The sequence below is a fragment of the Pasteurella testudinis DSM 23072 genome (assembly GCF_900176075.1).
Taxonomy (GTDB): domain Bacteria; phylum Pseudomonadota; class Gammaproteobacteria; order Enterobacterales; family Pasteurellaceae; genus Chelonobacter; species Chelonobacter testudinis.
The window spans coordinates 1-57,671 of sequence record NZ_FWWV01000004.1 but is presented as its reverse complement, the minus strand read 5'-3'; the positions used below and the strand labels follow the sequence as shown (position 1 = coordinate 57,671).

Annotated in this window: 47 protein-coding genes, 1 tRNA gene, 2 other RNA genes and 1 pseudogene (1 of these 51 running past the window's edge); 14 read left to right on the top strand and 37 right to left on the bottom strand. The window is 49.2% G+C overall.

From position 1 onward, the window contains the following. The 5 genes from yfbR to B8880_RS03470 all read right to left on the bottom strand — a co-directional run. Window positions 1-595, bottom strand: partial view of a 5'-deoxynucleotidase gene (gene yfbR, locus B8880_RS03490; RefSeq protein ID WP_084256030.1) — the 5' portion only. It extends 2 nt beyond the left edge of the window; the window shows 595 of its 597 coding nt (coding positions 1-595); it begins with the start codon at window positions 593-595; its stop codon straddles the left edge of the window (only 1 of its three bases is visible, at window position 1). Window positions 596-708: 113 nt separating this feature from the next. Further along, complete coding sequence (locus tag B8880_RS03485) at window positions 709-1,614, bottom strand: OmpA family protein (protein WP_159460712.1); 906 nt, start codon at window positions 1,612-1,614, stop codon at window positions 709-711. A gap of 324 nt (window positions 1,615-1,938) precedes the next feature. Continuing rightward, on the bottom strand, window positions 1,939-2,955 hold the full coding sequence (cra, locus tag B8880_RS03480) for a catabolite repressor/activator (protein WP_084256028.1): 1,017 nt from the start codon (window positions 2,953-2,955) through the stop codon (window positions 1,939-1,941). Window positions 2,956-3,050: 95 nt separating this feature from the next. After that, on the bottom strand, window positions 3,051-5,087 hold the full coding sequence (metG, locus tag B8880_RS03475) for a methionine--tRNA ligase (RefSeq protein WP_084256027.1): 2,037 nt from the start codon (window positions 5,085-5,087) through the stop codon (window positions 3,051-3,053). A gap of 102 nt (window positions 5,088-5,189) precedes the next feature. Then, window positions 5,190-5,852, bottom strand: coding sequence for a Fic family protein (locus B8880_RS03470; protein ID WP_244165596.1), 663 nt, complete (start codon window positions 5,850-5,852; stop codon window positions 5,190-5,192). A 178-nt stretch (window positions 5,853-6,030) separates the two neighbouring features. Between B8880_RS03470 and apbC the strand changes: the two genes are divergently transcribed. Beyond that, window positions 6,031-7,146 (top strand): iron-sulfur cluster carrier protein ApbC, encoded by a 1,116-nt coding sequence (gene apbC / locus B8880_RS03465; RefSeq protein WP_084256025.1) that lies wholly within the window; start codon window positions 6,031-6,033, stop codon window positions 7,144-7,146. A 75-nt stretch (window positions 7,147-7,221) separates the two neighbouring features. On the opposite strand, the pseudogene B8880_RS03460 reads toward apbC, so the two are convergent. The 18 genes and pseudogenes from B8880_RS03460 to ffs form a co-directional block, all read right to left on the bottom strand. Then, window positions 7,222-8,456, bottom strand: a pseudogene (locus B8880_RS03460) (DUF711 family protein). Between the two features lie 113 nt (window positions 8,457-8,569). Then, window positions 8,570-8,788 carry a DUF1107 family protein gene (locus B8880_RS03455; RefSeq protein ID WP_084256024.1) on the bottom strand — a complete coding sequence of 73 codons (219 nt, stop codon included), beginning with the start codon at window positions 8,786-8,788 and terminating at the stop codon, window positions 8,570-8,572. Window positions 8,789-8,973: 185 nt separating this feature from the next. After that, the gene (gene aroG, locus B8880_RS03450) at window positions 8,974-10,032 is read right to left on the bottom strand and encodes a 3-deoxy-7-phosphoheptulonate synthase AroG (protein ID WP_084256023.1); all 1,059 of its coding nucleotides are present in this window, start codon (window positions 10,030-10,032) and stop codon (window positions 8,974-8,976) included. A 288-nt stretch (window positions 10,033-10,320) separates the two neighbouring features. Further along, window positions 10,321-11,574: a lipoprotein-releasing ABC transporter permease subunit LolE gene (gene lolE / locus B8880_RS03445; RefSeq protein WP_084256022.1), complete on the bottom strand. Its 1,254-nt coding sequence runs from the start codon at window positions 11,572-11,574 to the stop codon at window positions 10,321-10,323. A gap of 10 nt (window positions 11,575-11,584) precedes the next feature. Continuing rightward, window positions 11,585-12,277 carry a lipoprotein-releasing ABC transporter ATP-binding protein LolD gene (gene lolD / locus B8880_RS03440; RefSeq protein ID WP_084256021.1) on the bottom strand — a complete coding sequence of 231 codons (693 nt, stop codon included), beginning with the start codon at window positions 12,275-12,277 and terminating at the stop codon, window positions 11,585-11,587. A 12-nt stretch (window positions 12,278-12,289) separates the two neighbouring features. Then, on the bottom strand, window positions 12,290-13,480 hold the full coding sequence (locus tag B8880_RS03435) for a lipoprotein-releasing ABC transporter permease subunit (RefSeq protein ID WP_084256020.1): 1,191 nt from the start codon (window positions 13,478-13,480) through the stop codon (window positions 12,290-12,292). Beyond that, window positions 13,480-13,674 (bottom strand): hypothetical protein, encoded by a 195-nt coding sequence (locus tag B8880_RS03430; RefSeq protein WP_084256019.1) that lies wholly within the window; start codon window positions 13,672-13,674, stop codon window positions 13,480-13,482. The genes B8880_RS03435 and B8880_RS03430 overlap by 1 nt, the downstream gene beginning before the upstream one ends. A gap of 60 nt (window positions 13,675-13,734) precedes the next feature. Continuing rightward, window positions 13,735-14,679 carry a 2-hydroxyacid dehydrogenase gene (locus B8880_RS03425; RefSeq protein WP_084256018.1) on the bottom strand — a complete coding sequence of 315 codons (945 nt, stop codon included), beginning with the start codon at window positions 14,677-14,679 and terminating at the stop codon, window positions 13,735-13,737. 153 nt (window positions 14,680-14,832) lie between these two features. Beyond that, window positions 14,833-15,642: a SirB1 family protein gene (locus B8880_RS03420; protein ID WP_159460711.1), complete on the bottom strand. Its 810-nt coding sequence runs from the start codon at window positions 15,640-15,642 to the stop codon at window positions 14,833-14,835. Between the two features lie 2 nt (window positions 15,643-15,644). Then, complete coding sequence (gene prmC, locus B8880_RS03415; protein WP_084256047.1) at window positions 15,645-16,535, bottom strand: peptide chain release factor N(5)-glutamine methyltransferase; 891 nt, start codon at window positions 16,533-16,535, stop codon at window positions 15,645-15,647. Between the two features lie 220 nt (window positions 16,536-16,755). Beyond that, entirely contained in the window at window positions 16,756-17,358 is a 603-nt protein-coding gene (locus B8880_RS03410; protein WP_084256016.1) for an RDD family protein, read from the bottom strand. A 19-nt stretch (window positions 17,359-17,377) separates the two neighbouring features. Next, window positions 17,378-18,460 (bottom strand): peptide chain release factor 1, encoded by a 1,083-nt coding sequence (gene prfA, locus B8880_RS03405; RefSeq protein ID WP_084256015.1) that lies wholly within the window; start codon window positions 18,458-18,460, stop codon window positions 17,378-17,380. Between the two features lie 93 nt (window positions 18,461-18,553). Continuing rightward, window positions 18,554-19,870 (bottom strand): glutamyl-tRNA reductase, encoded by a 1,317-nt coding sequence (hemA, locus tag B8880_RS03400; RefSeq protein ID WP_084256014.1) that lies wholly within the window; start codon window positions 19,868-19,870, stop codon window positions 18,554-18,556. Window positions 19,871-20,065: 195 nt separating this feature from the next. Then, the gene (locus B8880_RS03395; protein WP_084256013.1) at window positions 20,066-21,511 is read right to left on the bottom strand and encodes an efflux transporter outer membrane subunit; all 1,446 of its coding nucleotides are present in this window, start codon (window positions 21,509-21,511) and stop codon (window positions 20,066-20,068) included. A 38-nt stretch (window positions 21,512-21,549) separates the two neighbouring features. Beyond that, the gene (locus B8880_RS03390) at window positions 21,550-22,674 is read right to left on the bottom strand and encodes an ABC-2 transporter permease (RefSeq protein ID WP_084256012.1); all 1,125 of its coding nucleotides are present in this window, start codon (window positions 22,672-22,674) and stop codon (window positions 21,550-21,552) included. Between the two features lies 1 nt (window position 22,675). Next, a complete protein-coding gene (gene rbbA, locus B8880_RS03385) occupies window positions 22,676-25,438 on the bottom strand; it encodes a ribosome-associated ATPase/putative transporter RbbA (protein WP_084256011.1) in 2,763 nt (920 codons plus the stop codon). 27 nt (window positions 25,439-25,465) lie between these two features. Continuing rightward, window positions 25,466-26,434 (bottom strand): HlyD family secretion protein, encoded by a 969-nt coding sequence (locus B8880_RS03380; RefSeq protein WP_084256010.1) that lies wholly within the window; start codon window positions 26,432-26,434, stop codon window positions 25,466-25,468. 196 nt (window positions 26,435-26,630) lie between these two features. Continuing rightward, an RNA gene (gene ffs, locus B8880_RS03375) (signal recognition particle sRNA small type) lies at window positions 26,631-26,723 on the bottom strand. 170 nt (window positions 26,724-26,893) lie between these two features. Here ffs and tesB point away from each other — a divergent pair. Then, window positions 26,894-27,757, top strand: a complete 864-nt coding sequence (gene tesB / locus B8880_RS03370) for an acyl-CoA thioesterase II (RefSeq protein WP_084256009.1) — start codon at window positions 26,894-26,896, stop codon at window positions 27,755-27,757. A 70-nt stretch (window positions 27,758-27,827) separates the two neighbouring features. Here tesB and rnpB read toward each other — a convergent pair. Beyond that, window positions 27,828-28,228, bottom strand: an RNA gene (gene rnpB, locus B8880_RS03365) — RNase P RNA component class A. Between the two features lie 119 nt (window positions 28,229-28,347). Between rnpB and B8880_RS03360 the strand changes: the two genes are divergently transcribed. Continuing rightward, window positions 28,348-29,280: a KpsF/GutQ family sugar-phosphate isomerase gene (locus B8880_RS03360; protein WP_084256008.1), complete on the top strand. Its 933-nt coding sequence runs from the start codon at window positions 28,348-28,350 to the stop codon at window positions 29,278-29,280. A gap of 22 nt (window positions 29,281-29,302) precedes the next feature. Continuing rightward, on the top strand, window positions 29,303-29,845 hold the full coding sequence (locus B8880_RS03355; protein WP_084256007.1) for a KdsC family phosphatase: 543 nt from the start codon (window positions 29,303-29,305) through the stop codon (window positions 29,843-29,845). A 35-nt stretch (window positions 29,846-29,880) separates the two neighbouring features. Here B8880_RS03355 and rsmI read toward each other — a convergent pair whose 3' ends face one another. Further along, window positions 29,881-30,726, bottom strand: a complete 846-nt coding sequence (gene rsmI, locus B8880_RS03350; RefSeq protein WP_084256006.1) for a 16S rRNA (cytidine(1402)-2'-O)-methyltransferase — start codon at window positions 30,724-30,726, stop codon at window positions 29,881-29,883. An 83-nt stretch (window positions 30,727-30,809) separates the two neighbouring features. Between rsmI and B8880_RS03345 the strand changes: the two genes are divergently transcribed. From B8880_RS03345 to B8880_RS03315, 7 genes are all read left to right on the top strand, one after another. Then, window positions 30,810-32,648, top strand: a complete 1,839-nt coding sequence (locus tag B8880_RS03345) for a penicillin-binding protein activator (protein WP_084256005.1) — start codon at window positions 30,810-30,812, stop codon at window positions 32,646-32,648. A 17-nt stretch (window positions 32,649-32,665) separates the two neighbouring features. Then, entirely contained in the window at window positions 32,666-33,079 is a 414-nt protein-coding gene (locus B8880_RS03340) for a YraN family protein (protein WP_084256046.1), read from the top strand. Between the two features lie 23 nt (window positions 33,080-33,102). Next, the gene (locus B8880_RS03335) at window positions 33,103-33,684 is read left to right on the top strand and encodes a D-sedoheptulose-7-phosphate isomerase (RefSeq protein ID WP_084256045.1); all 582 of its coding nucleotides are present in this window, start codon (window positions 33,103-33,105) and stop codon (window positions 33,682-33,684) included. Between the two features lie 45 nt (window positions 33,685-33,729). Continuing rightward, the gene (gene dolP, locus B8880_RS03330) at window positions 33,730-34,326 is read left to right on the top strand and encodes a division/outer membrane stress-associated lipid-binding lipoprotein (RefSeq protein ID WP_084256004.1); all 597 of its coding nucleotides are present in this window, start codon (window positions 33,730-33,732) and stop codon (window positions 34,324-34,326) included. A 45-nt stretch (window positions 34,327-34,371) separates the two neighbouring features. Next, on the top strand, window positions 34,372-35,031 hold the full coding sequence (gene lolB / locus B8880_RS03325) for a lipoprotein insertase outer membrane protein LolB (protein ID WP_244165595.1): 660 nt from the start codon (window positions 34,372-34,374) through the stop codon (window positions 35,029-35,031). A gap of 8 nt (window positions 35,032-35,039) precedes the next feature. After that, window positions 35,040-35,933 (top strand): 4-(cytidine 5'-diphospho)-2-C-methyl-D-erythritol kinase, encoded by an 894-nt coding sequence (gene ispE, locus B8880_RS03320; protein ID WP_084256043.1) that lies wholly within the window; start codon window positions 35,040-35,042, stop codon window positions 35,931-35,933. Window positions 35,934-36,049: 116 nt separating this feature from the next. Continuing rightward, window positions 36,050-36,997, top strand: a complete 948-nt coding sequence (locus B8880_RS03315) for a ribose-phosphate pyrophosphokinase (protein ID WP_084256003.1) — start codon at window positions 36,050-36,052, stop codon at window positions 36,995-36,997. Window positions 36,998-37,074: 77 nt separating this feature from the next. Here B8880_RS03315 and B8880_RS03310 read toward each other — a convergent pair whose 3' ends face one another. The 10 genes from B8880_RS03310 to B8880_RS03265 form a co-directional block, all read right to left on the bottom strand. Further along, complete coding sequence (locus B8880_RS03310) at window positions 37,075-38,493, bottom strand: surface lipoprotein assembly modifier (RefSeq protein WP_084256002.1); 1,419 nt, start codon at window positions 38,491-38,493, stop codon at window positions 37,075-37,077. Between the two features lie 76 nt (window positions 38,494-38,569). Next, the gene (locus tag B8880_RS03305; RefSeq protein ID WP_084256001.1) at window positions 38,570-39,700 is read right to left on the bottom strand and encodes a transferrin-binding protein-like solute binding protein; all 1,131 of its coding nucleotides are present in this window, start codon (window positions 39,698-39,700) and stop codon (window positions 38,570-38,572) included. Between the two features lie 41 nt (window positions 39,701-39,741). Continuing rightward, complete coding sequence (locus tag B8880_RS03300; RefSeq protein WP_084256000.1) at window positions 39,742-42,501, bottom strand: lactoferrin/transferrin family TonB-dependent receptor; 2,760 nt, start codon at window positions 42,499-42,501, stop codon at window positions 39,742-39,744. A 321-nt stretch (window positions 42,502-42,822) separates the two neighbouring features. Next, complete coding sequence (gene cysI / locus B8880_RS03295) at window positions 42,823-44,598, bottom strand: assimilatory sulfite reductase (NADPH) hemoprotein subunit (RefSeq protein WP_084255999.1); 1,776 nt, start codon at window positions 44,596-44,598, stop codon at window positions 42,823-42,825. 23 nt (window positions 44,599-44,621) lie between these two features. After that, window positions 44,622-46,454, bottom strand: coding sequence for an NADPH-dependent assimilatory sulfite reductase flavoprotein subunit (gene cysJ, locus B8880_RS03290; protein ID WP_084255998.1), 1,833 nt, complete (start codon window positions 46,452-46,454; stop codon window positions 44,622-44,624). A 21-nt stretch (window positions 46,455-46,475) separates the two neighbouring features. Continuing rightward, window positions 46,476-47,771, bottom strand: a complete 1,296-nt coding sequence (locus tag B8880_RS03285) for a sulfate adenylyltransferase subunit 1 (protein ID WP_084255997.1) — start codon at window positions 47,769-47,771, stop codon at window positions 46,476-46,478. Window positions 47,772-48,219: 448 nt separating this feature from the next. Beyond that, complete coding sequence (gene cysD / locus B8880_RS03280; protein ID WP_084255996.1) at window positions 48,220-49,149, bottom strand: sulfate adenylyltransferase subunit CysD; 930 nt, start codon at window positions 49,147-49,149, stop codon at window positions 48,220-48,222. Window positions 49,150-49,189: 40 nt separating this feature from the next. Then, window positions 49,190-49,924 carry a phosphoadenylyl-sulfate reductase gene (locus tag B8880_RS03275; protein WP_084255995.1) on the bottom strand — a complete coding sequence of 245 codons (735 nt, stop codon included), beginning with the start codon at window positions 49,922-49,924 and terminating at the stop codon, window positions 49,190-49,192. 30 nt (window positions 49,925-49,954) lie between these two features. Then, entirely contained in the window at window positions 49,955-51,442 is a 1,488-nt protein-coding gene (cysG, locus tag B8880_RS03270) for a siroheme synthase CysG (RefSeq protein ID WP_084255994.1), read from the bottom strand. Window positions 51,443-51,457: 15 nt separating this feature from the next. Continuing rightward, a complete protein-coding gene (locus B8880_RS03265) occupies window positions 51,458-52,447 on the bottom strand; it encodes a sulfate ABC transporter substrate-binding protein (protein WP_084255993.1) in 990 nt (329 codons plus the stop codon). A 279-nt stretch (window positions 52,448-52,726) separates the two neighbouring features. On the opposite strand from B8880_RS03265, the gene cysT reads away from it, so the two are divergent. Genes cysT through B8880_RS03250 form a run of 3 tightly spaced genes read left to right on the top strand, consistent with a single transcriptional unit; the run spans window position 52,727 to window position 55,612 of the window. Further along, window positions 52,727-53,560: a sulfate ABC transporter permease subunit CysT gene (gene cysT / locus B8880_RS03260; protein ID WP_084255992.1), complete on the top strand. Its 834-nt coding sequence runs from the start codon at window positions 52,727-52,729 to the stop codon at window positions 53,558-53,560. Window positions 53,561-53,581: 21 nt separating this feature from the next. Further along, window positions 53,582-54,466 carry a sulfate ABC transporter permease subunit CysW gene (cysW, locus tag B8880_RS03255; protein ID WP_084255991.1) on the top strand — a complete coding sequence of 295 codons (885 nt, stop codon included), beginning with the start codon at window positions 53,582-53,584 and terminating at the stop codon, window positions 54,464-54,466. Window positions 54,467-54,496: 30 nt separating this feature from the next. Beyond that, on the top strand, window positions 54,497-55,612 hold the full coding sequence (locus B8880_RS03250; RefSeq protein ID WP_084255990.1) for a sulfate/molybdate ABC transporter ATP-binding protein: 1,116 nt from the start codon (window positions 54,497-54,499) through the stop codon (window positions 55,610-55,612). A gap of 68 nt (window positions 55,613-55,680) precedes the next feature. Here the strand turns inward: B8880_RS03250 and B8880_RS03245 are convergent, their stop codons facing one another. Continuing rightward, window positions 55,681-57,339 carry a SulP family inorganic anion transporter gene (locus B8880_RS03245; protein ID WP_084255989.1) on the bottom strand — a complete coding sequence of 553 codons (1,659 nt, stop codon included), beginning with the start codon at window positions 57,337-57,339 and terminating at the stop codon, window positions 55,681-55,683. Window positions 57,340-57,595: 256 nt separating this feature from the next. Further along, window positions 57,596-57,671: transfer RNA gene (locus B8880_RS03240), tRNA-Lys, on the bottom strand.

Sequence of the window (57,671 nt, the reverse complement as noted above, 5' to 3'; positions counted from 1 at the left end):
ACCACGTCAATTCGTCTAACGCCCGCCCGAAGCTCGGCACGAATACCGCCAGAAAATACTGCATTTCTTCGCTTTTCCAATCCTGCATCAAATTTTCCAAGCGTTTCAAGGCCGGTATAAACTCCTGATTACCATGTTCCAATTCAGTACGGGCTTTGATATAGGCGCAGATCAAATCCGCCTGTTTCACAATATGTTTATCTTGTTTGCTGATCAGCTCGGCGCACAGCAACGGCGCAAACTCGGCTTGCAGATCCTGCGGCAGCAGCGAAAGCAGATGTTTTTCGGCGGCGATTTCAATCTGTTTATAGGCTTGGGTGATTTCCTGATTAAAATATTTCACCGGTGTCGGCAAGTCGCCGGTAAAAATTTCACTGCTGTCATGATACATCGCAATCAACGCGATCCGCTCCGGATTAACCGTACCGTTAAAAAATTTATTTTTAATCACTGCCAACGCATGCGCCACAAATGCGACCTGCAAGCTGTGCTCCGCTAAATTTTCTTTATCAATATTGCGCATTAACGACCAGCGCTGAATCAGTTTCAAACGATCCAGACAAGCAAAAAAATGGCTGGTTTTAGTATTGAACATACCGCATAAGTCCTCATATAAAAAAATCTCTCTTTGCAAGCTATATGTTATGCTGAATCAGGAATAACATACAGAAAAAAGAGAGATTATAAGCGTATTTTAAGTTATTAAATTTACTGAATGGAATAGACCGTAACCTCTACCCGTCGGTTAGCTTGGTCACAGGCTTCCCGCATTTTGGCATCCGACGGATTTCTGGCGGCGCAATTTTTTGCGATCAATTGTTGTGCGCCGTAGCCGGTCACTTCCATCGGGAATTGCACGCCTTCTCGCTGCAACAAATTAAGTACGGTTTTTGCTCGGTCTGCGGATAATTTTCGACTGACTTTCTGGCTCTCGCCGGGCGCACTGTGGCCACTGATTACAATATGACTGATTTGACGTTGATCCAAATGTTTCAAGTCTTTTGCCAGCTCCAGAATCTCGCTTTCGCCTTCCGGCTGCATACCGGCTAAATCGCCTCTGTTGGTTTGAAACAACGTTTTTGCCGACAAGGCGAAATTTTGCAAGACGGTTTTTTCACGACAGAAACTGGCCGGTGCGACTCGTGAAAGCGTCTGTTTCTGTACCGGCATGCTGAGAATCTCTTTTTCGCCAGTCGCCGCGTCAACCCGCTGAAGCTCAGGTTCCCCTTTTGGATTGGCGATGATTTTGATAAAACTGCTTTGTTGTGACGGAATCGTGTAATAAACCCCGTCACCTCTATCGATAAACTCATTATTGCTGCTAAAAGCCGTGCTAAACAGGTGCGTCTGTGCACATAACGAAACCGCTTTATAATGGTTCTCCAGCAATGATCCGTGATAATCGCCATCAACATATACATTCACTGCAGGTCCGCCAATCGCTCCGGCTTCGCGATAAAAAATGACTTGAGACTGATTTTTATCCAGCTTTTGGGCATTAAAAAAATCAGATGTGTATACCGACCATTTTTCAAATAATGCTGTCTGCTGCGCTTGCGCCACACCAACATTCCATGCCAACGCCATTACCAGAGGAGTAATGATTTTCTTCATATAAGACCTAAGTTTATTGTATTTATTAAGATATTTTATCGGATTCCGTGATCGGACAACTACGCCTACCATACCGATACTCATCTTCGCCGACACTATCATTTCAGCTATGACACCAAACCGCACTTTTCTTTTACAAGAATACTTCCTATAGCACGATCCATTCTAAGTTTTTATCACTTAGTTTCCAAGCAAAAATAACCCTTAAAGTGCGGTTTCATTCTCTTAGGTTTACAAAAACAGAGATTTCAAAAAGATGGCATTTCTTATCCATTACATTCCAAGGCTGAATCTAGACAATATTTTCTCAACGCCGCTGTTTTATTACGCTGATCCTTTGCTGAAAATCTTACGCCGCACCCAAACCGGATACGCTTGTGCGTTGCGTTGTCTTTTGGCATCGCTTTTTACAATGCTTTGCTGCACTGCCAACAATAAATTTTCTGCGATCTCGTCATAAGGTTGAACGGCACTGATAACCCGATTCGGCAGCAATTCCAGCATTTGTTGATCACCAAATGTGGCGATCGTCAATTGTGGCGGAATTCGCCCTTGTTGCTGTAACAACACCTGAAATACGCCTTGCAGCAGCGTCAGCGAAGTGATAAACAATGCGTCAGGCAGCTGGTTTTGCCGTAACCATTCACTGAACGCCGTCATCGCCGATTCACGGGTAAAGTGCGGTGCGTACAGATAATCCACTTGCAAAGTTTGCTGCTCGACGCTTTGGACGCTTTGTCGGAATCCGGCTTCCCGTTGTCGGCTGATCGGAAATTCTTGCCGCGCTCCAAAATAGAGAACCGATTTGGCATTTCCTTGCCGCAGCAACTGTTGCGCCAAATAACTACTGTCTTCCCTATCATGATACAAAATATTAATATCATTCACATTATTGGCCTTGCGGTCGAAACCGATAATGGGTACATCACTGCTCTGCCGATAAAAATCATCATCATCGGTCAAAGCGGTTGAGATCACCAAGGCATCAATTTTGCGCGCTAATAATTGCTTGGCACACTGCTTCTCGTTTTCCGGATCATCATTCGAACAAGAGATAAACAACTGATAACCGACTTTGCGGCACAGCGCCTCGAAACGCATTGCAATTTTGGCATAACTGATGTTTTCCAAATCCGGAATAATCAAACCGATCGTGTTGGTATGCCCGGCACGCAGCCCTGCCGCCACCGGATTCGGTTTGAAATTATGCTCATTCACCACCGCCATCACTTTTTCGATCGTGCGGTCACTGACCCGATGTTGCTTTGCCTTGCCGTTAATCACATAACTCACGGTGGTGCGCGAAACGCCGGCTAATTTTGCTACTTCGTCTAGTTTCATGGATATTTCCCTTAATACAACAAAATAGAAATAGAATACAACTTATCCAAATACACAAAACCGCACTTTCATTCACGATAAGTGCGGCTGGTTGCTTATTTCACACGCATTCCCGGGGTGGCGCCGTCGTCCGGTGACAGCACAAAGATTTCGCTGCCGCCCGGTCCAGCGGCGAGTACCATACCTTCTGAGACACCAAATTTCATTTTACGCGGTGCGAGGTTGGCAACCATCACGGTTAAGCGCCCTTCCAGATCTTCCGGTTTATATGCAGATTTAATCCCGGCGAACACTTGGCGGGTTTCGCTGCCGATGTCTAACGTCAACTTCAATAATTTATTGGCTTCCGGCACGGCTTCTGCTTTGACGATTTTCGCCACGCGCAGATCGATTTTGGCAAAATCATCAATTGAAATGGTCTCGGCAATCGGTTCAATGTTCGATTTTTCCGTTGTTTTTACTACTGTTGGCGGTGCTAACTGAGCATTTTCCACTTTTGACAACTCCACTAACTCATCAATTTGCTTGCTGTCTAAACGGCTGAATAGGGCTTTGAACGGGGCGATTTCGTGTGCCAGCAACGGCGTGGACAGACTGTCCCACGTCAGTTCAGTTTGTAAAAAGGCCTCCGCGCGTGCCGCCAGTTGCGGCAACACCGGTTTCAGATAACCGATTAAAATACGGAACATTTCGATCCCCATTGAGCAGATATGCTGCAATTCCTGATCTTTGCCCTCTTCCTTTGCCACCACCCACGGCGCTTTGTCGTCCACATATTTATTGGCTTTGTCTGCCAACGCCATAATCTCGCGGATCGCTTTGCCGTATTCACGGTTTTCAAAATAGTTGGCAATCGTTTCCGACGCTTGGCTAAACTCTGCCAATAATTGCGGATTTTCTAAGGTTGCCGCCAATTTGCCGCCAAAACGTTTCTGGATAAAACCGGCATTGCGCGAAGCAAGATTCACCACTTTATTGACAATGTCCGCATTCACCCGTTGTACGAAATCTTGCAGGTTCAAATCCAAGTCATCAATGCGGTGGCTCAGTTTGGCGGCATAGTAATAGCGCAGATATTCCGGATCAAGCAGTTTCAGATAGGTCGATGCCTGAATGAAAGTACCGCGCGATTTCGACATTTTTTCGCCGTTGACCGTCACATAGCCATGCACAAAAATATTGGTCGGTTTGCGGTAATCACTGCCTTCCAACATCGCCGGCCAGAACAGGCTGTGGAAATACATAATATCTTTGCCGATAAAATGGTACAGCTCGGTTGTGCTGTCTTTGTGCCAAAATTCGTCGAAATTCAAGCCTTCGCGATCACACAGATTTTTGAACGACGCCATATAGCCGATCGGCGCGTCCAGCCAAACATAAAAATATTTGCCCGCCGCATCGGGAATTTCAAAGCCGAAATACGGCGCATCGCGGGTGATGTCCCATTGCTGCAAACCGGCTTCGAACCACTCCTGCATTTTGTTCGCCACTTCTTGTTGCAACGAGCCGGAACGAATCCAACTTTTCAACATCGCCTCAAAACTCGGCAAATCGAAGAAAAAGTGTTCCGAGGCTTTCATCACCGGCGTTGCGCCGGACACCACCGAACGCGGATTAATCAGTTCGGTCGGGCTGTAGGTCGCCGAACAGACTTCGCAGTTGTCACCGTACTGATCTTCCGCTTTACATTTCGGGCAAGTGCCTTTCACGAAACGATCCGGCAAGAACATGCCTTTTTGCGGATCATACAATTGCGAAATGGTGCGGCTTTTAATAAAACCGTTGCTTTTCAGTTTAGTGTAAATCGCTTGCGACAAAGTGCGGTTTTCTTCGCTGTGGGTGGAATGGTAGTTGTCGAAACTGATGTTAAATCCGTCAAAATCCGCTTTATGTTCGCTTTTCACCTGTTCAATCAGCTGCTCCGGCGTAATGCCCAGTTGGTCGGCTTTCAGCATAATCGGCGTGCCGTGCGCATCGTCGGCACAGACAAAATGGATTTCATTGCCGCGCATGCGCTGAAACCGCACCCAAATATCCGCTTGGATATGCTCCAATAAATGACCTAAATGAATCGGACCGTTGGCATACGGCAGGGCGCAAGTCACCAAAATTTTGCGGGCTGAATTTGACATAATTAAAATTGAAATCCTTGTAGAAATATTTTATGGGATAAATAGGTGCAAATTTTAACGCAACACGGCTATTTTTACCAGTTGAACCGCACTTTGGCTACGTTAAAGCATATAGCGTCCCGACTTGGCTAAATCATGTAAAAATGCCAACATCGGCTGCATTTCGTTGGTTTCATAAAATTTTGTCATCTTGCGATCATAGCTACGTTTATTTTTTGCCGGAATACTGACGACCGGACAGCCCGACGACAATAAAAAACCGTTCATCATAATCTGTGCCGTGCGTTTATTGCCGTCGAAAAAAAATTGATAGCGCGCACAATTTAGAAACAACTTAAAGGCTTTGGTTTGCACATCATCTGTTAGTTGCTGAAATTCCGCCATCATCTGGTCAAACAACAAATCCAATTCCTCTGCTTTCGGCGGCGTGTAATGCTCAACCCCTGCAATATAAACTTGTCCGGTTCTAAAATGCCCGACCGATAACGCCTCGCCCTCTGCCAAAATTTTATTGAAATGGACAAAATTAGCTTTACTTAGAGTAAAGCTGTTATTGGCAATTTGACGGTGCAGCTCCTCCCAAGCGGCGGATACACGCAGCACTTGTTCTTGATCGCTTAATTTTCGCCCACCAACGGTAATCCCGTCCAATAAGGTTTTGACCTCCGGAAAGGTATAAGGATTGCCTTCTAATTTTGCCATATTGTAAACCAGCTCCGAGTGCATTCGACTGGTGGCAAATAGTAGCTCTTTTTTTGTCATCATTTTTTCCTCATCTAACCGCACTTATAATGCCATGCTTTTAGCCTTTCATAAACGCCGCAAACCGCACTTTCTTCATCTGTCCACTATTTTAACTTAACTCTTCCCGCCAAACATGATTAAATAGCACGGACGAATAAACTGAAAACATCTGTAACCTTATAAAAATAAAGGATTTATTATGGGACTATTTTCCTCTGCCACCGCATTGAGCGACACGCAAAAAAACCAGATTGAACAACTGGTTGCGGATTTTCGTGATCCAACCTTGCAAAAAAATCTGATTGAGCTGAAAGCATTAAAAAAAATCGAACTGGGTGGCGGCACGCTACGCCTTGAATTCACCCTGCCGTTTGCTTGGAACAGCGGCTTTGCACGCTTGAAAACCGCACTTGAGGCGGATTTACGCAAGATCAGCGGCGCAAACGAGATCCGTTGGCAACTGAATTATCAAATCGCCACCCTGAAACGCGCCAACAATCACCCTGCGGTCAACGGCGTGAAAAATATTATTGCCGTCACCTCCGGTAAAGGCGGCGTGGGCAAATCCACCACCGCAGTCAACCTTGCGTTGGCGCTGAAAGCGCAAGGCGCACGGGTCGGGATTTTGGACGCCGATATTTACGGCCCGTCGATTCCGCACATGTTAGGCGCAGAAGATCAACGCCCGACCTCGCCGGACAATAAACATATGGTGGCGATTGAAGCACATGGAATTTTTGCCAATTCCATCGGTTTTCTGATGCCTGCCGATAATGCCACGATTTGGCGCGGCCCGATGGCAAGCAGTGCGCTGAGCCAACTGTTGCAAGAAACCTGGTGGCCGGATCTGGATTATCTGGTAATCGATATGCCGCCGGGTACAGGTGATATCCAATTAACGTTGTCGCAACAGATTCCGGTGACCGGCGCGATCGTCGTGACCACGCCGCAAGATATTGCGCTGCTGGACGCAGTCAAAGGCATTGCGATGTTTGAGAAAGTGTCCGTACCGGTGTTGGGAATCATTGAAAATATGAGTGTACATATCTGCGCCAACTGTGGCCATCATGAAGACATTTTTGGTACGGGCGGCGCGCAAAAAGTGGCGGAAAAATACCATATTGCCGTGTTGGGGCAGATTCCGCTGCATATTCGTCTGCGTGAAGATCTGGATCATGGTACGCCGACCGTTGCCGCTGCGCCGCAAGATGAAATCAGCCAACACTTCCTGCAACTTGCCGAAAGCGTCGCCAGCCAACTGTATTGGCAAGGCAATGTGATTCCGGCGGAGATTATGTTTCGCGAAGTGAAATAATCCACGCTTGCATACCGCACTTTCGCCTTGATTTTTCAGGTTAAAGTGCGGTTTTCTATATTATACCTCTCACCATTACGGCACGGCCAACACCACACAATTGCATAAATCGTCACTTTCAAATTGGGTATGCTCGCCGGCAGACAGCCCCGGCACCGGGAATAAACGCACGGTCAGCGGTTTGTTTAAACGAAATGCCATCGTGCCGGTATCACGCATAATCGCGGTGATTTTTTCCAGCGGCGTATCGCCCTCAATCGGTACGGTGTCCAAACCGATACCGCACACGCTGCTGTAGGTCAGTAAAGCACGGATATCGAATTGTTGCCGGCGTGTGGCTTCTGCCAAACCTTGATCTTCAGTTACCGCCAGCATTAAACCGGAAAAACCGACCGCTTCGACGTTATCCAGCGTTTTAAAGACCCGGGTCAGTAACGCCGACGCCTCGATCGTGCCTGCCGCCCCGAAATACGGCACGCCCAGCAAGCGATAAACCTCAACCATTGAACGGCAATTTTTCGACGGCGCAGCGGAAGTATCCATACCGGCAAAACGCCAGCCGCTGTCCACTTTCGCCAGTTTGACACACTCGTTCACCTGATCAATATGATATTGCAAGGCATTACGCATTGCCTGATAAGCCTGTTGTAAAAAATCGGCGTGGGCTTGTTGTTCCCGTGCGGATTGAATGCTCTCCAATGCCGCCGCCAATAAATCCGGCGTTTCCAAACCGATGACAAAACAGTTACCCAGCTCGCTGCGGTGATAACTTGCGGAAAATAGGGAATCAACGGTTGGCAGTTAAAATTGACCGTGAAGTTAAAATTGCCCTCGCCGCGCGGGGTAATCGCTGCAATTTTCTGTACCGCTTCCGCGCAGTGGCTAATCTGTTGGTTATCCAAAAAGCCGTATTCATCAGCGGCAATATTGACACAGGCGTTGCATAAATCGCCGTAATCTTTGATTAATTCCGGCAGCAACGCAATTTCCGCGGAGGTTTTCGCTTCGCCAATCGCGAAACGGATCCGCAAATCTGAGTCTTGATTCAATTGCAACAACATCGCCTTGATCTCCGCCAAGCCTTGCTTTGCCGTCTCCACGCTGCTGATATTTAAATATTCGGCAAACGGATTGGTCACAATCCGGATTGACTGCACCTGATAACCCCGTTGCTGCAACGACTGCGCCAAGCTATCACATTGTTTTTTCGCTGCGGCAAGTGCGGTCTGCCAAGTATCGGGATTCGCGGATAACGTGGTAAACGTCGTGACCGCGCGCACGCGGCACAATTCGGTTGAAGTCAATGGCATCGGTTTTTCTCTTTTTGTAAATGAATTGTAACATTTATAGCAATAATTGATTGTTAAGACAAGAAAAAACCCGTTATCACTTAAGATAACGGGTCTGTAAATTCAGCTATAAACTAGGTCGCCAACGCTTCCTGTTGCAAATGTTTGATATGCCGGTTGATTTCTGACATTACACCGAATTTGCGTAAATTTTTCACTTTGGGCAGTACGATTTTGCCTTGCTCGAATTCAAATAATCCGACACCACGGATAAAAAAAGTACCGGAAAAAAGAATTTTGACATAACGGGCGATTTGAAAAGGATTGTAGCGTTGAAATACTCTGACTTGCATAATATCTCCTACGGATTTTGCTAGTTTATTTTCTTATTGTTTTGTATCTTGCTGTTTTGCATTCTGCACTACGTTGGACTACTAAAATGAACGTTGGTTCATTTTTTATTTTATACAAAAAGAGCGGTTAAATCTCATTGATTAACCGCTCTTTTTGAAGTGGATCACACTATTTTATCAACCTGTTATTTCAGCGCGCGCCGTGCTTTGACCGCACTTGCCAAATCGCGTAAAACCTGTTCACTATCTGCCCAACCTAAGCAGCTGTCGGTGATACTTTGTCCGTAAACCAACGCTTTATCCGCCACTAAATCTTGGCGACCTTCCACCAAATGACTTTCGATCATCACACCGAAAATTTGGTTCGAACCGTTGGCAATTTGGTTACAAACATCGGCAGAAACATCAAGTTGTTCCTTGAATTTTTTATGGCTGTTGGCATGGCTGAAATCGACCATCACATGTGCTTTTTTGCCGGCTTTAGCTAAGGCTTGGCACACTTCCGCCACCGATTGCGCATCGAAATTGGTATTGTTGTCGCCGCCGCGCAAAATGATATGGCAATCATTATTGCCTTTGGTGGTGACAATCGCCGAGTGTCCGAATTTAGTGACGGACAAGAAATTGTGCGGTGCTTCCGCCGCGCCGATTGCATCGAGCGCAACCCGCACGCTGCCGTTGGTGGCGTTTTTGAAACCCACGCCGCAAGACAGCCCCGAAGCCAGTTCGCGGTGTACTTGCGATTCGGTGGTTCTTGCGCCGATTGCGCCCCAGCTCATAAAATCCGCCACATATTGCGGCGTGATCATATCCAAAAATTCGCCGGCTGCCGGCACGCCCAAATCGTTAATATCCGACAACACTTTGCGCCCAATACGCAAACCGTCGTTGAGTTGATAGCTGTCGTCCAGATACGGATCGTTAATCAAGCCTTTCCAGCCAACGGTGGTACGCGGTTTTTCAAAATAGACGCGCATGATAATTTCCAATTCCCCGCTTAATTCGGCGCGCATTTGTTTAATTTTTTCGGCATATTCCAATGCCGCTTGCGGGTCGTGAATGGAGCAAGGCCCGATAATCACCAGCAAACGATCATCATTACCGTGGATAATCTCATGCGCTTTTTGACGGGTGGATTCAACGGTTTGCACCGCCACATCACTGGCCGGATATTTCTCCAACAACGCTACCGGCGGCAGTAATTGTTGAATATTGGCAATGCGTAAATCGTCGTTCTTATACATCGTGTTGTCCTTAATTCTAAGCAAGAGAGCAAAAGTAAAATTTTATTCAACATATTGATTAATCTATCGATATTTTTGAATTTTCATTGTAGGGACGGATTAACTATCCGCCCGAACCGCACTTTACGCTAATCTACAATCAATTAAATGCTTATACCGAGCTTCGCAAACGGGCGGATAGTTAATCCGCCTCTACTTACTTAGCCGATTCATCAGTAAGTTAAAAATCTGTGTCGAGTCTAACATTTATTTTTGTACTAGTAAACTAGTTCATTGATACATTATCCGTTAATAACTGCTCAACACTTTCGCCGGCTGCAATTTTGCCGCCCGTGCCGCCGGATAAATACTGGCAAGCAGACTTAATATCAATGCCGACAACAATACTAAGCCGACATCTGTCCAGTGTAACTCACTCGGCAAGAAATCAACAAAATAGATGCCGTCGGATAAAATTTGGGTGTCCAACAGCGCTTCAATTGCCTTAATAATATCGGTCAGATTCAACGCCAGCAGCACTCCGAGTACAATCCCGTACAGGCAGCCTTTCATGCCGGACAGCAGACCGTAGCTGATAAAAATCCGACGGATAAAACCGCTGTTTGCGCCCAAAGTGCGCATAATCGCAATATCGCCCTGCTTGTCTTTCACCGCCATAATCAGCGTTGATACAATATTAAAGCACGCCACGCCGATCACCAATACCATCGCAATATACATCACGCTGCGGATCAGCTGAATATCACGGTACATATAGCCGAATTTGCCGAGCCAACTGGTGGCGGTTAGTTGCTGCGGATAATCAATCAAACTGCTGTAATCCATTTGGTTGACCTGAAACGGATCGTGCAGCGCAATTTCAATGCCAATCGCTTGCTGTGCCGTCATGCCGACATATTCGCGTGCGGTTTCAATCGGCAACAAAGCAAAGCTGTGATCCAGTTGTCCGTCCAAGCGCAGAATACCACTGATCGGTAAGCGAAAACGTTTCGGCTGACTGCTGCCGAGATTGTCACCGGCTTGCGACAATAATAGCGACACCGAATCGCCAACCTCAACCTGCAACTCTCTGGCGATCGCTGCGCCCAGAATCAGACCGGATTCAGGGTTAAAATCTGCCCATTGCCGATCCTGCACAAACTGCCCGATTACACTGACTTGATCCTGCAACGATTTTTCCACGCCACGCAACTGCACCACTTTCAAACGGCTGCCGTTTTCGACAAGTGCAGTGAAACTGACATAGGGCGCAATGCCTTTGACAATCGGCTGCGAATCCAGCCGTTGTGCCAACGTTTGCCAATTTTGCAGATAACTCGCTTGGTTGTCGCTTTGATAGGCGTTGATTTCAATATTCGGCACTACCGCCAACACCCGTTGCCGCAATTCGCGTTCAAAACCGTTCATTGCACTCAAGCCGATAATCAGCACCGCCACACCCAATGCGATACCAATCGTGGAAAATGCCGAAATCAGACTGAGCAAGCGGTTGCTTTGTTTGCCACGCTGGTAGCGCCAAGCGATAAAAAACGGAATATTCATCTGACTTCCTCTATTCGGCACGCAACACGCCGTCTTGCATCACCATGCGGCGTGAGAGTTTATTCGCCAGATTCATATCGTGCGTGACCAGCAAAAAGCCAATTTGCTGCTCTCGGTTCAATTGTTGAATCAGTTCGAAAATGCTGTCGGTGGTTTTGCGATCCAAATTGCCGGTCGGTTCGTCCGCCAGCACCAGCGCCGGACGGTTGACCAGCGCGCGCGCAATCGCCACCCGTTGCCGTTCGCCGCCGGAGAGCGCGGAGGGACGGTGCGAAGTGCGGTGTGACAATCCGACCGCACTTAGCATCTGTTCGGCGCGATCTTCGGCTTCGTTTTTATTGTGTTTGCCGATCAGCAGCGGCATCATCACATTTTCCAGTGCGGTGAAATCTGCCATAAGGTGATGGAATTGATAGACAAAACCTAAATAGCGGTTGCGCAATTCCGCCAATTTGTTCGCTGACAGTTTGAACAAATTTTCGCCGTTCAGCACCACTTCGCCGCTGTCGGCACGATCCAGACCGCCCAATAAATGCAACAAGGTACTTTTGCCCGAGCCGGAACTGCCGACAATCGCCACCAGCTCGCCGGCTTGCATCGAAAAACCGACCTGTTTCAACACTTGGGTCTGATTGTCGCCCTCTTGGTAGGATTTGCTTAAATCGTGGCACGCCAAAAGTGCGGTTGCTTGTGTTTCGCTCATAGTTTATCTCGATTATTCATAACGTAAAGCATCGGCAGGCTCGATTTTTGCCGCCCGATAGGCTGGATACAAAGTAGAAAGCAGGGTTAAGATCAGCGTCGCCACCACGATTAGCGCCAATTGCGTGCCGTCAAACAGCACCGGCAGCTGCACGCCGCCGCTTGCAACCAAGGCGATAATACCGTTAATATTTTGCGCCGCCAGCAGCCCCAGACCGCAACCGACTAAAGTGCCGATCAGCCCGACCAATAAGCCCTGAAAAATAAAAATCTGCATGACTTGGCTTTTTTTCATGCCTTGCGTTTGCACAATCGCAATTTCGCCCTGTTTGTCCAGCACCATCAAGCTCAACGAGGTGACGATGTTGGCAATCGCCACCACGATAATCAAGCCGATCAGCAGTCCCATCATATTTTTTTCCATTGCCACCGCTTGGAAAAATTCGCCTTTCTGCTCGCGCCAGTCGCTGATTTTCCATTCGCTTGGCGGAAAATAGTCCGCCAGTTCGGTAATTTTAAACGGATCGTCAAGAAACAGCCGCACGCCCTGCACCTCGTTCGGCGCAATACGCAACAAACGCCCGACATCTTGGATATTGGCATAGACTTGGCGTTGATCGTTGTTCATGCCGCTATTGAGAATAGCGGAAACGGTAAACAAGCGCTGCACCGGCACGCGTCCGAACGGCGTATATTGGCTGTTCGCCGCCAACATCACCCGCACTTTGTCGCCGACGGTCACTTTCAGCTCCTGCGCCAGATCAGCGCTCAACAAAATATGGTAATCGCTGGGGGCTAAAATTTGCGTTAACGCTAAATTATCGCTAGCCAACATCGGATCATCCGACACATCGGAAATGCCGATAATCCGCGCTGCGCCAATGCCGGTTGCGCTTTGTAAAATCACATCGCTGGTGTTGATCCAAACCGCACTTTGCACAAATTCAGGCGGTGGCTGACTAAATTCAAAATCCGCCGGCAAATTGCCCTCTAGCGGTTGAATCACCGCATGCGGCAAGGTGCTGAGTACGTTTTCTTTTTGCTGTTGCTGTAAACCGTTCATCACCGACAGCACAATCACCAACGCCATCACGCCCAGCACAATACCGATGCTGCCAAGCCAAGTGACGATCCGCCCGAAACGATCCGCACTTTTAGATCGCCAATAGCGCCACGCAATAAACAGCGGTACATTGGTTGCCATTATTCCGCCTCTTTAAGTTTGGTTTTTAGGCGTTCAATCTCTTCCGTCATGCCGCCCTGCTCACGCTCAAGCGGTTGGCAAATCGCAAGGGCTTTGGTCAGATACGCTTTACCGCCGAAAGATTCTGCGTAAACTTCCGCCAAATGGAATTGCGCTGCGAGATCGTCCTGATTCGCTGCTTGCTGATACATCATCTTCTTTACCGTATAGGGCGGAAAACCCCGCCCCTGCTCTTTTCTATTTTTATGCTTCTTTTACTTCAACGTTGCCGCAAACTGCTCAATATTATCACGCACTTTGCCGACCAGAATTTCAACCGCAGAATCCGCCGCCCACGCGATATGCGGCGTCACCAGCAGATTTGGCAATACTTTTGCCGCTTCCATCACCACATTGCCTTTCTCCGGCGGCTCTTTGATCATCACATCAATCGCCGCACCGCCTAAATGACCGCTCTTTAACGCCGCCACCAAGGCATTTTCGTCCACCAACGGCCCGCGTCCAGTATTGATTAAAAACGCGCCTTTTTTCATTAACGCCAAGGTTTCTGCGTTGATTAAATTTTGCGTGGTCGGGGTGAGCGGACAATGCAGCGTCACGAAATCCGCTTGCGCCAGCACCTCATTAAACGGCGTATAACCGTCACGACAGGTGGTCGCATCTTTGTGCTCGGCATACAATACTTTCATGCCGACCACACTTGCCAAACGCCCCACTTCCGTGCCGAGATTGCCTTTGCCGAAAATGCCGATCACTGAATTGCGCACGTCGGTTAACGGATAATCAAAATAGCAGAACTGTTTGTTCTCCACCCAACGATCCGTCAGTTGATCGCGATACCAGCCCATTAAACTGTGTTTCAGCGCAAAAATCATGCCTAAAACGTGTTCCGGCACACATACCGACGAGTAGCCGGCAACGTTTTTGACGCTAATGCCCAGCGCTTTTGCCGCCTCTAAATCAACATTATTCGTACCGGTCGCGGTGACGGCAATCAGTTTTAACTGCGGCAACTGCTGCATAAGCGCTTTGTCAATCACCACTTTGTTGGTCACAGCAACATCGGCACCCTGCAAACGTTCAAGGGTTTGCTGCGGATCAGTTGCTTCGTAAGCCACCCATTCATGCTCGATATTCGGGCGCGGAATCGGAATGTGTTTCGGTAGGGAACTGCTGTCTAAATGGACGATTTTTAGCATAGGTCACTCGCTTCTCTTGGTTGAAATAATGTAGTTGAAATGGTGCCGTTTAAATAATGCGGCTTACATCACTTTTGCAATAACAATTTAATAACATTGAAATAACAAAAGGTTGTGATAAACAATATCACAACCGCACTTTGACCGATAGTGCTAATGAATCGAATATTCCTGCACCATCGCTCCGGTGAGTTGATCACGCAACAAATCGGAAGTCGGATCGTCCGGACAGTGTTCGACAAAATAGTCGAAATCCGCCAGCGCCGCATGAATACAATCCATGCTCGCCAACACCAAACCGCGATCACGGATTTCATACGGGTCGTTCGGTTGACGGCGCAAACACCACTCGATCAGACGCAATGCTTCACTGCCCCGCCCTTCGCGAATCAAGGCATTTTTGACACTTTGTACGAAACGCTCCTGCAAAATTTCGCCGTCCGCCGGTGCCAAATCCTCGCTATCGGGGGATAATCCGAAGCCGATATAGCCCTCGACCCATTTATCCAAGGTATCATGAAAGACATATTTTCCGTCCCACGGATTGATAAATGCCGTTTCATTGTCAACATCGGCACGCAAGAGTATTTGGGTCGGAAAATTGACCGGAAAGAGCGGTAAGCTCAGGCTCTCCGCCAAATACAGTACCAACGCGCTTAAAGTGCAGACGCTTCCGCTGTGTTCGTCCAACAAGCGATCGATCAACATCTTGTCCGCTTCGAAATGGTTATTCCGGTTGCAGTGAAAGCCCCATTCGCCGTAAACCAATTGTAGTAATTGGTGAATTTGCGCTTTCGGGCTCCGGGTATCGTCAATCGCCAAGCGCGCTTTGCGCACCATATGCCCCAATCTGCCCCAAACGCTACTGGTTTTCGGCGCATCGTTAATCACTTTGTAAACCTCGATCATTCTCACCATCAAGGCTTTTTGCAATGCCCGTTGTTCCGTCGTTAATCTCGCCATGGTCATTCTTCCTGTTTTGATAAAGCGCTGCGTGCCAAACTCACCCGTTCATTATCAGCGTAATCGCGAACGGTTTCAATCTGTTGCCAACCATATTTTTGGAATAAAGACCGCACTTTTTGTGCTTGCTGCCAGCCGTGTTCCAATAATAACCAACCTTGCGGCTTCAAATAGGCGGACGCGCGACCGATAATCCGTGCTAAATCCGCATAGCCGTTTTCTTCCGCTACCAGCGCCGAGTGCGGTTCAAAACGCACATCGCCCTGTAACAAATGGTGATCCGTCGGATCAATATAGGGCGGATTGCTGACAATCATATCAAAGTGCGGTATCGGCGCCAGTTGCTCAAACCAATCGCTGAGCAAAAAAGTGACGTTTTCAATACCGTTCAATTGTTGGTTTTCCTTTGCCAAATCGACCGCTTGCGGAATTTTATCCACCCCTGTCACATGAACGCTACAATCTTGTTTCACGGCAGAAAGCGTTTTTGCCAATGCCAATGCGATAGCGCCGGTTCCCGTGCCCAGATCCAGAATACGGTATTGTTTGACCGCACTTTGCCTAATCCGTTCACTGGCAAGCGCCAACGCTTTTTCCACCAGAATCTCGGTATCCGGACGCGGAATCAGGGTATGCGGCGACACCTTTAATTGCAACGACCAAAACGCTTTTTCGCCTAAAATGTATGCCATCGGCTCACCGTTGATACGCCGCTGTAAAAGTGCGGTCAAGCGTTGCCGTTGTTCAGGAGGCAATTCGGTTTCGCCGAATGCCATAATCGCAGCCCGATTGCGACCGCTGACGTGCTGCAATAATAACTGCGCATCCAGTTTCGCACTTTCGCTCGCTGCCAATTGTGCGCACGCAACTTCAAGCCATTGTTGATAAGTCATGCGTTTGTTTAAATCCATTTTATTTGGTTTAGCATAGGGTTTGTTGGTATTTGTTTATAATTTGCGCCATAAACTATTTTTCGCCGATACAAGACAAAAGTCGTGAAGTTTAGTCATTCTAAACGAGCGGCTTTTGACACTTTTTGACGCTTTTTGACGCTGTAGTAGCGAAGTAGTAGCGAAGTAGTGGCGAAAAAGAGTCATAGTCCGCGGATTGTATTTACACTCGAATCACTAAGGCACCCGTGGCACTGCTGCCAACAGTTTGAACGTATCTGGAACCTAACAAGCGAAACACGACACAAATAATCCCAATACCGCTGAAAATATAGAGTACGCTATCAATTAATTCACGCAACAAATACTTTCCGATAGGTAATTTTTGTAACGTATTCTCGTCAACTACTCTGATACCGAATAACTTTTTGCCGACTGATTGGGAAAAACATGCCATAAAGAAAAATTGGATTGAAAAATAGATGACCAATGCGTTGATACCAATTTCTGAGTCTGGCAAAATTTGGTTTAAGCCGATCACTATCGCAATGTAAATCAAAAGATTCGTCGTCACTGCCAATAATCTGTTAACCCCTTTGGCAACATAGCGGTAATGATCTATATCCGCCGTATGGCTTGTAACTGTTGCTGAAACTGCGTTAGCGGCAGTATCTGCAACGGTTGCAGAAACAGCGGTTGCAACAGTCGTTGAAACAACCGCTGAAGGCGTCGATAAAGCAGAAGAACCAGAAAATTCGTTGCCTAAAGACAACTCTTTCGGATCTTTTTTGCTTTTTGTGCTTTTTTTGGGATTTTCAACTAGCATTTTTTTACCAAAATAACGGCTAACCTTGTTCCGACAACGCCGCCAGTTGGTCGGCTTGGTATTCGGTGATAATCGGTTGGATTAATTCTTCCATTTTGCCGTTCATCACTTCGTCCAAACGGTACAACGTCAGGTTGATACGGTGATCCGTCACCCGCCCTTGCGGATAGTTATAAGTACGGATTTTGTCGGAACGGTCGCCGCTGCCGAGCAAATCACGGCGCGTGCTGGAGACTTCCGCCGCACGCCGTTCCTCTTCCGCTTTCACAATCCGCGCCGCCAGCACCGACATCGCTTTGGCTTTGTTTTTATGTTGCGAACGTTCGTCCTGACACTCGACCACAATGCCGGTTGGCAAGTGGGTGATCCGCACCGCGGAATCGGTGGTGTTAACGTGCTGTCCGCCCGCACCGGAAGAGCGGTAGGTATCAATTTTCAGATCAGACGGATTGATCTCCGGCAATTCCGATTCCGGCAATTCCGGCATCACTGCAACGGTGCAAGCGGAAGTGTGAATCCGCCCTTGCGATTCGGTTTTCGGCACGCGCTGCACCCGATGTCCGCCCGATTCGAATTTCAGTTGTCCGTAAACACCGTCGCCGCTGACTTTCATGATGATCTCTTTATAACCGCCCTGCTCGCTTTCGTTGGCACTCATCACTTCCACCCGCCAGCGTTTAAGTTCGGCATAACGGCTGTACATTCTGAACAGATCGCCGCTGAAAATGCCCGCTTCATCGCCGCCGGTGCCAGCGCGGATCTCCAAGAAGCAGTTGTATTCATCGTTCGGATCTTTCGGTAATAACAGCACTTGCAGTTGTTGTTCAACCTGTTCGATTTCGCCGCGCGACTCTTCGATCTCTTCCATCGCCATCTCGCGCATACTCGGATCGTCGAGCAGCATTTGCGCTTCTTCCAAATTGCTTTGCAACTTGTTCCAACGGCTGAAACACTGCACCACATCTTCCAGTTGCGCATACTCTTTGGAATAGGCACGGAATTTGTCTTGATCGTTAATCACGCTCGGATCGCCCAGCAGGGCTTGCAGTTCCTCGTAGCGCTCTTGTAAATTTTCCAATTTGCTAATAATGGACGGTTTCATTGGATTTCCTAAACTGTGTAAAAATTTGGGCTATTTTAGCCGAAATAAAAAAGAAATGCTGATCAAAATCAGTCAATTGAAACAGGAAAACGGCTAATTTTCGTGTTCTGCGGCGGCATCGACGATGCCAAGTGCGGTTGAAAAGTGCTGCAAACCCTCGCTATCACCGGATTTCACCAAACCTTGAATCGCTTGGGTCGGTGCGTGCAACAAGCGGTTGGTGAGCTTGTAACTCAACTCCTGCAACACTTTTTCCTGATCTTGCCCCTGCTGAAGTGCGCTCAGGGCTCTGCTTAACAACGCTTGCCGTGTTTCTTCCGCTTGATTGCGGTATTTACGGATCAAATTCGATGACTGGTGCAATTTCAACCAATGGAAAAAATCTTGGCTCTCTTGCTGAATAATTTGTTCCGCCTGTTCGGAAGCTTTTTGCCGTTGCGCCAGATTATGCTGAATAATGTGTTGCAAGTCGTCCACGCTGTAATGATATACCGCGTCAACCTCCGTGACTTGTTCTTCCACATCGCGCGGCACGGCAATATCAATAATCAACATCGAGCGGTATTTGCGCTGTTTTTGCGCCTGTTTCACCATTTCCGCCGTAATCAGCGGCTGTTCGCTGGCGGTCGAGGTGATCACAATATCGGCACGATTCAACCCTTGCTGCAACTGCTCCAGCGGCAACAGTTCCATTGCGCCGACCCGTTCGCTCAATTCTTGCGCACGGCTCAACGTGCGGTTGGCGATAATAATCTTTTCCGCTCCTTGTTGGAACAAGTAACGGCTGACCAACTCGATGGTTTCGCCTGCACCGACCAGTAAAATCGTCAGCGGTTGCAGCGAGTCGAAAATCTGTTTCGCCAGACTGGTCGCCGCATACGCCACCGAAACCGCACTTCCGCCGATGTCGGTTTCGCTACGCACCCGTTTGGCGGTGGCAAAGGTTTTTTGGAATAAACGTGAAAATTCGCCGCTGAGGTTTTGCCGATAGACGCTTTCGCTGGCTTGATAGGCTTGTTTCACCTGCCCCAAAATTTGCGGTTCGCCCAAAATCAGCGAATCCAAACCACAGGCAACGCGCATTAAATGGCGGGTGGCGGCAGAATTTTGCGCCAGATAGAGATTGTCACGCACTTGATCCGCACTCAGCCCGTGAAACTGCACAAACCACTGGATAATCTGCTCCAACCATTGCTGGTTTTGCGCACTCTCCTCTTGCGGCGAGATGTGGCGGTTATGCAAATATAACTCGGTACGGTTACAAGTGGACAGCACCACCGCACTTTCCGCCAAATCCGCCTGCTGAATCTGCTGCAACGCCGACAGCCGCTTTTCATCACTGAAAGCGACCTTTTCGCGCAGCTCGACCGGTGCGGTTTTGTGGTTAATGCCAAGTGCCAATATTGCCATAACGGAAACAGCCTACCTATTTCGGGTAGGTTTTTTATAAATCCTTTATTCATAAAAGAAAATCGTCGTCATAATAACAATGATCAGGACGACGAAAAGAGACTGGCATTTTAATAAATTGTTATAGATTGAGCAAACCGAATCGAAGGTTATTTTGATTCAGCCCCGATTTTTTATCTATTATTGCAATAGTTTTTACTGCGACGACGCTTCGGCTTGCCAACCGCCGCCAATCGCTTTGTACAGATTTAACAGGTTTTGTCCGGCGGCCAACCGCACTTTCAGCAGATTTTGCTGATAATCCAATGCGTCCAAACGCGCCCGCAAAGCAACGTCCAGAGTTTTATCGCCGTAACGGAACAATTTTTCCGAATCCTGTGCTTGCCGTGCGGCTTTTTGCTGTGCGTTGCTTAACCAGCGCAGCTGGTTTGTTAAGGCAAACTGTGCCTGATAACTGCTGTCCACTTCGGCTAATGCCTGCAAAATAGACTGATCATATTGCAAAAGTGCGGTCTGCAAACGCGCGTCCGCCGCCTGAATATTGGCGTCGATCCGTCCGGCGGTGAAAATCGGCAGCTGTACGCCGACACTGCCCAAGCCGCCCCACCCTTTCAACGCCGGCAAGTCGCCGTCCAGCTCGATCCGTCCGGTTTGCCATAAAAACTGAATATCAAAACGCGGCAGCAGATCCGCTTTGGCACTGGCAAGTTTGGCGGCATACGCCTGTACCGCGGCGGCATTGGCACGAATATCCGGTCGTTGCGCTAACAGACTGCCGGGTTGCTGCCCTTGCGGCGGTTGCGGCAAACGTTGTAGCAGATTGGCTTGCTGCATTTGCTTGATATCGAGTTTAAAGCCTTGCGGCACTTGCCCGATCAGCACCGCAATACTGCGTTGATACGCCTCGAACTGTGCCGGCAATCCGGCTTGTTGTGCCTTTAATGCGTCAATTTTAGCGTTGATTTCGTTCACTTCGTAAGCATTGACTTGCCCCGCCTCGAAACGTCCGCCGATATAACGCTGCAACTGCTGCAGAGTGGTTAAAGTGCGGTTGAGAATCTGCTGCTGTTGCAACACACTTTGGGCACGCAAATAGTGATCGGCAATTTCACTGGCAACCAGCATTTGCGTACCGTAAACCCGTTCTTGTGCGCCCAATTCGGCATATTTGGCGGCATCGGCATCACTGCGTTTTTGTCCGAAAATATCCGGTTCCCAAGAGGCGGCTACACCGCCTAGCACGGCATGACCTTTGGCAGAGAGATCGCTCCCCAACAACTGGCGGGCTGTCGGCGAAAGATTGTTGTCGATTTCCGTGCGCTGTCCGCCCAAAGTGCCGCTCGCGCCTACTTGCGGTGCTAATTCCGCCCCCGCTAATGCCGAGATCGCCCGCGCTTCCTGCAAGCGGCTCTGCGCCATCGCCAAATCAAAATTTTGCTGCAATCCGCGTTCAATCAAGGCACTTAATTGCGGATCACGCCATTGCTGCCACCAGCGGCTGATTTGTTGGCTGCCTTGCGCCGCGGCGGTCTGTTGATATTGCGTCGGGAGATCGATTTTAGAATCCAACGCCACCTGCGTACTGCTGCAGGCGGTTAAAACCAGCGGAAGTGCGGTCAATATCCAATAACGCGTTTGCATAATCTGATCCTTATCATTATTTATCCGCTGATTACCGATTAGTTTTGTCTTGCCAACATCGAGCGGAAACGCACAATCGCCAGCGTGACAAAGCCGGCGCCCATCACCGCCATAATCAGCAACCGATGCCAAACCGTTTCCCAGCCGGCACCACGAAACAACACGTCCTGACTGATCGCCACAAATTGGGTCAACGGCGAAAACAACATGATGTTTTGCACCAGCGGCGGCATACTTTCAAACGGCGACGTGCCGCCGGAAAGCAGGTAAAGCACAATATAAACCGGCAGGCACAGCAGGCTGAATTGCGGCATGGTCGGTGCCTGAGTCGCCAAAAAAAGCCCTAATCCCGCCACCGAAAACAGGTAAACCGCCTCGCTAAAGGCAAACAACCAAAGCGAACCGTTAATCGGCGCGCCGATGAGTTTATGCACCACAAAATAGAGCGACAACATCGCCGCCACCAAAATCACCAGACTATTCGCCAAAATTTTGGAAAACGCAATTTCACTGGCGGACACCGGCATCACCAGCAAATGTTCAATCGTGCCGTGTTCGCGCTCGCGAATCACCGCCGCGCCGACCAAAATCAGCGCCAGCAAACTGGAATTGCCGGTGATTTGCGTGGTCGGCATAAACCATTCGGTCAATAAATTGCTGTTGAACAACACATTAATCACCGGTTCGAACGGCATAAACTGTTCGCCGTCGGCAACTCCCAAAAATTGGTTGATTTGGCGGTTGAGAATCTGATTCAGATAATTCGCCCCCACGCCGGCCTGCGTCATCGCCGTTGCGTCCACCAACAGTTGCAATTGCGGCTGCTTGCCTGCCAATAAATCGGCGGCAAAATTCGGCGGAACGGTGATCACGAAAATATAGTCGCCGCTATCCATGCTCGAATCGATTTGATCAGCGTTGATCTCCACAACCCGCTTAAAATAAGGCGGCAAAATCGCATCGCGCAACTGGTAAGAAAGCGCCGAGTGATCTTGGTCGAACACCGCCACCGAGGCGTTTTTCACTTCGGTGGTCACGCTTTTACCGATCGAATAAATGGTAAAGGTGAACATAATCACCACCAGCCCGATCAAGGTGACATCGCTGAATAGGCTGCGCAGCTCTTTAATCGACAAATAATAGACGTTTTTTAACCATTGCATACTATTTCTCCTGCTTTTTCAGCAACAAACTGGCGATGGAGAGGTAGGCGACAAAAAACAGCAGCAGCACCGCGTAAAAATGGACAAAACTGGCAAATCCCAACCCTTTGGTAAACGCACCGAGGCTGATCAGGTTGTACCAACTGGTCGGGAAACTCCAACCGATCCAGTAACCGGCACCGACCAACGTGGACATCGGATACAGAAAGCCGGAAAAACTGACTGCCGGAACCATGCTGATAATCGCCGAGCCGAAAATCGCGGCAACCTGCGATTGGACAAAGGCGGAAATCAACAACCCGAATGCGGTGGAAGCCAATATCAGCCCCAAAGCACCGAGCGTCATCGCCCAAAAAGAGCCTTTCAACGGTACGCCGACCACGACCACCGTGAGAAAAATCAGCACCAGATAGCTGAGCAACGACAGCGCGACATAAGGCAGCTGCTTGCCCAGCAGGTATTGACCGACCGACGCCGGCGAGGCATATAGATTGGTGATCGAGCCGATCTCTTTTTCGCGCACCACGCCAAGTGCGGTCATCATCGCCGGAATCATCATCAACGTCAGCATAATCAAGCCCGGCGAGATCGCATTCACACTGTTAAACGCTTGATTATACATAAACCGCACTTCCAATTGATAGGCAGAATCCAGCCCGATGCCTTGCTGACGATAGAGTTGCTGCACATGCTGCAACAAAATGCCTTGGCTATAGCCGACAATATTTTCACCGCTAAACGGCATTGATCCGTCCACATACAGCGCCAGTTGCGGCTTGCGTTGCTGCAATAAATCCCGCCCGAAATCCGGCGGAATTTCAATCGCCAGACGCACCTGTCCGCCCTTAAGCAGGGTGGAAAGCCGTTGTTGATTGGGCGCTTGCTCCAGCAATTCGAAATAGTCGGAAGCCGAGAACTGTTCGATTAACCGGCGGCTTTGGTAGCTGTTGTCCTGATCCCAAACCGCAAATTTCAGATTGGCAACATCGAACGAAATGCCCCAACTGCCTGCCAACAGCAAAACTACCGGCCCGAATACCGCAAAGAGCAAGCGAATCCGATCACGCAGCAGCTCTTTGCCTTCACGCACGGCAAAGGTCCAAATAATGTTAAACCAATAGCGCAAGCCGAACGACAGTTGCAGTTCATCGGCGGCAATATCGGCTTGCGGCGCGGCTTCGCGTTCTTCGGCAGTCACCGCACTTTCGGCTTGTTGCCGCTGCTCCTCTTGCTCTTCCAAAAACAAGATAAAGGCTTCTTCCAGCGTGGCGGCATTTTTTTGTTGCTGCAATGCTTGCGGCGTGCCGACCCCAAGCACTTTGCCGCGATCCATAAACGAAATCCGATCGCAGCGCTGGGCTTCGTTCATAAAATGAGTGGAAACAAAAATGGTAATCCGATCTTGACGCGACAATTGCAGTAAATATTGCCAAAACATATCGCGCGCCGCCGGATCAACGCCGGAAGTCGGTTCGTCCAGAATCAGCACTTCGGGGTGGTGTAAACAGGCGGCGGCAAGTTGCAGGCGCTGGCGAACCCCGAGTGAAAGTGCGGTCGGCTTACTTTGCGCCACCTCTGTCAGTTCAAATTGGCGCAAGGCTTGTTCAACCGCTTGTTGCCCCTGTTCGCCTTCCAGTTGGTATAATTTGGCGTGCAACACTAAATTTTGGCGGACGCTTAACTCCTCATACAAGGAAAACGATTGCGACATATAGCCCACCCGTTTACGGGTCGCCATATCACCGGCGTCAACGCTTTTCCCCAGCAATTTGGCACTGCCCGACGTTGCGTCCAGCAAGCCGGTCAACATCTTCATGGTGGTGCTTTTGCCACAGCCGTTCGAGCCCAAAAAACCAAAAATCTCGCCTTTGGGAATGCTGAAATTCACGTTATCGACGGCGGTAAAATCGCCGAATTTTTTGCTTAAGTTCGTTGCTTCGATTGCCGGCGGCGCATCGGCTTCGGCTTCGAATGCCGGAATTTGCGTGTCGTCCCAATCGGTCTGTTTTTCTTTGGGCAATAATCGGATATAAGCCTGTTCCAGTGTTGCACAACCGCTTTGCCGCAACACTTCCTTGGTCGGTTTATTCACCAATACTTTACCGGCGTCCATCGCCAGCAAATATTCGAATTGCTCGGCTTCATCAATATACGCCGTTGCCACGATCACTGTCATTTGCGGATTTTCTTGCCGCAGTTCATTGACCAAACGCCAGAACTGACGGCGCGACAACGGATCGACGCCGGTGGTCGGTTCGTCCAGAATCAACAGTTGCGGATTATGCACCAGTGCGCAACACAAGCTGAGTTTTTGCTTCATGCCGCCGGACAGTTTTCCCGCCGCCCGCTCACGGAACGGCATCAGACCGGTTGCTTGCAACAAACGGCGGATTCGCTGCTTGCGCTGTGTCCTGTTCAATCCGAATAAACGGGCGTGAAAATCAATATTTTCATTAATGGATAAAGTAGGATAAAGATTTTTGCCTAAACCTTGCGGCATAAATGCCACTTTAGTGGAGAGCTTCTGCCGTTGCTGCAGATCAGCTTGATCCAACCCCAAGACCTCGACCGTGCCCTGCTGAATGACTTTAACGCCGGCAATCAATGACAGTAACGTTGATTTACCCACCCCGTCAGGGCCAATTAAACCAATGGTTTTTCCGCGCGGCAAACTGAACGAGACATTATCTAACGCTTGTAACTTTTTATAGTGATGTGAAACCTGTTTTAGTGTTATCGCTTGAGCTTGAGAGTCTGTCGGCATAATCCCCTTCCTCTTCGCTACCAAGAGTTATTGCGGAAATTTGGGCTGTAATTCGTCAGGCCATTGCGCGCTACCGTCGGTTAAAACATAACCGTTACCGGTCATTCCTCCCCGCAAATAGGCAGAATATTGCCGTGCGATCGGCGGTGGAATTTGTAATTTGACTTTGAACACCAGTTTTTCGCGCTCTGCCTGAGTTTCAACATATTTCGGGGTAAACTGGGCGTCGGCGGCAATATAGGTTACAGTTGCCGGAAACACAAAATCACTGCCGTCCAATACGATTCGTGCTTCGCTGTTCAAGGCGATTTTGTTGACTGTCGGCGCCGGAAAAAACAAATTCATGCTGACATCGTCCAAATTCAGCAGGCTGACCACCTTGCCGCCGGCCGGAATCACGTTGCCGACCTCGGCGATTTTATATTCCACCCGTCCGGCTTGCGGCGCCCGCACCGTCATATCCTGATCGACCGAACCGACCTGTGCCACTTGGGCCTTTGCCTGTTGTACCGCCGCTTCGGCTTCCCGTTTTGCCGCGCGCACCGCCTGCAACGCCGCATTTGCCGCCTCACGTTCTGCCTGACGTTTTTCCAATTCCGACTGCGAAATCAAGTTGCCACGTCGCATTTTTTGCGCATTTTGCAGATCCATTTCCGCCACTTTCAGCTGCTGTTGCTGGGCTTCGATTTGTGCCTGTGCCCGTATCACCGCTTGTTCCGCTTGCGCCTGCTGTGCTTGCGCCGCACTCAGCTGCGCTTGCGTCGTGGTTGAGGATAACACCGCCAACAAAGCCTCTTTTTCAACCATTTGCCCTTCGTTCACCGCAATCGTTTCCACCCGCCCTGCGTACAAACTGGCGATATCCATTCGCGCCAACTCTAAACGACCGTTAATGTGCGCAATATACGGATAATCCGATTGCGAATTTTGTTGGCTAAACCAGACCGCCCCGCCAATCAGCGCGGCAACAGGTAAAATAAAAAGCAATTTTTTCATACTGAACTCCACCGATTGAAGACGTATTAAGCATTGTTCGCCGGATTTAAATCACAAAAAGCCTGGGGAATGATAACGTAAGTGACTTTGATTATAGGCTTATCAGCTTAAAGATCAAGCAAGGGAGAAAATTCAGCCAAGATAAAACAGGGATTAATTATCTGAAATTAGAAAGGAAAAATCGGGTGGACTCCCTCCCAGCTTGATCTCGGCACACGAAAATTTGACTTGGGCTGCTTTCTTCCGAACCTGACCCGGTGAACCAAACACCGTTGCGAGGAACCAAGAGGGAATCCATAGGATTGACGGCGAAACCGTCAAGTGCGGTGCATTGTCCTACAATTATCGTACCTTTGCAAGTTTAACCCTCACGGTCGCTTATTTCTCGCACATTTGCTTATGTTATGCAGGTTATGTTTTAATAACCGAAAAAGAAATTATCAAGAATAAGGCGAATTTATGTCAACCGTACTCAACCAACTCATCGAATTACTCACCCTTGAAACCATTGATGATCACTATTTTCGCGGGCAAAGTGTCGATTTGGGCTTACGTCAGGTTTTCGGCGGTCAAGTGATCGCACAAGCGCTGGCGGCGGGCATGAAAGTCGCACCGCAAGATCGGATTCTGCACTCCTGCCATGCCTATTTTTTGCGTACCGGCGATGCGCAACACCCGATTTTATACGATGTGGAAGTGCTGCGCCAAGGGCGTAATTTTACCGCACTTCGGATCAAAGCGATTCAGCATAATGAACCGATTTGCCACGTTACCGCCTCCTTCCAAACGCTGGAACACGGCTTTGATCACCAAAGCCCGATGCCTGCGGTTGAACCGCCCGAGCAATTGGTTAATGAGCTGGAAGCCGTGCGGGCGGTCGCACAATATTTGCCGCCGCAAATTAAAGACAAACTCACCGCCGAACGTCCGTTTGACGTGCGCAGCAAATACTTGAACAATCCGTTCCAAGGGCGGGAATTTCCTGCCGAACAGTATGCGTGGGTCAAAGCCAACGGCACTGTGCCGGACGATCTGAAGATCAATCAGTGTCTGCTCGCCTATTTTTCCGATTTTCACTGCCTGCTGACCGCACTTCACCCGCATAAAAAAGGCTTTTTGGAAAAAGGCATGAAAGTCGCCACCATCGACCATGCGATTTGGTTCCACCGTCCGTTTGATTTGAACAATTGGCTGTTGCACGCGGTGGAGAGCAATAATGCGTACGCCGCACGCGGCTTGGCACGCGGACAGATTTTTGATCAACAAGGGCGTCTGATTGCCACTACGCAGCAAGAAGGTTTAATTCGCTTTTCAGAAGAATAACGATAAAAAGGGAAATGAGGAGTTAAAAGTGCGGTCAACGCTAAAAGTGCGGTCAAGCCGCAGCAAGAAAAAGCCGAGTTGGTCGATAAGCCGGGTTCTGTCGTGGACAATCATTCCTCTAGGCGTTTGTTTACACAAACGCTCAAGCAACCTACCCGAACTCTGAGCGGGCACACCCATTGAGTTCCTATTTGGTCTTGCTACGAGTGGAGTTTACCTTGCAACGAACCGTTACCGGCCGTCCGGTGCGCTCTTACCGCACCCTTTCACCCTTACCTGTGCTGAAAAGCCATCGGCGGTCTGCTCTCTGTTGCACTTGTCGTAGGCTCGCGCCCCCCGGACGTTATCCGGCACTCTGCCCTGTGTAGCCCGGACTTTCCTCTCGTCTACTTGTCCTCTAGGTTGTTTTACAACGCGAATTGTAACAACGGTTGAGAGCTTCAATAAACCAGCGATTGCCTGACCAACTCAGGCGCGCAGTATAGCCGAATTTTTATGATTAAGATAGCCCTTTAAAACAGCCTTGCCAAATTACATTATTACTCTAGAATAATCCGTAACGGTAATAACATACTTCGCATAAGGTTTTTATGAACTACATTCGCATTGCTCAAGAAACACTCACGATTGAAGAACAGGCGATCAGCCGCCTACGCTTACGCCTCGACAGCGAATTTTCGCAAGTCGTCGAAGCGATTTTACATTGCGAAGGGCGCTTGGTGGTTGCAGGTATTGGGAAATCCGGTTTAATCGGCAAAAAAATGGTGGCGACCTTTGCCTCTACCGGCACGCCGAGTTTTTTCCTGCACCCGACCGAAGCCTTTCACGGCGATTTGGGCATGTTAAAACCGATTGATATTGTGATTTTAATCTCCTACAGCGGCGAAACCGACGATGTCAATAAACTGATCCCCAGCCTGAAAAATTTCGGCAACCGCATTATCGCCATGACCGGCAATCGCGAATCCACTCTGGCAAAACACGCCGATTATGTGTTGGATATTTCGGTCGAGCGCGAAGCTTGTCCGAATAATCTGGCGCCGACAACCTCTGCCTTGGTGACGTTGGCGCTTGCCGATGCGATGGCAGTGGCGCTCATTAAGGCGCGCGATTTTCAGCCAATGGATTTTGCCCGTTTCCACCCCGGCGGCAGTTTGGGGCGACGTTTGCTCAGCCGTGTGCGCGATATGATGCAAACCAGCTTGCCGATTGTCACGCCGGAAACGGCGTTTGCCGACTGCGTGGCGACCATGACCGAAGGGCGTCGCGGGGTTGCGATTGTGATGGAGCAAGCGCAATTAAAAGGCGTGATCACCGACGGCGATATCCGCCGCGCGTTCACCGCCAAAGGCATAAAATGTATGCGTTTGCAGGCCAAAGATATTATGTCGTCCAATCCGAAAACCATTCAAGCCGATACCTATTTGAGCCAAGCGGAAGATTATATGCGCCAACACAAAATCCACTCGCTGATTGTGTTAGAACAGGAAAAAGTGGTCGGCTTATTTGAGTTTTCTTACTAAATGAGAAAAGGACAACCCAACAATGAATGAAAAATTACGCCATATCAAACTGGTGATCACCGATATCGACGGTGTGTTGACCGACGGCAGCCTGTATTACGACGCCAACGGCGAAGCGTTGAAATGTTTCCATGTGCGTGACGGTTTGGGGATCAGAATGTTGATCGAATCAGGTATCCAAGTGGCGGTACTGTCCGGCCGCGATTCACCGATTTTGCGCAAACGGATTGCCGATTTGGGCATTGAACTGTTTTTGTTGGGCAAACTGGAAAAAGAGAGCGCTTGTTTCGAACTGATGAAACAAGCCGGTGTCAGTGCCGAACAAACCGCTTATCTCGGTGACGACAGCGTGGATTTACCGGCATTTGCCGTTTGCGGTTTTTCCGCCGCCGTCGCCGACGCGCCGGATTATGTCAAGCAAACCGCCGACCGCACTTTAAGTCTCAGCGGCGGCAAAGGTGCGTTTCGCGAATTGTCCGATCTGATTTTAGCGGTACAGGGCAAAGATGAAATCTACCGCTCCGCACAAGGCTTTTTAGCGGCGGCAAAAAAAATGGCACAATAACGATTAACTGAAGTTTGGGCGGTTTATTTCCGCTGCTATTTAAACCGCTCTAAGCCAAACTGATATAACCCATTTTTCTTATAACCATACAATTCTGCGACAATCGCCGCGGCTTTTTTCAGCGGCAGCTCTTGGCTAATCAGCTCTAACGCTTTGACTGCGTCGGCGGAAAATTCGCTTTCCTCAACCGCACTTTGCCCTTCGACAATCAGCACCATTTCGCCCTTGGTGCGGTTGCTGTCTTGTTGCAGCCAATGTAGCAAATTATCCAACGCATCGCCGTGAATGGTTTCCCATGTTTTTGTCAGTTCGCGTGCCAAGACGAGATAACGCTCACCGCCCCACACGGTTTGCATATCTTGCAAACTATCCAAAATACGGTGAGTCGATTCGTAGAAAATCAACGTGCGCTCTTCGTTTTTCAGACCTTCGAATTTATCCCGTCGCGCTTTACTTTTCGCCGGCAGGAAACCTTCAAAGCAAAAACGGTCGGAAGCGATACCGGCGGCGCAAAGTGCGGTAATCGCCGCGCACGCCCCCGGAATCGGCACGACTTTAATCCCGGCTTGCCGACAATGGCGCACCAGATGGAAACCGGGATCACTAATCAGCGGTGTGCCAGCATCGGAAATCAAGGCGATATTTTCCCCTTGCCGCAAACGGGCAACCAACAGCTCGGCTTTTTGTTGTTCATTGTGATCGTGCAAGGCAAAGAGCGGTTTTTTAATTCCGTAATGACTCAATAACACGCCGCTGTGGCGCGTATCTTCTGCGGCAATGCGATCCACCGTAGCTAAAATAGCCAATGCCCGTTGGCTGATATCTTGCAAATTTCCGATTGGGGTGGCAACGATGTACAAGATTCCTGATTGATTATCCATAATTTATTACGTCTTTTTTGATTGATTTTAATGTGTGAGATAAGTAAGATCGAATAAGTTATTCTAACGAATCTGGAGCCGTCATGTCTAAAACTAATGCGTCTAAAACGAATGTTCTCACTATTCTATTACAACGTTACAACATTAAACATCTCTTAATGCCGTTTTTCATGGTGTTATTCCTGTCGGCTTGTAACGTGGATCTGTTCTCCGGTTCGTCCGGCACAATACTGCAACGTGATGCTAACGCCAGTTCAGAATTTTATTTAAACCGTGCGGAACAGGCGAAAGATAAAACCGAAAAGACCAACTACCAACTTTTATCCGCACGGGTTTTACTGACAGAAAATAAAATGAGCCAAGCCGAAGCGTTGCTGGCGTCACTGCAAGGGTTGGATAAAGAACAGACTTTAGACAAAAACCTGATTCAAGCGCAAATTTATGCCAATAAACGTGCCAATAGCAATGCAACCGCAACTTTGCAGACCATTCCGCTCAATCAATTGAGCAATTCGCAAAAAGCGCGGTACTATGTTGCTCAGGCAAAAGTGGCCGCAAACCAAAATAACCTGACCGACGCGGTAAAATCCTTGGTGCAAGCCGACCAAGTGATTACCGATACTGAAAGAAAACAACAAAATATCAATAATATCTGGAAATTGCTGCGTGCCGGTAACGCCACCACCTTGCGCAATATTACGCCGGAAAGCGGCGATACCGCACTTAACGGTTGGTTATCATTGATTAACGCCTATAACAGCAATATTGCCCAACCGGAAAATCTGCGCAACGCAATCCAGAGCTGGAGAAGCGCTTACCCGAACCACAGTGCCGCTTATTTGCTGCCAACCGAAATTCAAGATGCGTTAAATTACCAACAAATGGCATTAAATAATATTGCGCTTTTATTACCGACAAGCGGGAATGCGCAGTTAATCGGCACGACCATTAAAAAAGGCTTTGACGAAGCGCGCGGCGCAAGTGCGGTGCAAGTCACCACCTACGACACCATGACCACGCCGATTGCCGATATTGTTGCCCAAGCCAAAGCCAACGGCGTACAAGCACTAGTCGGTCCGTTAATCAAAAATAACGTGGACAGCATGTTGGCCAACGACACCGCCGGTTTGCAGGTTTTGGCATTGAACTCCACCGCCAATGCACAACCGATTGCCAATGTCTGCTACTACGGCTTGTCGCCGGAAGCGGAAGCCCGTTCTGCCGCCGACCGCATTTGGAACGACGGGGTGCGTAATCCGTTGGTGATTGTGCCGCAAAACGATTTGGGACAGCGCACCGCTTCAGCGTTCAATTTACGTTGGCAGCAATTGGCGGCGACCGATGCCACCACCCAATTTTATAACTCGCCGAATGATATTTTAGCCGCACTGCAAAGCGGTTTGGGCAATGTACAAAGTGAACAACGCAGTGAAAGCATTGCCGCCATTACCGGCGCCAATGTGCAAACCAGCGGTTATACCCGTGAAGATATCCAAGCGCTGTATATCGTTGCCGATAGTGCGGACTTGTTGGATATTAAAAACAGCATCAATAACTCCGCTTATGGCCGCAGTTTGAAATTGTATGCCACTTCACGCAGTAACTCGCCGAACAACGGCCCCGATTACCGCTTAACCATGGAAGGATTGAAATTCAGTGAAATTCCTTTCCTGAGCGATACGCAAAACAGCCAATATGCTCAAGTCGCCAGTGCGACCGGTGGGGATTATTCGTTGATCCGTTTGTACGCCATGGGGTCAGATGCATGGTCATTAATCAATAAATTCAATGAATTGCGCCAAATTCCCGGCTATACTATCAACGGATTAACCGGTAAATTGAGCGCGGGCAACGGTTGTAACATCGATCGCGAAATGACATGGTTGGAATATCAAGGTGGACGTATCCGCGTATTAAATTGATAAAATATATCCGGCAAATGTGCTGTAAAAAACGTGCCCTTGAACAAAGGGCACGGCCTAATACCAGACAACAAGGCGCGCAATTCGAACAACAAGCGCGCCGTTTTTTAGAACGACAAGGGCTGCGCTTTGTTGCCGCCAATCAATTTTTCCCCTGTGGCGAACTGGATTTGGTGATGCAAGACGGCGATTTCTTGGTGTTTATCGAAGTGCGGCAACGCAGTCACAATCAATTTGGCGAAGCTTGGGAAAGCATTTCCGCTCAAAAACAGCAGCGTTGGATCAAAGCGGCGGAGGCTTGGTTGAACCGGCAGCACAACAGTTTGGAAAACTGCGCCTGTCGTTTTGATTTGATCACCTTTGATCAAGCAAACGATCGCACCGAACCGAATCTGCGTTGGTTTAAACATTTTATTGAATTTAATCATTAGCGACCTATATGAGCGATAACACGTTGTTAGATAAAGTTAAAAATGCTTTCACCGAAAGCATTCAAACCCAGATTTCTGCCACCGAAAGCCTGTCGGACACCATTGTGCAGGCCTCTGAAATGTTGGTTGACTGTTTACTGTCCGGCCATAAAATCATTGTCTGCGGCAATGGCCGCTCAAACGCCAACGCCCAGTTTCTGGTGACCAATTTGTTGCACCGTTACCACTTGGATCGTCCGAGTTTGCCGGCGTTATTAATCGGTTTGGACGGCGCACTCGGTGCTTCTATCATTGCCGATAATAATCCTTCACAGATTTTTATCCGTCAGTTTGAATGTGTTGCCCAACAGGGCGATATTTTGATTCTGCTTTCGCCGCAAGGACGGGAAGAAGCGCTATTAAGTTTAATCCATGCCGCCAACAGCAAGGAATTGGCGGTGATTACCCTCACCGGCAGGCAAAACGACCATATCCGCGGCGCATTGGGCGAAGACGATTTGGACATTTCGATTCCGGCGCAAAAAGAGGCGCGGATTATTGAAAATCATCTGCTGGTGATCAATATTTTATGCGACTTGATTGAACATCGCCTCTTTTCCCATTAATATGAATCATTCATTCTTCAGATAACGATAACTTTAGGAGAGCCTATGCCACGCACGACAACAGCCTCACGTTTAATCAAGCTCAGTATTCTTTTACTCGGCGCTTTCGGCTTACAGGCCTGCGTCACAACCGCCGTAGTCGGCACTGCCGCCGTCGCTACCAAAGTGGCGACCGATCCGCGCACCGCCGGTACGCAAATCGATGACGAAACCTTAGAAGTGCGTGTGTCTTCGGCATTGAATAAAGATGCGGAAATTAAAGAAGACGCCCGTATCAATGTCGTTTCTTATAACTCACGCGTGCTGCTGATCGGACAAGTACCCAGCGAATCGTTAAAAGAAACTGCAAAAAACTTAGCCAGCGGCGTGGACGGCGTCACCGATGTTTATAACGAAATCCGGGTCGGGGAAAAAATCGGCTTTGGGCAAATTAGCCAGGATACATGGATTACCACCCGCATCAAATCCAAATTATTGCTGAATTCCGCCGTCAAATCCACCGATGTCAAAGTGATTACCGAAAACGGCGAAGTCTTTCTAATGGGCAGCGTGACCGAAGCACAGGCCAATGCGGCTGCGGAAGATGCGCGCTATGTCGGCGGCGTAACAAAAGTGATTAAGGTCTTTTCCTATATCAATTAATTTGTCCGTCGATTATCAGTAAGCCATCAACAAAAGGATCTCAGTTTGCAATCCGTTAAACAACATCTGTTAAGCCAGATTCACCGTGCCGACGCTAAAAAAATCGGCACGCTTGCCCTGCTATCCGTCCTCTTGACCGCCTGTACGGTCAGCGAACCGGAAAAAGCAGCCGTTTATCTCGATCAAACTTCTCCGCTTTGGCAGCAACAGCTACAGCGTTTAAACCAAATTAAAGACTATCGCAGCAACGGTCAACTGGGCTATATCAGTGCGGAAGAGCGCTTCTCCACCCGTTTTGACTGGCAGTTTGTCGATAATCAGAACTATCAACTGCATCTTTCTTCCGCGTTAAGCGCCTCCACCATGACCTTTCGCATGACGCCGCGCGGTCTGATTGTCAGCGATAACAAAGGCAATGTCCGTGCCGCTGAGGACGCACAGGTGTTGCTGAAAGAAATCGTCGGCATGGAGTTTCCGATCGAGCTGTTCAGCTACTGGTTGAAAGGACAACCGCAAGGCACAACCAACTATAAAGTCGGGCAAGACAACGTGTTGGCGGAACTGAATTACACGCTCAACGGACAGCAGTGGTCAGCCAAATATGCCGACTACTACTTGCAGCAACAACCGCCGTTACCGAAAGACATTTTAATCTCCGGCGAACAGCAACAATTGAAAATCCGAGTTGACGAGTGGAAATTTTAAGCCAAGCCATGCATAACGCGCATATTTTCAGTACTGCACTTTGTGCCGGCGGCACAACCGGTTTGTCAACCCAAAACCGTTATCCCTGCCCTGCCAAGCTCAATCTGTTTTTATATATTAACGGACAGCGTGCCGACGGTTATCATGAGCTGCAAACCCTGTTTCAATTTTTGGACTACGGCGATTGGCTGACCGTCACGCCGCGCAACGATGGACTGATTCGACTGACACCGCACTTGGACGGTGTCGCCACTGAACAAAACTTAGTTTACCGTGCGGCAAAACTGTTGCAGCAATATAGCGGCTGTCACTTGGGCGCAGATCTCCATTTAGATAAAATTCTGCCGATCGGCGGCGGTGTCGGCGGCGGCTCTTCCAATGCGGCAACCGCACTTGTGGTGCTGAACCGGCTTTGGCGACTCAATTTATCCCTTGATACCTTAGCCGAATTAGGCTTAACCTTGGGCGCGGACGTACCGATTTTCGTACATGGACATGCCGCGTTTGCCGAAGGGGTCGGCGAAAAATTGGTCGATTGCGAACCGGAGGAAAAATGGTATTTGGTGGTCAAGCCCAATGTCTCGATCGCTACCGCCAAGCTGTTTCAAGATCCGGCACTCACCAGAAATACGCCGAAACGCCCGCTGAGTACCTTATTAAATCAAGAATTTTCCAACGATTGTGAAAAAGTTGTCAAGGATCACTATCCTGAGGTTGAACATTTGCTAGACTGGTTGCTACAATATGCACCTGCACGTTTAACCGGAACCGGCGCCTGCATTTTCGCTGAATTTGAAAATCAAGCGGCGGCTGAACAAGTATATAAACAGTTACCCAAAAATATAAACAGTTTTGTCGCACGGGGAATGAACCGTTCTCCGCTGCATATTTTTCTTGGCTGAGCCGTAAAACACAGTCCGGAATGATAAAAAAGCACTGACGAGATAAATTTCATAGTTAGAATTCCACTGATTGCGGAGCAATCATAATTTTTCAATATCCAACCTGGGGTTAAACCATGCCTGACATGAAGCTTTTTGCCGGAAACGCCACACCGGCTCTGGCGCAAAAAATTTCCGAACGTTTATATACTTCTCTCGGTAAAGCGACCGTCGGTCGTTTCAGCGACGGGGAAATCAATGTTCAGATCAATGAAAATGTACGCGGCAGCGACGTTTTCATCATTCAATCCACCTGTGCACCGACCAATGATAACCTGATGGAATTGATTGTGATGGTTGACGCCCTGCGCCGTGCTTCTGCCGGCCGTATCACCGCCGTGATTCCGTATTTCGGTTATGCCCGCCAAGATCGCCGCGTGCGTTCCGCGCGTGTGCCTATTACGGCGAAAGTGGTTGCCGACTTCCTCTCCAGCGTCGGGATTGATCGGGTTTTGACCTGCGATCTGCATGCCGAACAAATTCAAGGCTTCTTTGATGTACCGGTGGACAATGTGTTCGGCTCGCCGGTATTAATCAACGATATCGTCAAAAAAACCGATTTGACCAATCCAATCGTGGTTTCGCCGGATATCGGCGGCGTAGTGCGTGCCCGTGCCGTTGCCAAACTGCTCAACGACACCGACATGGCGATCATCGACAAACGCCGTCCGCGTGCCAACGTATCGCAAGTGATGCACATTATCGGTGAGGTTGCCGGCCGCGACTGTATTTTGGTTGACGACATGATCGACACCGGCGGCACCTTGTGCAAAGCCGCCGATGCGTTGAAAGAACGCGGCGCACGTCGGGTCTATGCCTACGCCACCCACCCGATTTTCTCCGGTAACGCGGCACAAAATATCGCCGGCGGCGCGATTGATGAAATCGTGGTCACCGACACCATTCCACTTGCACCGGAAATCGCAGAACTGAACAAAGTGCGGGTGCTGACGCTGTCCGGCATGTTGGCCGAAGCAATCCGCCGTATCAATAACGAAGAATCAATCTCGGCGATGTTTGATTAATCGAGCGGCATTCATCCACGCCAAACATCAAACCCGTGATGTCAAATCACGGGTTTATTTTACACTCAACTTCTACGCTAAAACTCTTTGGAAAAACTCAAGCGCACTTGCTTGTTTTTATAGCTGTAAATTCCGGTATTGGAACGGTTATCAGTGTAATGCAACGATAAGCGCGGCGCAAACCCCAGCCACGACCAATCACGTTTCAAAATATCCACACTGCCGCTCCAACGTTTATCATGGCGGATCATATCCAAAAACGGCACCACATCACGATAATCGGTTCTGCCGTAAGCCAAATTTGCGCCCATTGTCAATTGTGCAAAGTCAAACTGATGGCGTACACCGGTTTGCAGCGTCAAAGTGCGGTTGGAATAGTTGCGTTCTTTCGCCTGATTAAAGCCTTGTTGCACGCCCCAATAATAAATCGTGCGACCGTTGACCACATGGCTGAGATTGGCGTTAAACCAGTGTTGCCAGCCGCGCTGATAAGCGTATTGCGGTTGATAGTGCAACTGCTGGGTTTCCCAACCCAATGACAATTTCCAATCCGGTTTGATCCGCCAAGCATAATTCACACGTCCGAGCATTCCTTGATACAAACCTTTGTGCTGATACAACACATGGTGACCGCCCACAGCAATATCCCAAGCATGGCGCTGGTTGCCGAAGCTGCGCCCGATCATCAAACGGCTAACCGTCTGATCACTATGGCGGTTGGCATAATCCAAATTGAGCAAAGCCCCGTTGATAAACCATTTATATTCGTTACCAAAGCGTTTTTCACCGTCTATGGCAAGCTGCACGCCGACCCCGCTTTTGGCACGGCTGCTTTCGCTCAAGACATGGCTGACGCCTCGGATCATCACCGTACGTTGCCGGCTGCCTTGATTGATATTGCTGCTCGGCATGAAAGCAAACTGCACATTCAGGTAGGACGTTTCCGCTTTCAGATTTTGCAAAATAGAAAAGACATTATTTTCAACCTGCGGCGGTAATTTTTGACTCAGCGCCAAATTAAACTGATATTCCGACGCCTGAATCTCGCCCGATTTTGCCAATGCTTTCGCCAGCTCCAAACGGGGACGCTGCAAAGTGCGGTCAATCGCCAACATTTGACGGTAATACGTTACCGCACTTTGCCAATCTTGCTGCTGTTCGGCAATTTGCCCGGCAAGAAACAGCGCATGCAATGAAGCGGGCTGCGTTTCTAATAACGGTGTCAGGATCGATTTCGCCTGTAGCCACTGCCGCTGTTTCATCAAATGTAATACGGTAGGCAATAGTTGGTTTTCCAGCATGACAAGCTGTTGCGCAGGTTGGTAAGCCGTCTGCGGCGACTGCAAATCGTTAAGTATGGTTTGCCGCAGATAGTCCTGCGGTTGAGGTAAATATTCGGTGGCAACCTGAGGTGCTGAAACCGCACTTTGTGCCTGCGCAATGGAAAACACACTCAAAAGTGCGGTGGCTGAGAGTAATAATCGAAAAAAACGCATAATCTGTCCAACGGAAAAGAAAAGAAAACAAGGGATTTTACATCCCTTGTTGTATCACACGGTTCAAAAGTGCGGTTTATTCGCGGCGCGCACCGAATGCGCCGATATAGTAATCACGCGGTTCATCAAGCCCATTTTTAAATTTTTGTTGCACACCGAATACACCGCCGACTTCATCGGCGTTCGGGCCATAGAAAGTACCGTGCAGAATGCCATCCAATTTACGATCCGTCGTTCTGGCTATGCCTTCAAAAGTATTCTTACCCCTAACCCAATTTCCCTGACCAACCAGATTTAAATCTTCGCGGCTCACACCGTCGGCCAGCTTCGCTGTATTGCCGGTGATCTCCAACGCATAGCTTTTGGTATTTTCAGTCTTAAAATCAAAAGTGCGTTTATCAAAGTCGACATTCACCGTGACATCGGCAGTAGTACCGCCTTTATAGTCTCCCGCTTTACCGTAGCTTCCGCTGGATATCCCTTTATAAACCGCTGATTTTTCTGTCGGCACTGACGCTGTGGCTTCTCCGACCGTCTGATAAATCAGTTGCGTGTCAAGTTCGAAACCTTGTTTATCAAAAGCACCGTACGTTTGATAATTCCAGCCGGCTACGGCAGGATCGCGCCAAAAATAAGCCGTATATGCCTCTTTTGTTGTGGCATAAACACCAGCATATTGCCCCCCGGCTTTTAAACCGGCATCATAAATATACGCCGTCTCCAAATCCCCTTGATAAGTCGTAACCGTGGTTAATTTTTTATTTTCAAACGTATCGTTAAACATCTCAAAATCTTTACGATGTCCTATACTAAAACCTTTTAGTTTTCCTTTGTCATCATAAATCGCTTTTCTTAAGCCGGTGAATGTTTTTTTTCCGGTGGTACTGACTTTGACTTCATTACTCAAACGATTGCCTGACTCGTCATAATAGATAATCTGTCCCTCTTCGCCGCCTGTTGTTTTCCCAAATTCCGCAGACAGAAAGTTTTTTTCCCCCTTTGTCGGATTAGCCTTATTTGCCGCTTTCAAAGGAACGTCTTCGAAAACCTCTACAGGTTTTGGTTTCGGTTTTGGTTTTGGCTTAGCTACCACTACGTTCGCCGCCGGATCAACTACCCCGCCATTGCCGCCGCAGGCGGTTAAGCCGATACATGCCGAACCAATGATTATGCTAGAAATAGTCTTGATTAATTTTCTGTTTTTCATTCTTTTTCCTAATTTCAATTCCGGAATCTTTACTCAATCACTTAAAACTTCACTTCAAGGCTAAGGGCATAGTTTCGCCCCGGAGCGGTCAAACGGTCATATCCCACGCCGCTAACCGTAATCGGCTCGGCAGTCGAAACGCCTTCCGCACCCAATTGGCGTAATGTCTCCCAAGTCGTATATTTGGCATTCATCAAATTATATACTCCGCCGCGCAAAGTGACATGTTTGCCAATTTCAACATAGCCCATCAGATCCCATGTATACCAAGACTTGCTGACTTTCCTTATAATCTGGGATTGACTTCCCCCTCGGATATCTAGGTTCGGCACGATAACTTTTAATTCCTTGGAATTTTTGGCATCCGAGCGGGTGAAACGTGTACCGAGCCCCCACTTGCCGGAAGGCGCATCATAATCCAGTCCCAAAACAGTTTTCGCCGGTTGTAAGGTATCCATAGCATAACTGGTTTCAAGATGATTTGATTTATCACCCGACACTTTCCCCATCTTGCGCGGACGCACTTTACTATATGCCGCCATGCCGCTGAATCCTGCCGGAATACGACTCCATACCCGATGAAAATCGATCATACCGCGAATGTTAAACCCCTCCGAAAACGCTTCTTTTTGATTACCGATGTAGTGAACGCCCAACTCAAACGGACTAAATCTGTGACGAAACGGCGGAAATGGGGGCTCCGGCCGAATAACCACTTTTTTCGATCTTTCGGTGATAAAATTTTTGTAATCGGTGCGGAAAACATTCACAACCAAATAACCCACATCACCATGTAAATCAAAGCCGATTTCATGATTTAGCGCTTCTTCTTGTTTGATATTCTGACGTTCCGCCAATGGTCTTTTAAACTCTTTTTCATTACTACGCAGCAGATCATCACCATACATTTCTTGTGCATTCGGAACGCGGAATCCGGTGCTGGATTTATAATTCAGTGACAAATGCTCGCTTAAATGTAAACTTGCCCCTGCCGCCCATGAAACTTTGCTGTAGCGAGTATTTTTAAAATGTGGCAAGCTGGAGTCGAATTTATGGCTGTCATAGCGCACGCCGCCCATCAAATCCAAATATTTTCCGATCTGCCAATTATTACTTATACCGACATAGTAGGATTTTCCATGAATCGGCTGATTGCTCGGCGAAAGTCTGTCGGTATCCACTTCCGGCGTGAGTAGCACAATCGGCAATGTCGTGGATTGTAAAGTCACTTTCGGTTGATAATAACCTTTACGCAAGTGAATTTCATTTAAATCAAATTTCGAGCGTCCCAAACCAGCGACAAAATCAATATCATGCTTAATGCCAAAATATTCCCATGATTTTTGTGCGGTAAAGCGCGCCCGTTTATGGGTCTCCTTAAGTGCTGTCCGGCTACGCCACCAATTTTGGAAATCAATATGGTTATTGCTACCTGTCGCCTCCCAAATACCGATATTGCGCATTGGGCCTTTGTATTCGTAAATGTCACAATCCCGGTTCGGTTTTTCTCCGCGCAAAGTACATCTTGACATCGTATGGCGGGTAATCATTGTTGTTTGATCTTTATCCAGATCAATTTTCAATTTATCAATCCAGGCATTTCGGTTTTCAGGGGTATATTCATAAAATATGCCATAGCGTTTTTTACTATGGTCATGGTCAATAAAATCATAGCGGGGGAACAACGTTTGATAAGAAAAGGAGTGGTTATATTCGACATTAGGCTCTCCGCTATTATGCCAAAATGCCCGATCAGCAATTCTTGGAAAGATACGCGCATAAGAGCGGTTTTCAATTTCGCGCAATTGCTTGGTATCTTCAAATAAAAAACCAACTTTATGCGACGGGTTGAATTCATATTGGAATTTGCCGAACCAAGAATCGGAGCGATAATCCATCGGATCGACGGCATTACGGGTTTCTCCGTACACATCATTAGGCGCAAGATTTACTGTTCCGAAACAGTCCCAAGGTTCACTTCGGTACAAACATCTTTCACTTTGAGGAAAATGAGCCGGACGCGTCACATTCCAACCGCCTGCGCGCAGATCCTCATATTGCGCTTCACCCGGATACATTCTGCTGAGCGTCCGGTTCGGCGTATTTTTGTGCGACTTAATTTCATGTCCGTCACGACGGGTATATTGCAACAAAGCGGAAAAACCGCCAGCTTTGCCGGCGGCAGCGATAGATTTGCTCCAGCGCGCATCTTTGCTGCTATAACTGTTTGTGATATCAAGCCCGTAATTTTGCCCCGGTTTAATAACATCTTCAGGCCCTTTGGATGTGAACATTACCGCCCCGCCCAAGGCGCCGCTGCCGCTTAGCACCGAGTTGGCGCCCTGACTGATTTCGACCGATTTAATATTTTCAAATTCGATCTCATTTTTCGCACCGCTAAAACGCCCTAAATTACGCCATTGCGGCGCATAATGTTGCATTTGCGGAATACCGTCAACACTAATCACAACACGATCACGATCAACTCCGCGGATAGAATAACCGGCGGACGCACCGGAGCCTTGCTCGTTTACTGCAACGCCGGGATCGTAACGAGTGAGATCACGAATATCACTGACCTGCTCTTTCTTAATTTGTTCAGCCGTTTTTACTACACTGGTCAAACTGCGCTGGGCTTTACTGCTCTCCCCCGCCACTTTGCTGACTACTTGGATCTCCTCCAGTTCCTCGTTAGCATGAGCGATAAGCGACGTCCCAAAACTACCGAATAGCGCATAAGCAATCATATAGCTTAACTGATTGATCTTAAAACATTTACTTACTGATTTTTTCTTCCGCATTGTAACACCTGAAATAATTGAGGATATATTTTTATAATAAATTTACTAATGATAACTATTATCATTAGTATACGGGTGGCGAATTAGAACAGATTATCTATGCGGAATCAAGCAGATGAATTGTAATTTTGTGACCAAGATCAAAGAAAAGAAGAAAGATAACACTAGCTGAAATAAGCACACAAATCGGCAAGCGGAATAGTCCACGATAATTGAGATTTATTATCGGCAGAAAAAAACCGCACTTTACATTTACGCTGACAGTAGCAGCGCTTAGCTTAATGTAAAGTGCGGTTAGGCAAGAAAAGGGGTTACAATATCTTAAGCGACTTTCGTCACGTCCCAAAAATCAATCGCAGCATTGACCACCGGTTTGATAATGCCGCTACGAATGGCAAAATCGCCGAAACCTTCGCCGGATTGACGGTGTTGCGCCCAGTCGCCGATCCAGTTATCCAAGATCTGTAGGATTTCCGTTTCGGTGATGTTCTCTTTAAACAGGCGCGGAATGCGCGTGCCTGCCAAGTTGCCGCCGACGTGCAGATTATAACGTCCGACCGCTTTGCCGACCAAACCGATTTCCGCCAACATCGCACGACCGCAACCGTTCGGGCAACCGGTGACACGCAGCACGATATGCTCGTCGCCCACACCGTGTTTTTGCATTAAGCCGTCGATTTGATCGATAAAGTGCGGTAGAAAACGCTCGGCTTCCGCCATCGCCAACGGACAGGTCGGTAAAGAAACGCACGCCATGCTGTTTTCCCGTTGCGGCGTCACGCTGTCGTCGATCAGTTTGTATTCACGGGCAATCTGCTCGATTTTGGCTTTATCACGGGCGGACACACCGGCGACAATCAGATTTTGGTTGGCGGTCAGGCGGAAATCGCCTTTGTGGATTTTAGCGATTTCACGCATACCACGCTTTAACGGACGGTTCGGGAAATCCAGCAAGCGTCCGTTTTCGATAAACAGGGTCAAATGCCATTTTTTATCTTCCCCTTGCACCCAGCCGATCCGATCGCCGCGTTCATTAAAGTGATACGGGCGGATCGCGTCCAGTTTGGCACCCATGCGGCTTTCGATCTCTTGGGTAAAGGTTTCCATGCCAACCCGTTCAAGGGTGTAGCGCAATTTGGCGTTTTTGCGATCGCTGCGGTTGCCCCAATCCCGTTGCGTAGTCACCACCGCTTCGGCGCACGCCAACACCTTGTCCAAGCCGATAAAGCCCAATTCGCGTGCGGTATTCGGATAGGTTTTGTGATTGCCGTGTTCCATCGACAAACCGCCGCCGACCAGCACGTTAAAGCCGACCAATTTGCCGTTTTCGCCGATGGCGACAAAATTCAGATCGTTGGCATGCAGATCGACATCATTGTGCGGCGGAATCACCACCGTGGTTTTAAATTTGCGCGGCAGGTAATTTTTGCCTAACACCGGCTCGGTTTTATCGCTGGACTCTTTCAACAGCGGTTTGGACAGTTCGGTGGTAAACACTTTCTCGCCGTCCAGCCAAATATCGGCATAGGCGGTAGTTTTCGGCAGCAGATGTTCGGAGATTTTCTTCGCCCACTCGTAGGCTTCGCGGTGCAAATCGCTTTCCACCGGATTGGAGGTGCACAGCACGTTGCGGTTGACATCGCCGGCAGTGGCGATCGAATCCAAGCCCAAGTGGTGCAGCCATTGGTGCATCGGCTTGATGTTCTGTTTCAGCACGCCGTGAAACTGGAAAGTCTGCCGATTGGTTAAACGGATACTGCCGTAGTTGGTGTGTTCGCTGGCAAACTGATCAATCCCCAGCCACTGCTTCGGCGCAATAATGCCGCCCGGCAAACGGCAGCGCAACATCACGTTTTTATTCGGTTCCAGTTTCTGTTCCAAACGTTCGGCACGGATATCGCGATCGTCCTGTTCATACATGCCGTGAAAACGGATCAACTGAAAATTATCTTTGACGAAACCGCCGGTCAATTGCTCGCTTAAATCCTGTGCAATCGTGCCGTGCAAATAGTCGCTGTCGCCTTTCAAACGCTCGTTATCGGCTAACGGTTTATCTTGCCATTCCACCGCTTTGGCGGGTGTTTTTTTATCGCTCATGGTTCACTCCAATCTTAATCCGGTTAATAAACATCACGTTGATAACGTTTGTTCTGTCTTAATTCGTCCAAATACTCGTCCGCCTCTTCCATACTCAAGCCGCCCTGCTCGGAGATCGCCTCCAGCAGCGCCTGCTCGACATCTTTCGCCATACGCGAAGCGTCGCCGCAGACATAAATATGCGCCCCTTGCTGCAACCACTGCCACAGTGCGGCGGCTTCTTGGCGGATTTTATGCTGCACATAAATTTTCTCCGCTTGATCCCGTGACCAGGCAAAATGGTATTTATGCAGATAGCCGTCTTTGGCAAACGACTGCCATTCGATTTGATACAAGAAATCGTCGGTGAAATGCTGATTGCCGAAAATCAGCCAGTTCTTACCGCTCGCCTGTTGTGCCGCACGCTGCTGCACAAACGCACGGAACGGCGCAATGCCCGTGCCGGAGCCGATCATAATAATCGGTGTACTGTTGTCGTGCGGCAGACGGAAATTGTCGTTATGCTCGATAAACACCCGCACTTCGCCGTCCTCTTCGACCCGATCCGCCAGATAGCTCGATGCGCCGCCGGAGCGAATTTTGCCTGCATGCTCATAACGCAGCACGCCCACCGTCAAATGCACCTCATCACCCACTTCTTCTTGTGCCGAGGCGATCGAATACAAACGCGGGGTCAACGGACGCAGCAAACCGAGCAGTTGCTCTGCACTCAAAGTGAACGGATAGGCTTGTAACACGCCGATAATCGGTGTGGTTTGGATATAATGTTGAATCGCAACCGCACTTTTCACCTGTTGGTTCAGCTCGCTATTGCCGACTAAATCGGCATAACCTTTGACAAAGTGCGGGGTGTTTTGCGTGATCTCCAACGAATTGATCAGCGCCTCGCGAATACTGATTTCCGCGCCGTTTAAGTGCACTTTTTCATCGCCGTTAAGCGCAACCGCTTGCAGGATCTCCTCGACCAGCGCCGGATCATTGTTAAACCATACTCCGAGCGCATCGCCCGGCTGATAGTGCAAACCTGAACCGGAAAGGTCGATTTCCAAATGGCGCACATCTTTTTCCGAGCCGCGAGCAGTGATTTTTTGTCGCAGCGATAAGCCGGCGGCAAACGGATTTTCTTTGTTATAAACCGATCTGACCGCACTTGGCAGATCCGTGCCGCCCGTTTGCGCCGTGACCACCGCACTTTGCGTCTGATTTTTCTGTTGCAGCAAGCGGCTGATTTGCTCAATCCAGCTGTCGGCAAGCGCCTGATAATCCAAATCGCAATCTTGCCGATCGCATAAGCGTGTCGCACCCAATTCAACCAGTTTGGCATCAAAATCTTTGCCTGCCTGACAAAAATCCGGATAGGAGCTGTCGCCCAAGCCCAGTACCGCAAATTCGGTCTGGCTCAGGTTCGGCGCTTTTTTGCCGAACAGGAATTTGTACAGGCTGAGCGCCTCTTCCGGCGGCTCGCCGTCGCCTTGGGTGGACGTCACCAGCAACAGCACTTTTTCGTTGGCGATATTTTTCGGTTTGTAATCCGCCGCCGCAACCAGATTGACCTCAAGTGCGGTCGCCGCTAATTTGGCTTTTAACTGCTCCGCCACCTTGCGCGCATTGCCGGTTTGCGAAGCGGAAATAATCGTCACTTGCAACGGCTCAAGTACGGTTTGCACGGCGCTTGCCACCGGCGTAAGCGCACTGCTGACCGCACTTTGTCGGTTCTGTCTGCTTTGCGCCTCGCTCCAACAGTAGCCGGACAACCACGCCAGCTGCAACGGATCCAGTGCGGCAAGGCGCTCGGTCACGTCCGGCGGCAGCGCGATATTTGCTGTTTTTTCAGGCGCTGTTTTTTCAATCGTCATATTATCCCCACAAGTTCAACATCATTCGAAATCTAAAATCATACCCGCCGCAACGGTGTGGTAAGTCGCTTCATCGATCAGAATAAACGAGCCGGTGGCAATATTTTCCTGATAAGTAGTGCAACAAATCGGTTTTTGCAACGTGATGTTCACCTCGCCCAAGTCATTCATATTCAACGTCTGTTTTTCGCTGATATTGGTTAACGTATGTACGTCGAGCACATGATCCACACTGTTGATCTTGGCAAACACCGTCTGCGTGGCGTGTTTTAACAGATATTTGCGCGCCGGATTCAGCGCCCGTTCATCAAACCAGCACAATGTGGCTTGCAGTTTTTTATTGGCTCGGGTGGTTGAATTCGCCGCCAGCAAGGTGTCGCCGCGCGAAATATCGATGTCGTCAGTCAAACGGATCGTCACCTGATCCCCTGCCTGCGCACGTTGCACTATGCCGTTCGGGCTGATGATTTCCCGCACCGTGCTGCTGCGCCCTGCCGGTTCGATCCGCACTTGGTCGCCAACGGCAATGCTGCCGGCTTCGATTCGCCCTTGATAACCGCGAAAATCGTCTTGTTTATCGCTGTCCAAACGCTGCACCAGCTGCACCGGAAAATGGAATTTGTCGCTGGCAAAACTGATGTTGTCGTGTGCCGGCAAGCCTTCGAGAATGCTTAACAACGAACCGCCGCGATACCAATCGGTGTTTTGGCTCGGGTGGACAATGTTATCGCCCTGCAAGGCGGAAACCGGCACAAAGTGGAGATCTTGCCGCAAGCCGAGCTGCGTCGCCAAAGTGCGGTAGGCTGCGCAAATGGCGTCGAATTTCGTTTGGTCAAATTGCAGCAGATCCATTTTGTTGACCGCCACCAAGATGTGCGGACAGTTCAGTTGTTTCAAAATCGCCGAGTGGCGTTTGGTTTGCGGCAGCAATTGCAGCAGTTTTTGTGCAAAATCGAGCTGCGAAGCGTCAATCAACACCACCGCCGCATTGGCGGTCGAAGCGCCGGTCACCATATTGCGGGTGTATTGTTCGTGTCCGGGGGTGTCGGCGATGATAAATTTGCGTTTGGCGGTGGAGAAATAGCGGTAAGCCACGTCAATGGTAATGCCTTGTTCGCGCTCGGCTTCCAAGCCGTCGGTTAAAATCGAGAAGTCGATCACTTCGCTGTTATTTTTGGATTTATCCAAACTCAACAGTTGATCGCTCAACAGTGCTTTGCTGTCGTACAACAAACGCCCGATTAAGGTGCTTTTGCCGTCGTCAACACTGCCGGCGGTGATAAAACGCAACGGCGCGTATTGGTTTAAACTGGTCATTTGTTATTCCTTTTTTATTCCGGTGAAATGTGTTGCTTACTGACTATTTTCAGTATGCGAATTGTCCATATCGTGTTTCGCCGATGGCGACTTACTTTTCTTGATTCACAAAATCATGAACGATTTTGTTCACCCTTCGGGTCGTTGTCAAAGACAACGCTCAAAAGTGATCACTTTTGTGCTCGTGCAAAGCAAAGTAAGCAAAAGAAACACGCCCCGAAAATTTTGCTGATGTTTCGCTTATTTCTAATTTCTACGTTCGATTTGTAAACTCGCTACGCTCGAACAGTACAAATCGAACTTGAAATTCACGAAACCGCTCAACGCAAAATGACGGGGAAAGCACATTGTCATTTCAACAAAGTGCAACATTCATTTTAAAAATAGCCCTGTTTTTGCATGGGACTTCGGCGAGCATTTGCAATGCCGTTATCGTCTGATTTCAGACTTAAAAATACCCTTGTTTTTTGCGTTGTTCCATCGCTGCCTCACTCACCTGATCGTCTAAACGGGTGGCGCTGCGTTCCGAGATTTCAACCACCGCGGTCTCTTTGATAATATCCAACGCCGTGGCGGCGGTGCTGGCGACCGGACAAGTGCAGCTGATGTCGCCGACGGTGCGGAAACGGACGGAAAGCACTTCGCTGCTTTCGTTGGCGGCTTTCGGCGTGATCGCCGTCACCGGCACTAACAAGCCTTTTTTACGCACCACCTCCCGTTGGTGGGCGTAATAAATCGACGGCAATTCCAGCTTTTCACGGGCGATATATTGCCAAATATCCAGCTCCGTCCAGTTGGAAATCGGGAACACGCGCATATTTTCGCCTTTATGCAGTTTGGCGTTATACAACGACCACAACTCCGGACGTTGCGCTTTCGGATCCCATTGCCCGAATTCGTCACGGAACGAGAAGATCCGCTCTTTGGCGCGCGCTTTCTCTTCATCACGCCGCGCGCCGCCCATCAAGGCGCTGAAACCGTGCTCTTCAATGGTTTCCAGCAGCGTCACCGCTTGTGCGGCGTTGCGCGAATCGGTGGCTTTGCGCAGCACCACCGTGCCTTTGTTGATCGAATCCTCAACGTGTCCGACAACCAGTTTGGCATTCAATTTCGCCACTTGCTGATCACGAAAGGCGATCACTTCCGGATAGTTATGTCCTGTATCGATATGCACCAACGGAAACGGCAACGTTAAATCACGTCCCTCCAGTTGGAACGCTTTGCGTGCCAACGCCAGCAACACCACCGAATCCTTGCCGCCGGAAAACAGCAGCGCCGGCTTTTCACACTCCGCCACTACTTCGCGGATAATGTGAATGGATTCCGCCTCCAGCCAATCGAGATGACCGTCTTGTAATTGTTGTGCTGTGTTTGTCATAGCCTTTTCCTTTCTTGTTTTCATAGTCTGAATCTGATGTTTATGCACCGGTGTGTAAACCGCACTCTTTGCTGTCCTTGTTTTCCCACCACCAGCGTCCGGCACGGATATCCTCTTCGGCTTTGACCGGTCGGGTGCAGGGTTCGCAGCCGATGCTCGGATAACCTTGCCGATACAGTGCGTTATACGGCACTTGATAGGTCAAAATGTATGCCCACACGTCCTGTTCCGACCAGTCGAAAATCGGGTTGTATTTGGCGATTTGGCGCGCGCCGTCGGTTTCGTAAAACGGCAAATCGGTGCGCGTCACCGACTGTTCGCGCCGCTGTCCGGTCAACCAAGCATCGGCTTGGCGCAACGCACGGTTCAAAGGCTCAACTTTGCGGATAAAACAGCACTGTTTGCGCAGCTCGATACTTTGGTAAAACGCGTCCTTGCCCTGTTGTTCGACATACTGCGCCACTTGCTGCGGCTGCGGATAGTAGCGCTGGAGTTTCAGTTTCGGATAAAAGGCTTCGATCTGATCCAGCAAAGTCAAGGTTTCAGGATTAAGCCGTCCGGTTTCTAAGGTAAAAATCTCAATTCCGACCGCACTTTTGACGATCATATCGGTGATCACCATATCCTCGACCGCCAAACTGCTGGCGAATTTAACCCGTTGGTGCTGCGTGGCAATGTGCTGCAAGCGCTGCTGCAAATCCTCGATCCGTACGTTTAAATTCGCCAAGACCGCACTTTGCGGTTGCGGAATCTGCCATAAATTCGGTTTAAACATCTCTCTTCCTTATTTGAATTCCTTGAACGGTTACGCCACGTTCTGCCATGATTCGCGGTTTGGCGGCAAGCTGACGGCGGTTTGCCACAAGGTGTCGTGGGTCGAAACAAACTGCGCGTTCCGCTCGCCCGACTGGTCGTCAGGCTGCTCGCCGAACCATGCCAAGTGCGGTTGCAGCGCCACCACTTCGCCGATCACAATCAACGCCGGTTTTTCCGCATCTTCCGCCAATTGCGCCAACTCGCTTAACTTGCCCGACCGCACTTTTTGCTGTGGTAACGTGCCGTGACTGATCACCGCCACCGGCGTATCGGCACGGCGGCCATGCGCCTGCAGCTGTCGGCTCAACTCGGCGGCTTTAATCGTGCCCATATACACCACCAGCGTTTGATTGCCCTGCGCCAAGGTTTGCCACTGCAACGCTTTGCCGTCCGGTTGGCAATGTCCGGTGATAAACATCGCGGTTTGCGCGTAATCACGATGGGTCAGCGGAATGCCGGCATAAGCGGTTGCACCCAGCGCTGCGGTAATACCCGGTACGACACTGAACGGAATACCGGCGGCTTTCAACACCTCCAGTTCTTCGCCACCGCGCCCGAAAACAAAGGGATCACCGCCTTTCAAACGCACGACCCGTTTGCCTTGTTGCGCATAATGCAGCAATAACCGGTTGGTATCCTGTTGCGCAACGCTGTGTTTGCCCGCCCGTTTGCCGACAAATACTTTATCGGCGTCCCGCCGCACCAGCTCCAAAATCGGTTCGGAAACCAGCGCGTCGTATAGCACCACGTCCGCCTGTTGCAAAGTTTGCAACCCTTTCAACGTCAGCAGACCGGCATCGCCCGGCCCTGCGCCGACCAGCGCCACTTCGCCGCGAATCGGAAAATCCCGTTGCAATTGTTGTTGCAGCAGTTGCTCCGCCTGTTGCTGCTGCTGGTTTTCGCTCAGGCGCTGAAATTCCTGATTGGTAAACAGATTCTCCCAAAAACGGCGGCGTTGGGTTAATTGCGCAAACCGCACTTTGACCTTATCACGCCAGCGTCCTGAAATTTGCGCCATCACGCCTAAGTTTTGCGGCAGCAGGGCTTCCAGTTTTTCGCGTAACAAACGTGCCAAAACAGGCGCTGTGCCACCGCTGGAAATGGCGATCTGCACCGGACTGCGATCAATAATCGACGGAAAAATATAGCTGCAACGGGGTTGGTCATCGACCACGTTGACCAAACGCTGCTGCGCTTCGGCGGTTAAAAAAACCTGATGGTTCAACGTGCTGTCGTCCGTCGCCGCAATCACCAAATAGACCTGTTGCAGCTGTTCGGCGGCAAAGGTTTGTGCGATCCAGACAATCTGCCGCTGCTCGGCAAGTTGTTGTAAAGTGCGGTGCAGTTTGGCGGCTACCACGTTGACCTGCGCCCCGACTTTTAACAATGCTTCTATTTTGCGCAGCGCTACATGCCCGCCCCCGACCACCAACACCGGCCGATGTTTCAAATCGACAAAAATCGGTAAATAATCCATTTCGCAGTCCCACTGTTACTGTAAATAAAGCTGATCGAATAATGCGCCGTCAGCAAAATGTTGTTGGTTGATCGTTGCCCAATCACCGAAAACCCGATTGACATTAAAGGTTTCCAGCGCTGGAAAACGGCTTTGATACTCAGCCAAAATCGTCGGATTGGTCGGGCGGAAATAGTTCTCGGCGGCGATACGCTGCGCCGGTTCCTGCCATAACGAGGCGATAAAATCCCGTGCGGTTTGGCTGTTATGATGTCGGCGGGTATTTTTATTCACCTCGGCGACAAACACATCGGCGCTGGCGCTGTAACTCGGATACACCACTTCGAACAGGTCATCGCCCAACGCATGGGCAGCCAGTCCGGCTTCATTTTCCGGCGTAACCAACACATCGCCGACTTGACGCTGGGTGAAGGTGATACTAGCGGCGCGCGCACCGGCATCGAACACCGGAATATTTTTCAGCAAGCGCCGCATAAAATCATGCGTTTGCGCTTGGTCAGAATACTGTTTTTGCGCATATCCCAACGCCGAAAGGTAGGCGTAACGCCCGTTGCCGGAGGTTTTCGGATTGGCGAAAATCACGCTCACATCGGCACGCGCCAAATCGTTCCAGTCGTGAATTCCTTTCGGATTGCCTTTGCGCACCAAAAACACGGTCACGCTGTTAAACGGAATCGCTTGATTCGGGTATTGCTGCTGCCAGTCGGCATTCACCCAACCGTTCTTGACCAAGAGATCGACATCGTTTTGCTGATTGAGCGTCACCACATCGGCCGGCAAACCGTTGCGCACCGCAATCGCCTGTTTGCTCGCGCCGCCGAAAGATTGCGCAATATTCAGATTTTGTTGGGTTTGTGCTTGATAGTATTGAATAAATTGCGGAGCATAATCCTGATAGTAATCTCTAATCACATCGTAGGACACCAGCAGGATCGATTGATCGGCAAGTGCGGTTACGCTGACCGCACTTAGCCACAATGCACTCCATTTGCGTTTAAATTTCATTTAATCCCCACTATTCTCACTGCGGCTCGGCAAAAAGAAGCCACATCGCCAATATGGTTGATAGTTATAAAATAATTTGTTTGGGGCTGAAAATAATAAAAAGTTATAAATTAGTTGCTTTCAGACTATAAGAACTAAAATCTATTTCTTTCCTGATTTTTATTCCTTTTTGAAATAAGTGAGAATTTTATGTTCTTTGCATCACGGCTTTTCCTCCGCCATAGTGACAACCTGAATCCTTTCCCTGATAAAGCAAACGGTGTTTATAGGTGTCGAAAAATGAAGATTTTATATTCAAGAGCGGTTTTGCCGGGCTTTAAAACCAGCTTTGGATTAACCCTGTTCTGGCTCGGTACGATGGTAGTGCTGCCGTTTATCATGTTGTTTTTAAGCACAATTCAGTTGAGTTGGCAGGATTTTTGGCTGACCGTCAGCAATCAACGGGTGATCGCTTCGATTTTGCTGTCGTTTAAAATGGCGCTGATTGCCACTGTAGTGAATGTGATTTTCGGCACGCTGATCGCCTGGGTATTGGTGCGTTATCAATTTAAAGGCAAGTCGGTGGTGAATGCGTTGATCGATCTGCCTTTCGCCCTGCCGACCGCCGTTGCCGGCATCGTATTAGCCAGCCTGTATGCGCCCAACGGCTTGTTCGGGCAGTGGTTTAATCTGTTCGGGGTTAAAATTGCCTTCACTCCAATTGGTATTGCCATTGCTCTGATTTTTGTCAGTTTTCCGTTTGTGGTGCGCGCCATTCAACCGGTGTTAAACGATTTAGACGGTGCGATTGAAGAGGCCGCAACCACACTGGGCGCTAGCCGTTTCACGATTTTACGACGGGTGATTCTGCCCGCACTTTACCCTGCGATCATCGGCGGTGCCGGCATGGGGCTTGCCCGCTCTTTGGGGGAATACGGCTCGGTGATTTTTATCGCCGGCAATATTCCGCTGGTGTCGGAAATTGCGCCGTTGATCATTATGTCGAAACTGGATATTTACGATATGCAGGGCGCTTCGGCGGTAGCGTTTTTAATGTTACTGCTGGCTTTTTTGGTGCTGTTTTTGATCAATCTGTGGCAGTGGTATCTAAACCGTCACTACACCAGCAAATAGTTAGCGAGAAGGAAAGCGAAGATGATTCACCCGCAATATCAAGAAGCCGCTTGGCTACGCCGCCTGCTGATCGGCATCAGCCTGTTGTTTTTAAGCCTGTTGCTGATTGTGCCGCTGCTGGCGATCTTTTATCAGGCGCTGGCTGCCGGTTGGCAGACGTTTCTCAGCGCATTGCAACAAACCGAAGCGCTACATGCGATCAAACTGACCTTGATCGTCGCCGCGATTTCGCTGCCGCTGAATCTGTTTTTCGGCGTGATCATGGCGTGGCTGCTGAGTAATTTTGATTTTAAAGGCAAACAGCTGATCACTACCCTGATCGATCTGCCGCTGTCGGTTTCACCGGTGGTCGCCGGTTTGATGTTCGTGCTGCTGTTCGGTATCAACGGATTGTTCGGCGCATGGCTGGACGCCAATGATATCGAAGTGATTTTCGCCCTGCCCGGCATTGTGTTGGCAACCCTGTTCGTCACCTTTCCGCTGGTGGTCAAATCGCTGTTGCCGAGCATGAAAACGCAGGGCAACAGCGAGGAACAGGCGGCGCTGACCCTAGGCGCTTCCGTTTGGCAGATTTTTTTCCGTGTCACCTTGCCGAAAATCAAATGGCCGCTGCTGTACGGCGCGATTTTAGCCAACGCCCGAGCGATGGGCGAATTCGGAGCAGTGAGCGTGGTGTCGGGCCATATCCGCAATTTAACCAACACCATTCCGCTGCACGTTGAAATTTTGTACAACGAATATCAGTTTACCGCCGCATTCGCTTGCGCCAGCCTATTGGCGTTGATCGCCATTTTGACCCTGCTGCTGCAAAATCTGGTGGCGTATCTGCAAAAAAGAAAACGCAAGCAACCGCAGGCGGCAAGCGATTATATGCTTTCCCGACTGCCGGTCAAAAGTGCGGTTTAGCGCAAAAACGAAGGAGAAAAGAGGCGTTTTATGTCTGTGATTATTGAAAATTTAAATAAAAACTTCGGCGATTTTGCCGCCTTAAAAAATATCAATCTGGAACTGAAACAAGGCGAATTGACCTCGCTGCTCGGGCCGAGCGGCTGCGGCAAAACTTCGCTGCTGCGGATTATCGCCGGTTTGGATTTCGCCGATTCAGGTCAGATTCGATTTGCCGAGCGCAACGTCACCGAACTGAGCGCCGCGCAACGCAAAGTCGGTTTTGTGTTTCAGCATTACGCACTGTTTCGGCATATGACGATTTTTGATAATGTCGCTTTCGGTCTGCAAGTGCAAACACGCCGCCTGCGCCCGCCCAAAAACGAGATTCGGCAGCGGGTAAGCGAGCTGCTGCAACTGGTCAAACTGGAACATTTGGCGAACGCCTATCCCGATCAACTCTCCGGCGGACAGCGCCAGCGTATCGCTTTAGCCCGTGCGTTGGCGGTGAAACCGGAAGTGCTGCTGCTTGACGAACCGTTCGGCGCGCTCGATGCGCAAGTGCGCAAAACCTTGCGCCGTTGGCTGCGCACTTTGCAACATGAATTGAATATTACCACCGTGTTTGTCACCCACGATCAGGAAGAAGCGCTGGAGGTGTCGGATCGTGTGGTGGTGATGAATCAAGGGCGGGTGGAACAAGTGGATTTTCCATCGAATATTTATTATGCGCCGCAAACGGAATTCGTCACCGAATTCGTCGGCGATACCAATGTTTTTCACGGACATTTGGAACAAGACAGTCTGATTATCGGCGAATTTGCCCACCGCTTAAAACCGCAAGTCAGCGCTAAACAACATAACGGAAGGCAAAACAGCGGAAAGCTGCACAACGGCAATCACCATCACGGCTCGACTACCGCCTATGTGCGCCCTTACGACCTGACGTTGTCGCGCAAGCCCGAAAACGCTCTGGCGAAAGGGGAGATCAGCCATATTTATAATATCGGCTTTCTGACCCGTGTCGAGCTGCAAAGCAGCCAAAGCGACCAACCGATTGAAGTCCTACTGACCAAAGAGCGGTTTCAACGGGAAAATTACCAGACCGGCGAAACGGTCTATCTGATTCCGGACAATCTGAATCTGTTCCAAAATATGAATTTGTGATGTTTGAAGCGGCGAAGTGCGGTTTTGACCGCACTTAACTATTTAACTTAGCTATTTAACTTGGCAATTTATTCCTGACTATCTTCAAGCTGTTTCAGTTCGCTTTGTGCGGTGCGTAAGGCATCGTCAAACAGTTTGAACATATTGTGTTCGCCGACCAGCTGGATAATGCCGCCGCGGCGCAGTTTCTGGGTGACATTGTGATTGGCACCGGATAACATCACGTTAACTCCCTGTTTATGCAGGTTGCAAATCACATTCTCCAAACTCTGAATACCGGTCATATCAATAAACGGCACCCATTTTAAGCGGATAATCAGGTATTTCGGATAAGTCTGGCTATCGGCAAGCGCACGGTCAAAATTTTCAACCGCACCAAAGAAGAAAGGGCCTTCGACGGTAAAGACCAACAGCTCTTCCGGCAGTGGTTCTTCACCAATGCGAGCCAACAAATCCGCTTGCGCAACCCGTTTGACTTCCACACTGCCAGCCATGCGGCGCAGGAACAATAATGTCGCTAAAATTACACCGATATTCACCGCCACCACTAAATCGGCAAATACCGTCAAGCCGAAGGTAATCAGTAAAATCGCCACATCGCTTTTCGGCGCACGTTTAATCATTTTGACAAAGCGTTTCGCCTCGCTCATATTCCAGGCCACGACGAATAGAATTGCCGATAAGACTGCCAGCGGGATATGTACCGCAAGCGGTGCCAGCACCAGCAAAATGACTATCAAGGTGATAGAGTGTATGATGCCGGCAAGCGGACTGGTTGCGCCGTTGCGGATATTGGTGGCGGTGCGTGCAATCGCACCGGTAGCGGCAAATCCGCCGAACAGCGGTGCGGCAATATTGGCGATGCCTTGCCCGACCAACTCTTGATTGGAATTATGCCGTGTGCCCGCCATACCGTCGGCAACCACTGCCGATAGTAAGGATTCGATCGCCCCTAACATCGCAATGGTAAATGCAGGCCCGATCAACTCAATCATTTTTGTCCAACTGAGGGTCGGCAGTTTAAATTCGGGCAAGCCTTGTGGAATACCGCCAAATGCCGTGCCGATAGTGCGGACACCGTCAAATTGAAATAAATATTGCACCATGCTGATCACCAATAAGGCAATTAACGGTCCGGGAATCCGTTTGCAGCCGGGAATTTTGCTGCTGTAAAGCACCAACAGCAACGCGGTGACGGCTAAAAGTGCGGTTGTGAAATGAAATTGCGGAAACGCTTGAATTAAATGGAACAGTTTTAAGTGGAAATGATCACCGCTGACACTGGGTAAACCGAAAAAATCCTGCCATTGTCCGACCCAGATGATCACGCCGATGCCGGCGGTGAAGCCGACAATCACCGGTGAAGGGATATATTTGATAATCGCGCCCATACGGGTCAAGCCAAATGCCAACAGGATCACCCCCGCCATTAAGGTGGCAACTTGCAAGCCTTCGATGCCGTATTGCGCCGTGATCCCCGACAACACCACGATAAACGCGCCGGTCGGACCGCTGATTTGTAAGCGGCTGCCGCCAAAGACGGCAGTACAGAAACCGGCGATAATCGAGGTATAAATCCCCTGCTCCGGTTTAGCGCCGGACGCGATGGCAAATGCCATGCCGAGCGGCAGTGCGACAATACCGACGATAATTCCGGCAATGATATTATTAAGCCAATGTTTTCGAGAAAATAAGCCGTTTTTATAGGCTTCGGTGATTGCGAACATTTACAACTGTCCTTTACTTGAAACAGAATAAACAAAGAAGTTGAAATTATACGCCTATCATGCAAATTCACCATCACCGTCCGGATTAATTTGGCAATCTATTGATTTTGCTCAAATCAATATTGTGCCAAACCGCACTTTGTAGTTACAAGGGTAGTTACAAGAGAGATTTTGTGCCTAAGTGCGATCAGCGAACGCTATAGCCATCGAATGAAAATTAAAAAGGAAAGAAGAGAGTGCAATATTACCAGAAGAGTGGTGGGTCGTGAAGGATTCGAACCTTCGACCAACGGATTAAAAGTCCGCTGCTCTACCGACTGAGCTAACGACCC

Coding starts and splice junctions, on each gene's coding strand:
- B8880_RS03300 (WP_084256000.1), bottom strand. CDS start 42,501: ATGCGGAAGAAAAAATCAGTAAGTAAATGTTTTAAGATCAATCAGTTA.
- B8880_RS03310 (WP_084256002.1), bottom strand. CDS start 38,493: ATGCGTTTTTTTCGATTATTACTCTCAGCCACCGCACTTTTGAGTGTG.
- hemA (WP_084256014.1), bottom strand. CDS start 19,870: ATGGCAATATTGGCACTTGGCATTAACCACAAAACCGCACCGGTCGAG.
- B8880_RS03435 (WP_084256020.1), bottom strand. CDS start 13,480: ATGGCAACCAATGTACCGCTGTTTATTGCGTGGCGCTATTGGCGATCT.
- rbbA (WP_084256011.1), bottom strand. CDS start 25,438: ATGCCGACAGACTCTCAAGCTCAAGCGATAACACTAAAACAGGTTTCA.
- lolD (WP_084256021.1), bottom strand. CDS start 12,277: ATGAGCGAAACACAAGCAACCGCACTTTTGGCGTGCCACGATTTAAGC.
- prmC (WP_084256047.1), bottom strand. CDS start 16,535: ATGACTTATCAACAATGGCTTGAAGTTGCGTGCGCACAATTGGCAGCG.
- B8880_RS03470 (WP_244165596.1), bottom strand. CDS start 5,852: ATGATGACAAAAAAAGAGCTACTATTTGCCACCAGTCGAATGCACTCG.
- metG (WP_084256027.1), bottom strand. CDS start 5,087: ATGTCAAATTCAGCCCGCAAAATTTTGGTGACTTGCGCCCTGCCGTAT.
- B8880_RS03265 (WP_084255993.1), bottom strand. CDS start 52,447: ATGAAATTTAAACGCAAATGGAGTGCATTGTGGCTAAGTGCGGTCAGC.
- B8880_RS03390 (WP_084256012.1), bottom strand. CDS start 22,674: ATGCAATGGTTAAAAAACGTCTATTATTTGTCGATTAAAGAGCTGCGC.
- ispE (WP_084256043.1), top strand. CDS start 35,040: ATGCATAACGCGCATATTTTCAGTACTGCACTTTGTGCCGGCGGCACA.
- B8880_RS03275 (WP_084255995.1), bottom strand. CDS start 49,924: ATGTTTAAACCGAATTTATGGCAGATTCCGCAACCGCAAAGTGCGGTC.
- B8880_RS03315 (WP_084256003.1), top strand. CDS start 36,050: ATGCCTGACATGAAGCTTTTTGCCGGAAACGCCACACCGGCTCTGGCG.
- B8880_RS03430 (WP_084256019.1), bottom strand. CDS start 13,674: ATGATGTATCAGCAAGCAGCGAATCAGGACGATCTCGCAGCGCAATTC.
- tesB (WP_084256009.1), top strand. CDS start 26,894: ATGTCAACCGTACTCAACCAACTCATCGAATTACTCACCCTTGAAACC.
- B8880_RS03285 (WP_084255997.1), bottom strand. CDS start 47,771: ATGACCAGTTTAAACCAATACGCGCCGTTGCGTTTTATCACCGCCGGC.
- B8880_RS03340 (WP_084256046.1), top strand. CDS start 32,666: ATGTGCTGTAAAAAACGTGCCCTTGAACAAAGGGCACGGCCTAATACC.
- cysG (WP_084255994.1), bottom strand. CDS start 51,442: ATGGATTATTTACCGATTTTTGTCGATTTGAAACATCGGCCGGTGTTG.
- aroG (WP_084256023.1), bottom strand. CDS start 10,032: ATGTATAAGAACGACGATTTACGCATTGCCAATATTCAACAATTACTG.
- B8880_RS03245 (WP_084255989.1), bottom strand. CDS start 57,339: ATGTTCGCAATCACCGAAGCCTATAAAAACGGCTTATTTTCTCGAAAA.
- B8880_RS03455 (WP_084256024.1), bottom strand. CDS start 8,788: ATGCAAGTCAGAGTATTTCAACGCTACAATCCTTTTCAAATCGCCCGT.
- cysW (WP_084255991.1), top strand. CDS start 53,582: ATGATTCACCCGCAATATCAAGAAGCCGCTTGGCTACGCCGCCTGCTG.
- apbC (WP_084256025.1), top strand. CDS start 6,031: ATGGGACTATTTTCCTCTGCCACCGCATTGAGCGACACGCAAAAAAAC.
- B8880_RS03305 (WP_084256001.1), bottom strand. CDS start 39,700: ATGAAAAACAGAAAATTAATCAAGACTATTTCTAGCATAATCATTGGT.
- dolP (WP_084256004.1), top strand. CDS start 33,730: ATGCCACGCACGACAACAGCCTCACGTTTAATCAAGCTCAGTATTCTT.
- B8880_RS03485 (WP_159460712.1), bottom strand. CDS start 1,614: ATGAAGAAAATCATTACTCCTCTGGTAATGGCGTTGGCATGGAATGTT.
- B8880_RS03250 (WP_084255990.1), top strand. CDS start 54,497: ATGTCTGTGATTATTGAAAATTTAAATAAAAACTTCGGCGATTTTGCC.
- B8880_RS03380 (WP_084256010.1), bottom strand. CDS start 26,434: ATGAAAAAATTGCTTTTTATTTTACCTGTTGCCGCGCTGATTGGCGGG.
- B8880_RS03345 (WP_084256005.1), top strand. CDS start 30,810: ATGTCTAAAACTAATGCGTCTAAAACGAATGTTCTCACTATTCTATTA.
- cysJ (WP_084255998.1), bottom strand. CDS start 46,454: ATGACGATTGAAAAAACAGCGCCTGAAAAAACAGCAAATATCGCGCTG.
- B8880_RS03425 (WP_084256018.1), bottom strand. CDS start 14,679: ATGCTAAAAATCGTCCATTTAGACAGCAGTTCCCTACCGAAACACATT.
- B8880_RS03355 (WP_084256007.1), top strand. CDS start 29,303: ATGAATGAAAAATTACGCCATATCAAACTGGTGATCACCGATATCGAC.
- lolE (WP_084256022.1), bottom strand. CDS start 11,574: ATGAATATTCCGTTTTTTATCGCTTGGCGCTACCAGCGTGGCAAACAA.
- rsmI (WP_084256006.1), bottom strand. CDS start 30,726: ATGGATAATCAATCAGGAATCTTGTACATCGTTGCCACCCCAATCGGA.
- cra (WP_084256028.1), bottom strand. CDS start 2,955: ATGAAACTAGACGAAGTAGCAAAATTAGCCGGCGTTTCGCGCACCACC.
- B8880_RS03420 (WP_159460711.1), bottom strand. CDS start 15,642: ATGGCGAGATTAACGACGGAACAACGGGCATTGCAAAAAGCCTTGATG.
- B8880_RS03395 (WP_084256013.1), bottom strand. CDS start 21,511: ATGCAAACGCGTTATTGGATATTGACCGCACTTCCGCTGGTTTTAACC.
- B8880_RS03360 (WP_084256008.1), top strand. CDS start 28,348: ATGAACTACATTCGCATTGCTCAAGAAACACTCACGATTGAAGAACAG.
- B8880_RS03410 (WP_084256016.1), bottom strand. CDS start 17,358: ATGCTAGTTGAAAATCCCAAAAAAAGCACAAAAAGCAAAAAAGATCCG.
- prfA (WP_084256015.1), bottom strand. CDS start 18,460: ATGAAACCGTCCATTATTAGCAAATTGGAAAATTTACAAGAGCGCTAC.
- cysT (WP_084255992.1), top strand. CDS start 52,727: ATGAAGATTTTATATTCAAGAGCGGTTTTGCCGGGCTTTAAAACCAGC.
- cysI (WP_084255999.1), bottom strand. CDS start 44,598: ATGAGCGATAAAAAAACACCCGCCAAAGCGGTGGAATGGCAAGATAAA.
- cysD (WP_084255996.1), bottom strand. CDS start 49,149: ATGACAAACACAGCACAACAATTACAAGACGGTCATCTCGATTGGCTG.